Source organism: Undibacterium sp. Tian12W (assembly GCF_049339405.1).
GTDB lineage: Bacteria > Pseudomonadota > Gammaproteobacteria > Burkholderiales > Burkholderiaceae_D > Undibacterium.
The window spans coordinates 169,913-227,583 of record NZ_JBMPPK010000004.1 but is presented as its reverse complement, the minus strand read 5'-3'; the positions used below and the strand labels follow the sequence as shown (position 1 = coordinate 227,583).

Here is a 57,671-nt window from a genome sequence, read left to right as displayed (position 1 = left end):
CAGCTTGCAGGCCCGCTCATGTAAAAGAAAAAATCAAACGCTTTACTGGGTTTTGCGGGGGCGGCCACGCTTGACCGGCTCTACCCGTCTCTCGGTCAGCTTGCTCATTTCTATCTTGAATTTAGCCGAGCCCAGCATCCAGGCCTTGGTGGTAGCCTGGGTAATTTCACTGATTTGTGTGTTGGACAAGCCCTGCTCCAGACTTTGCTTGTAGGCAGCTTCTCGCTGGAAAGGTGTATTACCCAATGCCCAGTAACAGCTATGATCAGTGATCAATGTATCGATATGCAGACCTACGTGATGGCGATAACTCGACCAGGTGTAATCGAGCAAATCCTGCACCAGACCGGCACGCAGAGGATTGCTTTCCATATAAATACTGCAAGGGATGAAGTAATTGGCTGACTCAATGACAGTGGCACGGTAACGTCCCTGCCACAGGGTGCCGGTACGCTGGTATTTGCGGTTGAAATAAGGGACATAGTGCCGACCCAGCCACTGCATCATCTTGCCCAGGCCTGGCTCATCACCGGGTGTCAGTAACAGATGCAGGTGATCTGGCATCAATACATAGGCATGTATAGCTACATCAAACAACTTGGCAGCTTGCTTGAGCCAGTCCAGAAAGCTGCTGTAATCCTCGGCATCCTGAAAAATCACGGCACCGGCATTGCCACGCTGGATAACATGATGTTGCTGATGCGGGATAACGAGTCGGGCTAATCTGGCCATGGGTATGCGGGCAATCCAAAAGAGTCTGGATTGTGCTTGGCATCAGTCTGTCTTGTCAAAACTTATCTGCCTGCGCATGCACGACAGCGCAGCACAGCACAGATTGTTAATAGTGAACAGCGAGCAGCGAACAGCGACCAGCGACCAGCGACCAGCGGGCTGATATTGACTGATATTGGCATTTGCATTCGCCATAAGCATAGCAACCATGCCCGCCTTGCGGGAGCATGGATTAGCAATGAACTTTTAAGGGAGCTTTTGCCGCCGCCAGCTTTCCGGTCTGGCCGGAATACTGGCAATCACACAGCGCTCAGGCCGCGATGAGTTCTTGAACCGGGCTTTTCAAGCGGAAAGCTTTGAGTGCACGGGATGCGTCCGGTACTGCGACGATTTCTGGTGTACCAGTCATCAATTCAGAAATACGGCTCTTCAGGGCTTTTGCCTGTGTTGCCAGATTGAAATGCGCAGGACGCTGAGTCTGCACTATGCTCCAACGCGCTACAGGCGCATGGCCACTACCATCGAGCAAGGATTTTTCACGCAGCCAGTTCTCGAAAGAACGGGTAGTCATGTTACTTTCTATCCAGATCAGATGATCGGCGGTGATTTTCTTGCTGTTGTCCGAAGGGCGAACCAGTATTTCGTAAATCATTTTCTGACTCCTTAAAGGGAAACTTTGCTTAAAGGAAGGTGTCAGCAAAGATTCTTTAGTCCAAAAACGCACCGGTTCGCGATTCAGTTGACACGATAGGTTACAAAAGTCAAAAATTTTTTTGTGAATTTAATAAAAAAACAATGAATTGGGCAAAATTTGAGCAAAAATGCCCTATTTATTGCATTTATTTCAGCTTTTGTTACAAATCAGCTGGAACTTTTCAGGCTTATTTGATGCGTGAGGCTTCAAGAACGAAGCTCAGCTTGCCAAAACGTGCACTAACTTCATCAAATTTCTTTTGTTTTTGTGCATCAGTGAGGCTGGTGTTATTCAAATTGTCGCGCAAAAGGCTAAACAATGTTAAATCGGCGATAGGTTTCAGCTGTGCATCGGTAGAACGCTGGAAACCGGACAAATTCAAAATGTCTTTCAATACGACTTGTGCCTGCTTTTGCTTGCCATAATTGACAAAGAAATCTTCCACGCGGGTTTTCAGGGCAGGTGACATGTCCTTGCGATACAGGATAGGGTCATTTGGTATCAAAGGCGAAGTCCAGATGACGCGGACCTTGCTGAGCTGGTCTGGTGCTTCTTTTTTGAGCCTGTCCATCTCTTCACTATTAAAGGTGGCGACATCGGCTTCACCACGCAAAATAGAAGAAAAATTTGCCTGGTGATTGCCAACGATGACTTTCTTGAACAGTTTTGCCGGATCTATCTTGTTCTTGGAAAACAGGTAATAGGCAGGAACCAGATAACCGGACGTCGATTTTTTATCGCCATCAGCGAAGATGTATACGCCAGGTTTGGCAGAAACCTGGTCAAAGCTGGTCAGTGCACTTTTGCTGGAAGCAATCAACACCGAGTTGTAACCGCGTGAGCCATCGCTTTTGACCATTTGCGCAAAGACAGTTGCCTTGCCATCTTCCACCGCATCCAAGGCGACCTTGCTGCTCAGCCAGGCGATTTGTATTTTGTTTTCTTTCAAACCAGCAACGATGTCGCTGTAATTCGAAGAAATAGCAGCAGTCACTTCTGTACCTGTGCTTTTTGCCAGGTCATCCAGCAAAGGCTGCCAGCGCTTGCGGGTATCTTCTATGCTCGTTGTAGCGATCAGGCCTACAGTGATTTTTTCTGCAGCGTGGGCAAGAGACATGAACATACTGCTGAGCAGCAGTGCCAGGGTGACAATTTTTTTAAACATAAAACCTCAATAGAAAATGCAAATACCCAAAGCACGGCAGTGCTTGTGACCGGTCAAACATGTATGCGGTAGCAAACAAACAAGTGACGTCAACGACGTACTCTGGGACAGGAATGGGGGATGGTGATTGGATACACACTGATTAATTTTTGTGCATCAATTGCCTGCCATTATAGCATTAGATGAATTTGAGCAATCAATTACCCTAAAGCAAGAAATGTTTTAGAGTTAATTCACCAGACACTTGGCCATGGAATTCGCTTAATACGCCATGCTATGCCGTGCGATTTACTTACTGTCTTTAGCCTAGCAGCGCCTTCAATTGATTGGCTGCCGAGGCGAGAATTTCTTCAGACAATGCTGTGTCATTGACCGCACGCGCCATCGACACGGCACCCACCAGGGTCGCCAGTGCAGTGATTGCGGCAGTACGCTTTGATGTTGATTTTTCGCTGGCGATCAAATCACCAAGCACCTTCAGATAAAGACTGACCTGATCGGTATAGGCAGAACGGGCCTTGTCATTGCTGCGGGCAACATCGCCAGCCAGGGTCGTGACGGCACAACTGCTGGCCAGACCATCGCGATGGGCAACACTTAAGTAAGCATCGACCAGTGCGGCAAACAGTATGTGCCTGCTCTGTTTGCTGTTGGCCAGCGCAGCGACTGTTTTGCCACCATCTTGCAAGGCGCAGGCAACCGCTTCTGCTACCAGTTCTTCCCGGGAAGCAAAGTGGCGGTAAAAGCCGCCATGTGTCATGCCCGCATCTTTCATCAGGTCTGCAACACCTATGCCTTCAATACCAGCCTCGCGAAAACGGGCAGCGGCTATCTTGACGATACGCTCGTGATTCTCTGCCTTTTCTGCCTTGGAACTACCCATGCGACGATACCTGCTCTTGTGCTTGACAAAGAGGATTATACTCGTCATCATCTTTTTCAGGATGACGCATATCATCCTGACTAATTTGACGCTGGCTTTGACGTTAGCTTTATTGGTGAGATTGGCGGTATTGGCGATGTGCAGACAAGCCAGGCCATGCGCTGAAATAAGTTCTTACGTGTTCATTCAATAAATAAGGAGTATTCGCATGCCCATGATAGACATTTACGCAGCAGAAGACATGTTCCCAGCCGGTACCGACCGTCAACTTGCTGAGGAGCTGACAGCAGCCTTATTGCGGGCCGAAGGCGTGGCGCAACCCGGCCCGGCACATACCCATAACACGGGTGCCTATATACATCGCATGCCAGCATCTGCAGTACATACAGCCGCCACCGATGCGGCACGCACGGTGCGTATACAGGTAATCACACCGCCGGCAGCATTGAACCGCGAGGGCCAGAAGCAATTTGTGAAAGAGGCGACAGCAATCGTCGCGCAAATTTCTGGTGACCCCAGCCAGGTAAGCCGTACCTGGGTTTTGCTGACCGAAGCAGCAGAAGGTGGCTGGGGTATTGCAGGCACTGCCTTTGGCCGTGCTGAATTTGCTGCGTTGCTGGCACCCAAGACAAGCTGATACGCCGCATATAAATGCCGGGTTTCTGCTATCGGACCTGGTCGTTTTTTGGCGGCGCTGTGACAGAAAAACGAAAACTGGTCAGTGACTTAAACACTTGCCCTGGATTAAGCACGGTCGAAGGGAAATTTGCGTGATTCGGGCTGTCGGGCAAGTGCTGGGTTTCAAAGGCAAAGCCGTCATGGCGCTGATAGGCTGAGGCTTCGCTGCCGTCAAAGCCATTGCCACTATTGAACTGTACTGAGGGTTCTGTGGTGTAGACATGCATTTGCCGGCCAGATACAGTTTCAGAGATATGCGCAACGGCCCGCAAGGATTGATCCCAGTTGGTAAACAACAGGCTATGATCATAGCCGGATGGCTGCCCTAGCAAAGCATCACCTTGTTCAAGATGGCGTGTGATGGTGGTGGGTTTGCGCAAATCCAGCACGCTGCCATCCACCGGCAAAATACGTCCCTTGGGTATACGTTTATTGTCGTTCTCAGTGTAACGGTCGGCATGGATTTGAAACAGGTGGGTACTCAAACCTCTGTTGCCAGCGCCTGCCAGATTGAAGTAGGCGTGATTGGTCAGGTTGATGACCGTCGCTTTATCACTGAGCGCACGATATTCAATATTGAATGCATTGCGCGCCTTGTACAGGCGGTATGTAACTGTCACCTGCATTTCACCGGGAAAGCCCTGGTCACCGTCAGGGCTGAGCAAATTAAAATGCGAACCCAGACTATCGTTCTCATCAAAGTCCTGGCGTGACCACACTCGCTTGTCAAAACCTTTTGGGTCACCATGCAGGGCAACTCCTTTTTCATTGGCAGGCAGATGATAAGTTTGTCCGTTCAATACAAATTCTGCTTTGCCTATGCGGCCAGCATAGCGCCCTATGATGGAAGCATGCCTGTGTCGAGTAATTAAATAAGCTGATAGATCAGGTAGCCTGAGCACAATATTGGCCAGCTTGCCATCGCGGTCTGGCACTTCGACAGTGCTTATTGTCGCGCCATAATCAATATAGCAAACCCGCATCTGCGTGTCATTCTGCAGGCAATGTTCCTGCACCACTTGACCAGTAGCTGTCTTGCCCCAATGACTATCCTGACTGTGGGCAGCGAGCGCGACCGGGCTAGTACATGCCATACACGCCATACACGCCAGAATGACTAGCCTTCCTATGCGAACTAGCGGCAACTGGAATCCGGCTGGCTGCCACGCGTGATACCAAGATTGGCAAAATAGACGTAATCATCTTTGCCCTGATTCAGCATCGCATGATGCTTGCGGTAGATACCCCATTTCGGGCGCATGTGGTCTGACCCTGTGCGCCATAATTGCAGGCCCGCGCTGTCGATTTCCAATACGGGCTTATCGTCCTGGCCGCGCATGCTCAACTGATAACGCCCGGCAGAATTTGAAAATGTGATCTGCTCACGTACGTCTATCCATCGCCCCTGTATCTGCGACAAGGCCACTGTGCCGAGTACATGATAAACACTGCCGTCATTTTTCAGGTCATCAATTTGCCGCACTTCCATACGGCCACTCGCCAATGGTGTAAAAGTAATCAGCGGTGGCTCCGCATAACGGCCACCATAGGCCTTGATCTGATGGATATGCGTAAATGAGGGTGAAAACTTCATGCCGGCATCAATCTTGAAACGCCAGCTATACACAAAGCTGTTATTTTCACGCGCCTTGAAGGCCTGGTGCATACCCATCAGGCTGGGTGCAATCTTGATCTCGGTGCGGGAACGGTCGCTACCTTCAGCCATGGTTTTGCCATCCAGGTTGACATCCGTCGGGTCTATCGCCAGCACTGCAAAATAGACTGGCACCACATCGTCAGCCGCTTCAATAATATGCGGCCTGGCTGGCGCGTAGTGCGTATCACTCGGAGCCTCTACCGCACCCTTGCCAAAAACATTTTCTATACGCGCATAAGTATCCGTACCACCTGGCTTTTGGGCATTCAGGCACAAGGTATTTCCGGTTATGCCAGAAGTCGCATCAGCGGCAAAAGCATGAATAGCAGGCATGGCAAAACCAGTAAGCAGACTCCCAGATAAAATGGATAAGCGCATGAACCTGCCTCAGTCCTGGTATTGTGGCCCGGCCACGACGAATGGCCCACCCTGATAGGTGCTGGTCATGTCGTCAGCATCAGGCCAGTTCGCAGTCAGCGGGAAACGTCCGGCGAACTCGCTGGAACTATCCTTGGGCACAAACCCCAGATGTGCGGCCTTGCTGTTATCCCACCATTTTGCCGGATTGTCCGACACGCCAAAGACGATGCTGTGACCGACTTTTGGCGTGAACAGCGCAGCCCTGATCAACTCCAGCAAATCATCGTAACTAAGATAAGTCACCATCATGCGGGTATTACGGGGCTCAGGAAAGGACGAGCCTATACGCAGGCATACCGTCTCTATGCCAAAACGGTCATAGTAATAACGTGACAGCGCTTCGCCATACAATTTGCTGAGGCCATAAAAGCCATCTGGCCGTAGCGGGCTGTCCGCATTCACTTTTTCTGTCGTCGGATAGAAACCAACGACATGGCTGGAGCTGGCATAAATAACGCGTTTGATACCCAGCTTATGTACCGCTTCATACAAATGGTACATGCCCAGGATATTGGCTTGCATGATGGGTTCAAACTTGTCTTCGACAGAGATGCCGCCAAAATGCAGCACGGCATCGACATCTTTCAGCAATTCAAATACCCCTGCCCTGTCAGCCAGGTCGCAGGTCTGCGCCTCTTCGCCAGGCACCAGGTTCTCTATATCGACGATATCGCTGAGCCTGAGTATTTTTGTCCAGGGCTTCAGGCGTTCACGCAAAACCCGGCCCAGGCCACCGGCGGCACCCGTCAACAGCAGGCGATTAAAAGGTTTTTCACTGGATTGCTCACTAAATTGTTCAGTCATCATCATTTTTGATTTTAGGTTGGTGTCGGCCATGATTTGCTCAAGTTGCTCAAAAAGTGCAAATCAGGTCTTTAGTTAAACGTTTAACTAAGTATATAGAATTTTTTGCCGGGGTCAAATAATTCCTTCGCATGTTAAAAAAATCTGCTACCTGTATTGAAGAATGATGCGTCTGGCAGACAAGCCGACCATGGCATTGATGCCTGCCTGCCAGTTTGTACGGTAAGATGCACGCTGAATTGAGCTGGCGGTTAAACGCTTACAGTCACACCGTCTGAGATACTTTTATACGCGATGAAGAAAAAACCACCGACCATACGTGATGTCGCCGCTGAAGCAGGCGTCTCTACTGCCACCATTTCCAAATTCATCAATGGTACACAGCGTTTTTCTTCTACCGTAGAAGCCAGGATCACAGCTGTCATTGACAGCCTGGGCTACCGTTCCAACCCGCTGGCGCAATCCATGATCACCGGGCGCACCAAGTCCATAGGCTTGTCGATACTGGATGTCAGCAATCCCCATTTCACCAGCATCGTCAAAGGGGCTAACCGCATCGCCATAGAGCATGGCTACACCTTGTTGCTGGTCGATACCGAAGAAAACCTGGGTCGTGAAAAACCCCTGATAGAAGCATTGAGCCGCCGTGTCGATGGCATGATACTTTTTTCACGCATGAGTGAAGCCGACCTGAGCTGGACCGAGCAACTGGAAAAACCCCTCGTATTCTTTGGCCGCCTGAGCCAGCTCAGTTCCCCCTGTGTCAGCAGTGATGACCACAAGGGTGCCTATATGCTGGCGCAACACTTGCTGACCCTGGGTCACAAGCGCATTGCCTATATGGGTTTCAATAAATCCCGCCGCGATGAAGAACGTTTTGGCGGCCTGCAGGAATGTCTGAACGAACATCAACTGACAGCAGAAATCTACAACGTCAATTCACCGTCTGCACAAGAAGGCGAACGCCTGTGTTCTTCCATCATGCTCGGCAAACAGCATCCTGATGTCGTGGTTTGCTATAACGATTTGATGGCACTTGGCTTCATGAAAGAAGCACAAAACCTGGGATTCGATATTCCCCGCGATGTCTCTATCGCCGGTTTTGATAATATCCAGTATGGCCGCTACACCTCGCCAGCATTAACTTCTGTCGATCTGCAAAGTGAAGAAATGGGTGTTGCTGCCATGCGCACGCTGATCAGCATGATTAATGGCGAAACTGCCCGCGGCCTGACCACGATAGAACCGCAACTGATTTTGCGCTCTTCAGTCATGAACAGAAGAAGCCCGGCCAATTCCTGAAATTGCGCACGGAATAAATCGTATATTTGCAAAAAAACGACAATCTAAGAAAACGTTTTCTTTAAAGCGCTGCCCAGCCTTATCTCTGTGCGTAGAAAATGCACAGCCTTGTCAATTCAACTCTACTCTTGAATAACAATTTTGATAGGCCAATAAAAAATTCCAAAATCAGGTTTACCTTCAATTTGAATTCATCTACTATTTAGTTAAACGTTTTCCTAAATGCTTTCAAGCACAAGCGCGAAGCTGCAAATACAGGGACACATAACAAAATCAGGAGATGTATGTCTTACCGCAATCCCATACTCAACAATCTGTACAAGCTTTGTATCACAGCATCTGCACTTGCCTGGAATCTGACAGCCTCAGCCAACGCCAACTTGGCTTCGCAAGCGGCACAAGCGCAACTACTGCCCATGAACACCATGGTGCAAGAATCGCTATATCCCCAGCTTGACTACCTGTCGCAAAAACTGCTGGCCGAGAGATTGCAAACCACGCTGGCGGGTTACCTCGCTTTCAATGGCAAGGATAAATTCCTGCCCGGGAAAATCGCCACCGGCCTCGCCCATTTAATGCTGAACCCTGCCCTGACACCAGAAGCCAGGCGCAAGGCAGCAGAAAATTTCCGTACCAGTGCAGACATGACAGTCGATATGGAAAACCATACCTGGGGCATTTATTATTATTTGCTGTCACTGCAACAGATACAGCAAGCGGGCTTGCTGGAGCAGGCAGTCAGCCCTGCTACTTTGGCCAAACTCAAGAAGCAACTGGACTGGCGCAGCTTTGTCAATGAAGCGGACCTGAAACTCATCAACTTGCCCACCAATTATTATGGCGTGGCATTTGGCGTGGCACGTCTGCGCATGTTGCTCGGTTGGGAAGATGCCAGCGGCAGTGAAAAACTTTTGAACACCCTGCTGGCGCATTACGATGCCCACTCCGGCGAGTATGGCTTTTCTGATGAAACCGATGGTGAAGGACGCTTTGACCGCTACAGCATTTTATTGATTGCCGAGATTTGCCACAGGCTCATAGAAACCGGCAAGGAAGTCCGGCCTGACTTGAAACTGAAACTCAGGAAAGCCGCAGACATCGCCCTGAATATGGCAAATGACAAAGGCGATGGCTTCAGCTTTGGCCGCAGCATAGGTGCTTATGGTGATACTGCCATACTCGAAATCCTGTCGGCGTCTGCTTATCTGGATGTCTTGACGCCCACGGAAAAAGATTACGCCTATGCGTACTCCACTCGCGTATTCAATAAATTTTTAAGCTTCTGGTATGACCCGCAATTACACTCCGTCGATTTGTGGGGCAAGGGCAGGAAGACCGATGCCTACCGTGGTGCGCACAGGGTGCTGGGTGAAAATTTCTCGCTGCTGCATCAACTACTGACCACCAATGCCATCTGGCACAAACTCGGCTATGACCAGCGCATACCACTGGCTGACCTGCAGGCATGGGCAGATAAAACCCAGCCACGGTTCAGTTTCAACTGGTTTGCCCGCGGTGAGTATGACAGGGCATTGGCGATCTATCGAGACCGCCAGCATGTGTTCAGTCTGTTGCTCGCAAATGGCGGTGCTGGCCAGCATGCGAACAGCCCGTATTACCCGCTACCGTTTTCAAATGATCTCATCGTTGGCATACCAGACAGCGGCTTTGCCCATCCCCAGCTTATTCCCAGTCTGACGTTGACAGATGGCAGCAAGTTACTGGCGACCGCTTTCATGAGCAATATCCAGACTGGCAAAACAGAAAAAGCTGAATTCATCAGCTATCAGCAAAGCGGGCTGACACGCATGACAGGTGATGGTAAACCGCCGCAAAAAGATGAACGCATAAAGCTCAATAGTCGCTACCTGTTTGAACCGGGCAGCATCAGCAGAAGCGATGAATTTACAGCGACCGGCAGTACACAGATACAGCAAGCCAGCCTGGAGTTCAGCAGCTTTTCTGATGCTGTCAGACAGGATGGAAATCACATTTATTTCAGTAAAGGTGGTGTCACTGAATTCATCGTCGAAGGCCTGGAGAAATGCGCAGTCAAACGGGTAGTGGGCGACGCTTACTTCCAGACCCCGGCTGGGCCCTTCATCAACCATATCAGTTGCAGCACGCAACAGCTAAAACACGGGCAGCCACTAAAAATCAAATGGACGATACGGTACCAATAGAATTTAACAGCGGAAATTTAACAGCGAGAATTTAACAGAAAAAATCAGCAGCAAAAAATGGTACAAAACTACAATATCCGGAGACAAGAATGTCAGCACAATCCAGCAACAAGCAACATCTCATGCAACTTAAACCCTTGAGCTTTGCCATCAGTCTGGCCATGCTGGCCCTGACTCAGGCAGCGCAGGCGCAACAGGCAACTAATGCAGAAACATCCGATGGCAAACTCAATGAAGTCGTGGTGTCCGCCAACAAGCGCATAGAAAAACTTGACCATGTGCCGATGGCGATTTCAGTCCTCGGTGATGCTACCTTACAGCGCAACAATGTCAGGGAAATCGCTGACGTCATCAACCTGTCGCCCGCATTGTCGATCACCTATGGTTCGACACCTGCCAATAATGGCATCAATATGCGCGGCATAGGTACGACATCGATAGGTATAGGCGTAGAAGCTGACGTGGCAGTCATCATCGATGATATTCCCATGGGCATGCAGGTCAAGGCCTTCCAGGATTTGACTGACATCTCACGCATAGAAATTTTGAAAGGTCCGCAAAGCACACTGTTTGGTAAAAGCGCGATTGCCGGTGCGGTCAATATCGTCACCAAGCCCATTTCCGGCCCGCTGGCAGGCAGCGCCAGCACCTTATATACCAGTGATGGTGAATGGCGCTTTGGCCTGACTTATGGTGGGGAAGTATCCGAGAAATTCGGCTTCAGGCTCAGTGCCAGCGACAATCGCTTCCCCGGCAATGTGAATAACCTGACTGATGGCAGCAAGGTCAATGGTTCTGGCGGCAAGACCTTCATGGCCAAACTCAGTTGGCATCCTACCGACAATATTGATGTCGATTTTTCGCCACGCTATAACAGCACAGTCACATCCTGCTGCGTGCTGGCATTGACCAGCCTGACACCGGCACAAGGCGGCCTGTTGTCGAATATCGCGCAACTGCCAGCTACGACTTTATTGAATGGCATACGCATAGGCCCGGACAACACCGATGTGCGCAATGACACCTTGACAGGCCAGACCTCCACCAGCCGTGGTGCGGGCTTAAAATTCACTTACAACTTTGCCGATGGTTCTTCGCTGACTTCGATTTCTTCACTTGATCGTTATTATGCCAATGACACACGCGACCAGGACTTTGTTGACGTGCCCACCCTGCTGTATTACCCACTGGCGAATGGCAAACCTGCCGGTGTCAATGCTGGCTATACCCAGTACGGCACATTTGATGTGAAATCGCAAACCCAGGAATTGCGCTATACCTCGAATGACAAGAATTCGCTGCGTTATGTGCTCGGTTACTGGTATGGAAAAAACTCTATAGAACGTCATTTCATACGCGGTTATAACGGCATTGCCTTGACCACGCCTATCCAGTATTTCACGGACACGTATAACGTCAACAGCGCCGTGTTTGGCCAGGCGACCTGGGACTTTGCAAAGAACTTCAGCCTGCTCGCAGGCTTGCGTTATAACCGTGAAACCTCGGGCTACCGTTTCTCTGTCGGTGCGCCACCGCCAGGTGCGTATGTACAGACAGATTATTTTTCCAGCCTCGACAATACCGAGAATTCCACGACGGGCAAACTCAGCCTGCAGCACCAGGTCAACAACAACCTGATGGTGTATGCCATGGGCTCTACCGGCTACAAAGGCCTGGCCTATGACTTGACCAGCGGCTTGAATGCCGCCACTGCGGCCCAGCAACCGGTCAAATCAGAAACTGCCAAGACCTTTGAAATAGGCCTTAAAGGCAATTTCCTCGACAACCGCCTGACGCTGAATGTCGCCGCCTTCAATAGCAGGTTCAGCGACTACCAGCAGAATTCTGGTGGTTATCTGCCTGGCACGACAACTTATGTGACGCGCCTCAATAGTGTGGGTGGCGTGCAGACACGCGGCGTGGAAATGGATGTCTCGGCACTGGTAACCAGAGACTTGATACTCAACGGCAGCATAGCCTACACCGATGCCACCATTACAGAATTCCCGAATGCCCCTTGCTATAACGTCGCTGGCAGCCCGAATGGTGGCTTCAATGCAGAATGCCAGTTGAAGTCTGCCCAGTATGGTGGACAGAACGTGCAAGACCTGGCCGGAGCAAGAATGCCGAATGCACCCAAGATCAAGGCCAATATCGGCGGACAATATGACCTGCGTTTCAGTAATCTGCCTTTCAATGCTTTCGTCACTGGCAGCGTACGTTACCAAAGCGATGTCATCACTAATTTGAATCAAGACCCTACGCTGGCCGTATCTTCCATCAGTGTGACGAATATCGGTTTTGGTATCAGGGACAAAATGAACAAGTACAAACTGAGCTTCTTTGTCAACAACCTGTTTGACCGCCACTACGCTAATACCGGTTTCACTGGTGTAGGTAGCTGGAGTTCAAAAGCACCGAATCCTGTGCTGACAGTCACCAACACCACCTGGACACCTGCCCGTGACGCCTTCCGTTATTTTGGTGTCAGGCTGGACGCTAAATTCTGAACATCTTCAGTGACTAAAGCAGCGTGATGAATAGTCAGCACCGTTCATCACGCTCCTGAATTTCATACACCTTCCGCTTTTATCAATTCTGGCATTCCTGCCGGATGGCTTTCTGCTGTCTGTTTTTTATAACGAGAAATTAATCCCATCCAAACAAGCAAGGAGTACATCATGTTATCTGCAAAACCAAATAGCAAAAAAATGATCCTTAAACCGGCTTTGACATTCATTACGCTACTGGCGGCAGCATTGCCAGCAATGGCAACCACTTACAAGGTAACGACAGCCAAGGAATTGCAGGACGCCATCGGCAAGGTAAAAGCCGGTGACGTGATACAACTGGCGGCAGGTACGTACAAAGACAAGTTCGTCATCAAGAACAAAAACGGCAAGGCTGACTCCCCCATACAATTGACAGGCCCAGCCGGATCATCTGCCGCCGTGCTGGTGAACAGCGGTGGTTATGGCCTGTATCTCGATCACGCGAATTACTGGATCATTGATGGCATCACGGTCAATAATTCAGGCAAGGGCATCATCCTTGATACCTCTACCAACAACGTACTGCAAAACCTGACCGTGCATGATGTCGATGACGAAGGCATACACTTTCGCACCTTCAGCACCGACAATGTCTTGAAGAACAGTCACATCTATAACACCGGCAAGAAGCAGGCTGGCTTTGGTGAAGGTGTGTACATAGGATCAGCCAATTCCAACTGGTGCACCTACACGTCATGCAACCCGGACAAGAGTGACCGCAACAAGGTGCTGACCAACAGCATAGGCCCGAATGTGAATGCCGAAGGCATAGACATCAAGGAAGGCTCATCTGATGGTTTGATACAGGGCAATACCTTTGACGGCAGCGGCATCAGTGGTGAAAACTATGCCGACAGTGTGATTGATGTCAAAGGCAATAATTATGCAATCACCGGTAACACCGTCAATAACCACCCTACCTCCAGCGATAAAAACCTGCTCGATGGTTTTCAGGTGCACCAGGCTTATACCGGCTGGGGCAAGAACAATAAATTCAGCAGCAACCGCTTCAACCTCAATACCAAGGGCTATGGCATCAATGTGCAGTCAGGTCTGACTGGTAATATCGTCTGTGACAATAACTCGGTAACAAATACCAGTTCAGGCATGGCGAACGTTGCGCTCACTCATTGCACAAACTAAAACCAGTCCTTGTCCAGACTCAAATCAAGGCCTGCTAAAACAAGGCCTTGATCTTCTTTATCCAATTTTCCAGGGTCGACGTTTTTTCTGGAAGCGCCTTAGTTTCGCGAGACGTTATAGGAAATTGAAAAGCCGCCTCAAACTCTCTTCCTTTTTTAGCATTATCTGCTCTGCCATAAATTGGATTATCATTTTGCTCAGGAGCAGGAGCAGGCTCCGCTATCTCAGGAACAAGGCGTTTTGGTGGCATAAAGAACGTGACGATTTGTGCACCGGACCTTACTGGCGGGCATGCAGCTCCCCCCTCAACCAAACCGGTCCGCATGAGGATGGCATGAAATTGTTCAAGAAAATCAGACAAGTCGTGCGGCAACTTACTGGCATCTGTAATTTGATCTGCCCGGTCAAACGCAAGTATGTCTGCGTAGGAATGATAAGACGGTGTTTGATTATGCCGAAACAGATTCCAGTTCTTTTCTATGGAACAGTTTGGGAAAAACCTGGCAATATCTCCACTCAAAAAATAGGTTAGTGTCTGCATGTCGACTTTGCCAACCTGGCATTCACGTTCAAGTGCCTGCCGCATCTGAGTGTGAGTTACCTCATCAAATTCTCGATGCTGTAACAAGTGACCGAGGTCAAATAAATCCTTGAAACGTGGCCTGACCAGGGTCTGATGAATTTTCCATGCGATTTGTAAGGAAAGTGGAACTGTATTTTTAATCAAAAAAGCGTCGCCCAAAACAGGTCTGTATAGCAAAGGTACAGGTCCCTGTGCCAGGTCCAGGTTCAAAGACACATCCATACTAATTTCATCGTACGGCGCATCTCCCTGACTATAAGCCAGGTCAGTATTCACCGTAGGAAAATCTTCTGCCATGGCGTAATCTATCCGTCGCCAAAAAGCATTTTTCCTAAAGCTGCGAAAACGTATATCATCATCTGCCACAGCTTCAGTAACTGCCACTGCCCACGGGTCAAGAATAGTGCGCGCCTCCGTGGCATCAACGACTCCCTGCATGCATACCCAATCAAGATCAGCAGGAATCCGCTGAGCAGGGTCTTGAAAATATTGCCGTGTCAAGAAACTGCCTTTCAGCATGAAAGGTAAATCCAGGCTTGCGGCACGACGTATGAAAGCTTCACCTGCCAGGAAAGCGGGCGAAACATCACATGCTGATAAGTTAGAAGATGACATCAAAAAATTCCTGATTTTCCATTAAAGAGACTGATTCAGCCAACCGTGATCCAGCGCACAGTTATCATCAAAGACGCAGTACTCGAAACGCTCGTGCATAATGGTCCAGACACTGTCCTTCAGACCTTTTTGCAAAGCGTCAACCCTGCGCAAGAAAGCAGCCTTGCTACCAGATTCGCGCAAAGTCACAAAACGCATTCCAGGTTCATTTCTGAGGGAATTTCTGGACAGGTGCGCTTCATGATTTTCACAAAACCGCAGCAAATCTTCTACTCTGGAGAAATTGATTTTACCGTGCCATTCATAGTAAACATCTGATGACATGGCTACATTTTCTTTATACTCTTCTGCGTATTGCAGAGGTATCTCTATTTTCAGGCGGCTTGTTTTGTAAGCTCGCTGGTTCAATATGCATCCATAGTTTTTTGCTACCTCCAATACGGCGTCCAGTTGATCCGCCATCAGAAGCTTGCTCAACATCAGTTGCTGAGAATGTGTACCTCTTGATAATTCTATCAAGAGCGGTTTTGCCTTGATCTCCCCGCAAAATTCAATGAACCCGGGGATATCTGCTTCCTGCGCATTTGCTACCGTCAGATGAATCTCAAATGGCAACATGGTTTGACATGCAACACTCACAAAAGCTGGCCGTCCAGAAATATTTTCGCGCATTTACTTATTGTTTTCGGCCAACTCACGCAGCTTGTCTTTCTTGCTTTTACGCTTGCCCTTGATGCCGCCAGTCGGCGCATCAGGGCTGGCTTCAGAATCTGTCTGGTTTGCTGCAATTGCCGCAGGTTCAAAACCGGGCAAGGTCTCGCGCGGCACACGTTTGTTCTGGCGTTTTTCTATAAGGCGGAAATGCATTTCATGCTCAGCCAGAATAAAGCTGATTGCCGTACCACTCGCACCGGCACGGCCAGTGCGGCCTATGCGATGGATGTAGTCGTCTGCCGAGCGCGGCAAATCATAATTGACAACCGCGGGCAGGCCAACAACGTCAATACCACGGGCCGCCAGGTCAGTAGCAACCAGCACCTGTATGCGGTTCGCCTTGAAGTCAGTCAGCATGTGCTGACGCGCACCCTGGCTGGCATCGCCATTAAATGCCTCTGCCTTGATACCTGCTTTTTTTAATTTATTGCTGATGGTGTCGCTCGCATATTTTGTGGCGACAAACACCAACACACGTTCCCATTGCTGCTCTTTGATCAGGTGCACCAGCAACCTGGTGCGCTTGTCGCCATCAACTGCTATCGCCCTTTGCGCGATATCGGGCAAGTTCTTGGTCAAGTCGGCAATCGCAATGCACACTGGCTCATGCAGCATGCCTAGCGCCAGCTTTTTGACTGCTGGCGAAAAGGTCGCCGAGAAAAACAGGTTTTGCCGTTTGGCAGGTAACTGCTCAAGGATGCGTTTGATTTCAACGGCAAAGCCCAGGTCCAGCAGGCGGTCTGCTTCATCCAGCACCAGTGTCGCCACGTCTTTTAAAGACAGGGCATTGTTATCGAGCAAATCCAGTAAACGCCCCGGCGTGCTGATGACGATATCAGCCCCACCACGCAAATGCATCATCTGCGGGTTGATAGACGCACCGCCATAAATGACGGCTACCTTCAGCCTCTTTGGCAAATGCTCCGCCAAAGCCTCAATTGTTTGGCCTACCTGCCCGGATAATTCACGGGTAGGTACCAGTACCAGAATCTTGACCTTACGCTGTTTGCTAGCCTCTTCCATTTCTTCTTGCATGCGTTGCAACAGGGGCAAAGCAAAGGCAGCTGTCTTGCCAGAACCGGTCTGTGCCAGTGCCATGACATCCTGTCCAGCCAGTACCGCAGGAATAGCCTCAGCCTGCACCGCAGTTGGTGTTTCATACTGACGTGCGGCAACCGCTTGCAAAAGTTCCGGGATCAGGCCTAGAGATTCAAAAGTCATGGATAAATTGAAGAAGAGAAATTTTTGATTGAGCGTTACACTATTGATATTAACGCGCATCAGAGTATAGAGTGCGTCAGGGCTTTAATCCCTATCAATGCGCATTGTAGTGCAAAACTGCCATACACCTGCAGATGTCAATCCCTGCAATATTTTCGTTTATGCATGAAGGAGCAAGCATTTTGGCAATAATTACTTTTATCAAGGCTGATATTGCTCAACATAAAGATGTCCTCATCGCCATGAATATGGAATATATGGGCTGGGTGGCGGCGAACATAGCGCAAGATTTTGGTATTACTACCGAGGCTTTACTGGGTATGCCACTGGCTGAATATGTACCGGGCGCGCTGGATAAAATTTGTGGCGCGGATGCGCTGGATGGCATGTTTTATCTGGTTGAGGTAGATGGCCAGTATGCCGCCATGGGTGGCAGACGCGGCATACAGGATAGTATTGCCGAAATAAAACGCTTGTACGTATTACCGGCTTTTCGCGGCCTGCACCTGGGCGATACTCTGCTGCAACACTTGCTCAACGATGTCCGCAAGCTCGGCTATCAGCGGGTTCGCCTGGACAGCGCCCCCTTCATGCAAGCGGCTCACAGCTTGTATGAAACTGCCGGTTTCAAGGACTGCCCACCTTATGAAGGTGCGGAAGTACCAGCGGTCCTGCATCCACGCTGGCGGTTTATGGAATTGATACTGTAAGCCGGATTGTTTGTGTGAGCTGACGCACAGTCTGTCAACTGTGACTGGCGTAAGCTACGGGTAAAAGTGATTGGCAAGCTATTTATACACTGAAGAAAATACCATGCAAGTTGAAACTATCCTGGCCTTTGGTGGCCACAGCGAAGCAGCTATCAAATTTTATGAAAAGGCACTGGGTGCAGAAGTGCTCGTCATGATGCGCTGGAAAGACAGCCCTGATCCAGGCCTGCGCAAGGTATCGTCAGACCCTGACAAGATCATGCATGCATCATTTCGCATAGGCAACACGACACTGATGGCAAGCGATGGTATCGAGACCCTGGCTCACCCGGACATCAAGGGCGTTACCCTGAACCTGGAAGCCAAAGACGATGCCGAGGCGCAAAAATTATTTGCTGCACTCAGCGATGGTGGCAAGGTACAGATGCCTTTGGCAAAGGCCTTCTGGACATCCCTGTCTGGCATGGTCATTGACCGTTTTGGTGTGCCATGGATGATCAACGTGGCTGCGCAGGACAACTGATACCCCCAATATGCATAATATGCATGCTCAGGAGATTTTCACATGAGTACTACGCAACTCAAGTCAGCAATCGAATTGGCAAGCAAGAACACTGTGCATTTCCCTAACGAGAGCAAAGAATACAGGCTGGCCCGGAATGCTTTACTCGCTGAGGAAATCGAACTAAGGCGGCAAATAGAACGCGTGGCAGAACAGCGCCGCGCTTTACCAGCAGGTGGTGAAGTACCCAGGCAATATCACTTTGAAGGTGAAGATGGCCCTGCCGACTTCGCCAGCCTGTTTGGCAACAAGCAGACCCTGGCTGTTTACAGTTACATGTTTGGCCCGAAACGTGAACGGCCTTGCCCCATGTGCACCTCTTTACTGTCGGCCTGGGATGGCGAAGCAGCAGATGTTGCGCAACGCATCTCTTTGGTGGTCATCGCCCGTTCCCCCATTGCCCGCCTGATTGCCTTTAAAAAAGAACGTGGCTGGCAGCACCTGAGGCTGTATTCCGATGCCAGTGGCGACTACACCCGTGATTACGTCAGTGCAGACGATGCCGACATCCCGGCCTTTAATGTCTTTACGCGACGTGATGGCACGATACGACATTTCTGGAGTGGTGAAATGGGTGCAGACAGTGCCGACCCTGGCCAGGATCCACGTGGCGCACCCGACCTCATGCCACTCTGGACCATACTCGACAGCACGCCAGAAGGACGCGGCGCTGACTGGTATCCCAAGCTCAGCTACCCCAAGGAATAGGCTTCATTGCGCCCTGCGAGTAGTTACCCGTACTGTTACCTGTATTGTTACCCGCATTCATCCTCACTCACATAAATGGAGACAGAAAATGAAATGTCTGATCATGGTCAAAGCAACCAAAGATTCCGAGGCTGGCACGATGCCCAGCGAAGAGATGTTCAGGGAGATGGGTAAATTCAATGAAGAGCTGGTGAATGCCGGCATCATGCTTGCCGGAGATGGTCTGCAACCATCATCAAAAGGTGTGCGTGTACGCTTTTCTGGAAATGAACGCTCAGTTATTGAGGGGCCGTTTTCTGCCACCAGCGAACTGCTTGCAGGCTTCTGGATCTGGCAGGTAAAGTCACTTGACGAAGCAATTGAGTGGGTAAAACACTGCCCCAATCCCATGCTGTGCGAATCAGACATAGAGATCAGACAAATTCAGGAAGCAGATGATCTAGGCGAAACATACACATCAGAGTTGCGTCAGCAAGACGAGCGGTTACGCAAGCAGATTGAAGACAAACATTAACACTGTGCACGGCAAATTTCTGATTTCTCTTTTTTAACAGACCCTGATGTCAAAGCCTTTGCCTTGAAAACCCTGCCTTAGCTTGAACATCATTTGAGAATGGTTGAGGAATTGCAAAGCAAGATAGCGCCTTAAAAATTCGCGACACTTTCAATACAGAGATTTCAATACTGAACTTGGCAAGCAAGCCATCAATTGCAAAATCAAAAAAGATCGAAAGAAAATCAAAACGACATTAAGGTTTTGATTTTCTTCGGTTTTAATTTTCTTCCATCGCTGCAAGCAATTTACAGCAGGGCAAAGGACAGCTTACAGCTCGTCAGCAAAAGCTTTTGCTGGTTTGCGTGAAGACAGTTTCCCTAACCGTTCCAGACCATGGATGTCATGCAGTTTTTTATTCATCGTATCGTACTTTTCAGCAGATACGAGATAAGCCGCAGGGATCTCGTCGTCAAGTATCATGACAGGTTCAAGAATAGCTTCTCTCAACACTGCCTTTGCATGGCGACGCAGTTTTTTAATGTTGACTGAATGATCGGTATGCATGGTTTTTCCTGTTCACAAAAAAGGTAAAGCTAATAAAGAAATGATCGTCGTTCAACATGACGACTTACCTTGTCAGGTGAAGCAATAATAAAGTTAAAGCTGGCGATAGAAAGTCGGAAAATATGCGCTTGGCTTGTAGGCGAACATGCAGTTTGAAAATGGAAGCAATTCAGGGTTTTTTCTCTTCATCATTTCTTCTGGAAAACATTTATAAATAGTCGCCCTCTTGCCGGGGCGATCGCTTACACGTTTCGGTAATAAGCACTTACCAGTGTCGCAGTGAGACCGATTTATCATGCCGATCAAAAGATAAATATTCCAACTAACAGCCCCTAACAACTTCTAGAAAGTGCAGTTAAACTGTGTAGCGGCTGCAATTTCCAATGCTGTGACAACGCCACTGGTGTGCGTTTGCGCGACTATCCAATTACACTGGATGAACTGCTCCAGGTATGTCTGTGCTTATTTGAAAGAAGCTTATGAATATCAATCCGCTAGCAGGTCAACTGTCACCAGATTCTGCGCTGGTCGATGTGAACCAGCTCATCGCCGCTTATTACAAACAAATCCCTGATGCACAAGTCACTGCGCAAAGGGTAGCATTTGGCACCTCTGGCCACCGTGGCTCCTCGTTCCGGACCAGCTTCAATGAACATCATGTTCTCGCCATCACCCAGGCGATTTGTGAATATCGTCAGCAACAGGGTATCAGCGGCCCCTTGTTCCTCGGTATTGATACCCACGCCTTGTCGGAACCGGCACGCATCAGCGCGATAGAAGTGCTTGCGGCCAATGGCGTCAACGTCATGCTGTCCAGCGGTGACGAATATACGCCTACACCTGCTGTATCACTGGCTATCCTGATGTATAACCGCGGTCGCCATGCTGCTACTGCTACTGCTACTGCTACTGCTATTGCTATTGCTAGTAGCATTGAGCAAAATACTGGGCTGGCTGATGGCATCGTCATTACACCCTCCCACAATCCACCCGACAATGGCGGCTTTAAATACAATGCCGTCAATGGTGGCCCCGCAGATACGGCCACCACCGACTGGATAGGCAAGCGTGCCAATGAACTCATGGCAGCGAATTTGAAGGATGTAAAGCGCATGCCCTTTGAGCGGGCAATACATGCTGGCACGATACACCGTTACGACTTCATGAACACCTATGTCAGCGAGCTTGAACAGATCATTGATCTTGCCGCGATACGCCAATCCGGCATACGCCTGGGCGTTGACCCGTTAGGTGGTGCAGGCGTGCATTACTGGGGGCGCATCGCCGAAAAATATCAGATAGACCTGACGGTAGTCAGTGATGTAGTTGATCCGACCTTTCGCTTCATGCCGCTGGACTGGGACGGCAAGATACGCATGGACCCGTCATCACCCTACGCCATGCGCAGGCTGCTGGACATACAGTCAGATTTTGATATCGCCTTTGCCTGCGACACCGACCATGACCGCCATGGCATCGTCACACCTGGCGCTGGCCTGATGACGCCCGACCACTATCTGGCCGTCGCCATCGACTACCTGTTCCAGCATCGCCCGGACTGGGGCAGCAAACCAGGCATAGGAAAAACCGTGGTCAGCAGCCGCATGATAGAACATGTGAGCAAGCGACTGGGACGCAAGCTGTATGACATGCCCGTCGGCTTCAAATGGTTCGCCCCCGGGCTGTTTGATGGCAGCCTGGGTTTTGGCGGCGAAGAAAGCGCAGGCGCCAGCTTTGTACGCATGGACGGCAAAGCATGGACAACAGACAAGGACGGCATCGTCGCCGCCCTGCTGGCAGGAGAAATAAAAGCAAAAACTGGACGCGATCCCGGCCAGGTATATGAACAGCTTACGCAAGAATTTGGCAAGCCCGTCAGCATACGCGTAGAAGCCCCCGCCACGCCGGCACAGAAAAAAGCCCTGTCCAACCTGTCGCCGCAACAGATCACCAGCAAATTGCTGGCGGGCGACAACATCACCGACATCCTCACCACTGCCCCCGGCAACATGACCGCGATAGGCGGTGTGAAAGTCATCACCAACAACGGCTGGTTTGCCGCCCGCCCCTCAGGGACAGAGGAAATCTACAAGATCTATGCGGAGAGCTTTAAGGGTGAGGAGCATTTGCACGAGATCGTGGCGGAAGCGCAGGGCATTGTGGATGTGGCGTTATCAACAATAGATGGGAAGAGACAGCAGTCTTAAAGCTAGCTCCTTGAAAATTATCCATCTTATGCAGACGCTTCCGGTGCAGGCATCATGACGAAAATCAAGTTCAAATAATTCCATTGAAGACAAATTTGGTATAGAGAATCCAGATAGGGATGACTTTGAGTAGAGCCTGCTAAACGGTCGATTATCTGCTCTAAGTTGGGTGTTATGCAGCGAATGGAATGAGGCGCTGACACTGCGTTCAATGCTTAGAACAAGAAGGCTTTGACCTAGCCCCCCCATCTCCAGGGATAGTGCAGGCCATGAAAGCGGGCATGCCATCGAATCCAGTAGACATAATCTTCTTCAGTGCGTAAACTGAAGCACTTATCACGAATACAATTTTTACACAGTTGGGCAAGCTTGGATGTATGGAGCTGGATTCAGATATGACTTGCGGGATGTCCATGAAGGCTGCCTGACTTTTTCTGGTTATTATTAGTACTGAATATAAACACCGCATATTTCGTATGGCTTCACAGTTCAACAGTAATAAACGTATTGCGGACGAACCGCCACATTAGGCGGAATTTTTTCACCCTATTTAAAGTTATACAACATCATTCCAAGGAAACTCTAGCCGTGAGTGAATCAATCGAAAAGGTAAAGCGACCAACGTCTATTACAGTCATTTGTGTAATTGGTTTTTTGGGCGCACTAATCGCAGTACCACTCATTTTTTCTCCAATTGCCCAGCAAATTAGCCCTTGGTATCCACCATATTTAGGCTTTTCATCCTTCGTGGGATTGGTGTGCATGATTGGGCTATGGATGATGAAAAAATGGGCAGCTTATACCTACACAGGTTTTGTCGCTATCAATCAGATAGTCCTGCTTGCAATGGGGGTGTGGAATGTCATTGCCCTGATTATTCCGGCAATAGTCATTTTCTTTGCCCTTAAGCATGTCTCAAAAATGTCTGCATAACATGGAGCTCAACCTTGCTCTCTTCGGTCGCTGCACAATAACGTCGCGCAGCGTCGGCTAGCTCTACGTTAGGCCTCAAAGACACGCACTCCGGGGATCGGAAGCGAAGAATGCCACCTATTAGACACCTCTTACCCATCGTGTAATTCAGCGTTAAAGCTTACTACCATGAAGAAACTGATCACTATCATGAGCTTACTTTCTGTATTCAACAGCGCTAAAGCGGTGGATTACTCTGAAGGTCAGCTTTGGGCATACAAGACTAGAGCAGGTGAAGAAAAATCGACCGTCTTGATCAATAAGATCGAAACGCACCAGAAGCTCGGAAAAATCTTTCACATCAGTGTCGATGGTGTCAGGGTTAAGAACAATCACATTCAGGGTGGTGCTTCTTCAGAACTACCCCATTTTCCAGTTTCTGAAGAAACGCTAAATAAGAGTCTTACCAAACTGCTCGGAAAGAGAAAACCAAATCAAAATTATATTGAAGGCTACAATACTTGGAAATCTGCATTCGATGCTGGCAAGGCCGGAATATTTACAATTTCAGTTTCTGAGATCGTCGGTTTTATTGAAGATGCTATTAACAAACAATAAAAATAGCTCTAGCATGACATTCGAAGATGAAGTGCGAATATGCGTTCCCATTCAACTTACTGATCGGCGCGTGCGCCTCTCAAATCGACGTCACGTATCCTATGTTTAGAAGATTACTCGCTGCCGTTGGTCTTAATTTTGCTGCTTCGGATGCAGCAGCTGGCGTTGCACATTCGCCCTACGCCAATGAGGCTATGAATACAATTTATAACTTACTTTTTTGCGACAACCCGGATGGGTTTAAAAGTAAGTCGGGCGACACACCCACGCGCTGGCAATCAATCTTATTTTCATCGCCTTCCGATTTCTCTGCACTCGAAGCCTTGGCCTCCGACACTTCGGCAGAAGGACGTGTTCGATTTTTGGCTTTCTCGCGTCTTTGCGAGCAAGGAAAAACTGTTCAGCCAAAGATTTTGCTAGGTGTGATTATCGAAGTGCCACTCACGGGTGGCCTCGATACACTCGCCGCATTCTCGGAAGGTGGGGTGCGTTATATCAATCAGTCTGGCAAGCTTGTTGTCATCGAGGGCGTTGACAGCTTTTTACCAATGGTTAAGAAATTATTTTCTGTATCAGCCCCAGTGGTGTCACAGATAGGGCCATGGGATAAGCCGCGATTAGCGCCTCCAAAACAAGGAAATGTACGATTAACATTTTTGGTCTCTGACGGCCTTTATTTTGGCGAAGGGCCGATGTCCGTAATGCAACGTGAAGCAATGGCGGGTCCAATCATTAACCAGGCGACTGTGTTGCTTCAGGCTGTTGTTGCAACAGGCTTGAATTGAAAGTGCATAACATGACACTCGATTCGAAAACTCGCATTCCAAATGTAAAAAAATAAGATCCCATTTCTCCTATGAGAAATGGGATCTTATTTACAATGCTCAAAACCTACACGTTAAAACGGAATATCATCATCCATATCCGAGAAATTCGGTGCCGGGCGTGAGGCTGGGGCTTGGCGTTGTTGTGGGGCTGCCTGTGGTCGTGGGGCTGGTGCACCTCCACCGCCACCACCACCGTAGCCACCGCCATCATCCATACCTGCGCCGCCGCCCATGCCCTGGCGGCTGCCCAGCATTTGCATGCTGTCGGCCTTGATGTCGGTTGCGTATTTTTCTACGCCGTCTTTGTCGGTGTACTTGCGGGTGCGCAGGCTGCCTTCAACGTAGACTTGCGAACCTTTTTTCAGGTATTGACCGGCGATTTCTGCCAGTTTGCCGAAGAAGGTAATGCGGTGCCATTCTGTCTGTTCTTTCTTTTCACCGCTGGATTTGTCTTTCCAGCTATCGGTGGTTGCCACGGTGATGCTGGTCATTGCATCGCCTGATGGCATGTAACGGGTTTCCGGGTCTCTCCCAAGGTTGCCGACGATAATGACCTTGTTCACTGATGCCATGTATTTCTCCTAATTTTCCTGATACAAATTAATTTATGCCTTGACCGCAAGCACAGTTTTGCTGCGCTTGGGGATGTTGGGCATATTGATAGCGATTATAAGCCAGACCGCTGTCAGCACTGCACTTACGATGAAAACCGAGTTTGATGCCATATTCTGTTTAATCCATCCCCCCAGCAAACCGCCACAGAACAGGCCCAGGGCCTGCAAGGTGTTGTACACACCGAGCGCCGCACCTTTGGCGGCTGGTGGGGCGATGCGTGATACCAGGGATGGCTGGCATGCCTCCAGGATATTGAAGGCAATAAAAAATGCAAACAGCAAGCCTACCAGCATGGCTGGAGATTGCAAGTATTGCCATAGACCAAGCTCAACCACCAGCAAAAGTGCGATTGCGGCAACAAAGACCTGTTTCATCTTGCCAAATTTCTCGCCGATGAAAATTGCTGGCAGCATGGCGATGAAAGAAGCGAACATCACAGGCAAATAGACTTTCCAGTGCGCAGCAACCGGCAGGTCGGCATATTGCACCAGCGCTGCTGGCACGACGACGAACATGGCCATTTGCGTCAGGTGCAGGGCAAACACGCCGTAATTGAGGCGCATGAGCTCAGTGTTCTTCAAGACCACGGACAGGGGCACGGGCTTGTGGCGTATCGCTGGTGCTTCTGGCGTGATGAACAAGACAACGGCAATACCTACCAGTGACAAGACACCGGTCATGGCAAAGATGCCACTCATGCCTATGCTTTGATACAGCAAGGGTGCTGCCACCAGGGAAAATGCAAAGGTCAGGCCTATGGAGCCGCCTACCATGGCCATGGCCTTGGTGCGGTGCTCTTCTCGGGTTGTATCGGCAATCAGGGCGGTGATGGCGGCGGAGATCGCACCTGCGCCCTGTATGCCACGACCGATAATGACGCCAACTACTGTCGTTGCAGATGCGGCAACAAAAGCGCCAATCGCGAACAGCAAGAGGCCAATGACGATGATGCGCTTGCGGCCAAATTTGTCTGACGCTATGCCGAACGGGATTTGCCCGAACGCCTGGCTCAGGCCATACATGCCCATGGCGAGGCCGACCAGGCTGGCGTTGTCGCCATCAGGCAGGGTTTTGGCATGAATGGCAAATACCGGCAGGATGAGGAACAGACCCAGCATGCGCAGGGCAAAGATGGAAGCGAGGGAGGCACTGGAGCTGATTTCCTCGCGGCTCATGCCGGCAGGCTCTTGCTCACTCAGTGCGGATGCGTCGGAAGGTGTTGCAATAGTCATATTCAAAAAGCTCGTCTGGTCGATTTAGATTAGGCAAAGCAAAGACGAGCCCGCAGTGATTTTCAAAACCCGTTATAGTATCAGGTTGCACGCCTACTTCCCCCAATTCGGCCCAAATTCAGCACAGAGACTATGACGACACGCACAAAAGCAGCAAAAGCGCCCAAACCGGCAGAAATCGACTTTGATGCCAGTGATGTTCAATTGGCACAAAAACGTGAATTGATACGCGTACGCGGCGCCCGTACCCACAACTTGAAAAATATCAGCATAGACTTGCCGCGCAATAAGCTGGTGGTGATCACCGGTCTGTCTGGTTCGGGCAAGTCTTCACTGGCTTTTGATACCCTGTATGCAGAAGGCCAGCGCCGTTATGTAGAATCGCTGTCAGCCTATGCGCGCCAGTTTTTGCAGTTGATGGAAAAACCGGATGTTGATCTGATCGAGGGTTTGTCACCGGCCATCTCCATCGAGCAAAAAGCCACCTCGCATAATCCGCGTTCCACTGTTGGCACGGTCACCGAGATCCATGATTACCTGCGTCTGCTGTATGCGCGCGTGGGTACACCGTATTGCCCTGATCATCCTGAAAACCCGCTGGCTGCGCAATCTGTCTCGCAAATGGTGGATGCCGTGCTGGCCATGCCTGACGATACCAAACTCATGATACTCGCGCCTGTGGTTGCCAACCGCAAGGGTGAACACATGGATTTGTTTGAGCAGATGCAGGCCCAGGGCTTTATACGTTTTCGCGTACAGAGTGGCACGCATGAAGCGAAGATTTATGAGGTCGATAATCTGCCCAAGCTGAAGAAGACCGAGAAGCATACGATAGATGTGGTCATAGACCGCGTCAAGGTCAAGGCCGACATCAAGCAGCGCCTGGCAGAATCTTTCGAGACTTGTTTGCGCCTGGCAAATGGCCGTGCCCTGATTGTGGATATGGACAGCAATCATGAGCAATTATTCTCGAACAAATTTGCCTGCCCTATCTGCGGTTATTCATTGCAAGAGCTGGAACCGCGCCTGTTCTCTTTCAATAATCCCATGGGGGCCTGCCCTGAATGTGATGGTCTGGGGCATATAGAATTTTTTGATCCCAAGCGTATCGTGGCATTCCCTAATTTGTCACTGGCCAGTGGTGCAGTCAAGGGCTGGGACAGGCGTAATCAGTTCTACTTCCAGATGCTGTCCAACCTGGCGGCATACTATGAATTTGATATTGATACGCCATATGAGCAATTGCCTGAGTCAGCACAGCAAATCATTTTGTATGGCTCAGGCAAACAGCAGATACCGTTTACCTATATCAATGAAAAAGGCCGTACCGTCATCAAGGAACACAGCTTTGAAGGCGTGGTCACGAATCTGCAACGCCGTTATCGCGAAACTGATTCCATGGCCGTCAAGGAAGAGCTGGCCAAGTTCATCAATGAAAAGCAATGCCCGTCTTGCGATGGCGCACGCCTGCGTATAGAAGCGCGTTATGTCAAGGTGGGTACAGGCAAGCAGGAGAAGGCGATTTACGATATCAGCGCCATGCCTTTGCGCGAAACCCTGCATTTCTTTGAACACCTGAAACTCACAGGTTCCAAGCGCGACATCGCTGACCGCATCATCAAGGAAATCACGGCGCGCCTGACTTTCCTGAATAACGTCGGTCTCGATTATCTGTCACTGGAACGTAGTGCCGATACTCTCTCTGGTGGCGAAGCCCAGCGCATACGCCTGGCATCGCAAATTGGTTCTGGCCTGACTGGTGTCATGTATGTACTGGATGAACCATCTATCGGCCTGCATCAGCGCGACAATGACAGGCTTATCGATACGCTCAAGCATTTGCGCGATATCGGCAATAGCGTGCTGGTGGTCGAGCATGATGAAGATGCGATACGCTGCGCCGACTTTGTAGTCGATATGGGTATAGGTGCAGGTGTACACGGTGGTGAAATTATCGCCCAGGGTACGCTGGCAGATATCATGGACAACAAACGTTCGCTGACTGCGCAATACCTGAGTGGCGCACTGGAAATTGCCGTGCCGAAGAAGCGTACGAAAGCAGACCCGTCCAAGCAATTGCTGATTGCCGGTGCGCGTGGCAATAACCTGAAAAAAGTCTCGATGAAATTGCCAGTGGGCTTGCTGACTTGCGTAACCGGTGTTTCTGGTTCAGGCAAATCGACGCTGGTGAATGACACGCTCTACCATGTCGCTGCGCGTCACCTGTATGGCTCACAAACTGAACCGGCAACGTTTGATCATGTCAGTGGTCTTGAGCATTTTGATAAAGTGATTTCTGTCGACCAGGCACCGATAGGTCGTACACCACGTTCCAACCCTGCCACTTATACTGGCCTGTTCACGCCTATCCGTGACCTGTTCGCGACTGTGCCAACAGCCAAGGAACGTGGCTATAGCGCAGGCCGTTTCTCTTTCAACGTCAAGGGCGGGCGCTGTGAAGCTTGCCAGGGCGATGGCGTCATCAAGGTAGAGATGCATTTCTTGCCTGACGTGTATGTGCCTTGCGATGTCTGCCACGGCAAGCGTTATAACCGCGAAACCCTGGAAGTACATTACAAGGGCAAGAACATCAATGAAGTGCTGGGCATGACGGTGGAAGATGCATTTGAATTCTTCAAGGTTGTCCCTATCATTGCACGCAAATTGCAAACCCTGCTGGACGTGGGCCTGGGTTATATACGCCTGGGGCAAAGTGCCACTACCCTGTCAGGTGGCGAGGCGCAGCGCGTCAAGCTGTCGCTGGAATTATCCAAGCGCGATACCGGCCGCACGCTGTACATCCTGGATGAGCCAACCACTGGCTTGCACTTCCATGATATCGCCCTGCTGTTGAAGGTCATACACAGGTTGCGTGACCAGGGTAATACGGTAGTCATCATCGAGCATAATCTGGATGTCATCAAAACGGCTGACTGGCTGATTGATCTTGGCCCTGAAGGTGGTGCTGGTGGCGGCAAGATTATTGCTACAGGTACGCCAGAAGAAGTGGCGGCCAATCCTGAGAGTGTGACGGGCAAGTATCTGGCACCACTGCTGAAGAAATCAAAATAAACGAATGAACTGATTTGAGGCGCTGTTCCTGCAAAGGAAATAGCGCCTTTTTCTATTTGTGTTGCGAAGGGTAACGTCCAAGTGCTCATTTTAATGACGACACTTTAGGCTTGGTTATAATAGCCCTCAATCCGCAGCACATCAGTTCTGCAATAACTACAAGATACCTGCTTAGCAATGACAATACGCCTGATCGTTGGCCTGGGTAACCCCGGCCCTGAATATGAACAAACCCGTCACAATGCCGGTTTCTGGCTGGTAGATCAATTACCAGCCAGCCTGCAAAGGGACAAGAATTTCAATGCCCTGGTCGGCAAGACGCGCATCGCCAACCAGGAAGTGTGGCTGCTCGAGCCACAGACCTTTATGAACCGCTCGGGGCAATCGGTAGGCGCGATCTGCCGCTTCTACAAGATCACGCCTGACCAGGTGCTGGTCGTGCATGATGAGCTTGATATCATGCCTGGCATTGCCAAGCTCAAACTTGGTGGTTCATCTGGCGGGCACAATGGCCTCAAGGATATTACTGCGGCCCTGGGCACTCAGGATTACTGGCGTTTGCGCATAGGCATAGGCCACCCGCGCAGCCTGAATTTAACCCAGGGCGTGGCGGACTTTGTCCTGCACAGGCCACGCAAGGAAGAACAGGGACCGATAGACGAAGCGATCGCCAATAGCCTGGCTGTGCTACCCTTGCTGGTTGAAGGCAAATTCCCTGAAGCGATGATGCAACTCCATACAACAAAATGAGTTCAGCAATACAAATCCATGCTGGCCGCAAAGCCTACGCTCACTTGCGTGAGCACGGCTTGCGCGCGCAGGATGTGGCCATCATCCCGGCGGCAGCGGGTGGCCCCAAGGGTTTGATATTGCAGGCTCTGGATCAATGGATATTTGGTGAATGGCTGCCAACTGCACCGCGTGAACGCACATTGATCGGTGCATCTATCGGTGCCTGGCGCATGGCAGCGGCCAGCCATACTGACCCGGTGGCAGCTTTCCAGCGTCTCGGTGATTTGTATTGCGAGCAGCGTTACCCTGAAAAACCTTCTGCGCAATATGTAACGCGCGAAATCCAGAATCTCTTGCATGACTTTATTGGCGGTCATGAGGCAGAGGTTGTTAACCAGCCTTTGCATAGATTGCATTTGCTGGCAGTGCGGGGGCGCGGCTTGCTGACAGCACCGCAATCGGTGAGCAAGGCCAAGGCTGGTTTTGTGGCGGCGACCTTTGCCAATCTGGCGTCGCGCTCACGCCTGGCAAGGCATATGGACCGCGTGATTGTTGGCGATACCCGTGACCCGCTGTTCTGGCTGAAGGCGAAATTTGATGGGTTTGATACCCACTTTTGCCCGCTGAAAACGGACAACCTCGGCTGGTCGCTGCTGGCCTCCGGCACCCTGCCGCTGATCATGGAACCGGTCTCGCATATCCCGCATGCACCGGTGGGCACTTACTGGGATGGCGGTATCATCGATTACCACCTGGCCCTGCCCTATTCACGTGTGGCAGGCAGCAAGGATGGTGACCTGGTGCTCTATCCACACTTTACCGATCACATCGTGCCCGGCTGGCTGGACAAGCCCATACCCTGGCGCAGGGCTGGCACAGGCGTTAACCGTCAATGGCTGGATAATGTGATCATGGTGTCACCATCACCTTCTTTCCTGAAGACGCTGACACGCGGCAAGCTGCCGGATAGAAAAGATTTTTTTTACTACGGGTTGAATCACGATTTCCGCATCCAGAACTGGAAGCTGGCGATCAGTGAAAGCGGGCGCATGCGTGATGATTTTGCGGCGTTTGTAGAAAAACCAAATCTTGATCTGGTACAGGCTCTGAATTTTTAATTTTTTTATTTTTAAGCTGGTAAAGATAATTTTTGCTCGCGCTGCTCAGCCACATATTGAACAAGTTCAGGAAAAAACTCTAGAAAGCCTTTGCTCAATACATCGTAATTGCTCAGCAAATCCCCCAGGCCCGCACGCAACAAATCTCCATTCTTTGACAATCTTTGCGAAGTGCGTTCGACAGCAATTCTGACGCCATCAAATTCATGATAAGAACCCAGCCAATCCTGGCTCAGCATGCGCGGCAAGGCTGCCTGCAGATTATCAGGCAAGACTATTTTTGATTGTGCTTGCAGGGCACTGTAAAAACGCTGTATCAATTCCTGGCGTGGAGCCGGGCTGCCTTGCGGCCAATGCTGGCTCAGCACATGGTCATAAAAAATATCCAGCAAAATGCCCGCATAACGGCGGTGCTGGTCCTGGAACAAGGCTTTGGCCTGCAAGACGATGGGATGGCTGTCGGTATAGCTATCGACTTGCCTGTGGATTTGTATATCAGCCTGGATTTCAGGATGATAGAGCGCGGTGTCCTTGAGTTTGACAAAGTCACCGAGCAAGGCTCCCAGCATGGCTTTATCGCTATGCTGGGCCAGGTAGATGTGGGCGAGGTAATTCATACGTAAAACAAGTATAGCGGGCTTTGCATTTGCCTGCTGCGATGCTCGAATTTCCTTTCCCTTATTCTTTCGCTTTACTCTTCTGCCTGACTGTCATCTTTTTCAGCCATTGCTTTACTTGTGGGTACATGCCGCCCTTGCTGTTTTAGTGCCTGCCTGAGCAAATACTCAACCTGGGCATTGGCACTGCGCAGCTCTTGTGCCGCCATGCGTTCGATCTCGTTCCACAACAAGGGATCGATACGCAGGGGGAAGGATTTTTTTCCTGGGCTGGCCATTAGCTGGCATTCAATCGTGGAGTGATATAACTGAGCAGGCGCTGGGGGTCTTGCGTGCCCAGGCGCAGTGCCTTGCCATTGCGCAAAACCACCAGTATGGCGGTATTGCCAGTGGCGTTATATAACATGCCCTTGCTTGTGAATCTGATGCCATAACCTTCCATCATGCTGGTCGTGGTGGCTTCTACATAAGCAATATCCGACAGGGCAATTTTCCAGGAAGGAAAACCAATCAGACCAAAATGCCAACGCAGATAACTTGCATCAACGCTTACGGTTAAAGCACCGAGTAAAACCAGTAACAGCAGGCTCACCAGCGGTAAAGCCAGTTTGATGCCGGGCATTCCTGGCCCCAGGTATATCATTTGCACCGCGAGTAAGAGCACGGTACTGACAGGCAGGATAATCCACAACAACTTCATCCACTGTTTTTCCACATAGACTGGATGTTCCATTTTCTTATCTCGCTACAAATTAATTGTATAAAGTGCCGGTATTGATGACGGGCTGGGTCTCTTTATCCGAGCACAGCACCACCAGCAGATTACTGACCATGGCCGCCTTTCTTTCATCATCGAGCTCGCATATCTTGCGTTCTGACAGACCTTGCAAAGCAGCTTCCACCATGCTGACTGCACCGTGCACGATTTTTTTACGGGCGCTGATGATGGCTTCTGCCTGCTGGCGGCGCAACATGACCTGGGCAATTTCTGCGGCATAAGCCAGGTGCGTGAGCTTGGCGTCTTCTACATCAATGCCGGCTGCGGTAAAGCGCTTGTGCAATTCGTCACGCATGGCACCGGCGACGACATCCATACCTGCGCGCAATGTGGTCTCGCCTTCAGCCAGGTCTTCACCATCGTCATAGGCATACTGGGTTGCCAGGTGGCGTATCGCCGCTTCAGACTGGATATTCACAAACCGTTCAAAATCATCGACATTGTAAATCGCCAGTGCCGTATCTTGCACACGCCAGATGATGGCCGCACCAATTTCCACAGGATTGCCACGCTTGTCATTCACTTTCAGCGGCGCAGTATTAAGTGTGCGGGCACGCAGGCTGAGCTTGCGTTTTGAATAGAAAGGATTAACCCAGCGCAGGCCTTCACTGCGGTCTGTACCCTTGTATTGACCAAACAAGGACAGCAAGGCTGCTTCATTCGGTTGCAACATGTACAGGCCGGTGAGGATGAAAATACCCAGCACCACGGCGGCCAGCCGCATCAACACACCAGCCAGGCTGGGCTGCCCTGCACCAACGAGGTCAATAAAACTATAGGCACCGCCTGCAACAAACAGCAGGCCGACAATGATCATGAAATAACCGTCCAGCGAGGTAAGTGAACGTTCTTGTATTAATTTTTTACCAGTCGCCGACACTGAGGTAGTACTCATACTTTCTCCTGATAGATGGCACTTTGAAATCAAAGTGATATCACTTTAGTGCGCAGGTATGGAATTGTCAAGAACGGATTGAAAATGAACCTGGCAACATGAAACCGACGCACAATGCAAAAAAGGCTACTCATTGCGAATAGCCTTTCAAGGTTCGTAAAAATTTACAGTGACAGTCTCAGTATTGAAGCTCAGGACAAAGGAAACAAGTTTTTCACGCGATTACCAGCAAGTTGCCTGCTCGCCGCCAGCACTGACAGGCAAGTCCTGGACTTGCAAGAGACGGTGGCATGCTGTATTGCAGGCTCTGTTGTCGGCTGTGGTGCAGACTCTGCAGCCGCCTCGCTCTCAGCGCGATGCTCTTCAACCGGCTTGCTGCGGGTACCGGCAAAATACATCAACACGCCCAGCATGGCCGCCGAGATCAAGACCCAGAACATGACATCACTATGAAAATGCGCGAGCAGGTAACCGCAAATCACAGGATTGAGGGCCGCGCCAAACATGGCCAGGCTCTGTGCCCCGTAATAACTGCCGCGCTTGTCGGCGGGGGCGATCATGTCGATGAACATATATTCGCAGGGAATGACGATGACCTCGCCCATGGTAAAGACCAGAGTTGCCACTACCCAGCTCATGGCACTGCCAGCATGCATAAAACCCAGCAAACCCACGGCATACAAAGTAGCGCCGAGGCTGACCCAGCGGAACAGGTATTTTTGCTGCATCAGCTTACCTACCGGATATTGCAGAGCCACCACAGTTACCGCATTGGTGATGAGGATAAATGGCAGCAATTGCGCGGTCGCCTGCGTGCCCTGGCTGACCATCAGGTATTGCGACAGATAACCCGAGACAAAGCGGCCAAACACAAAGGACGTGAGTACACTGCCCATGGAAAACAGGATGAGGCGGCGATCACTTCTCAGCACGCGCATGGTTGCCCTGAAACCGGCAGGACTGGATCTGCTTGCTGCCCCTGTATTGAGTGCCACAGCAGGTTTACCCAGCACTTGTGAAGCCAGGAGCGAGAAAACTGCGGCCATCCATAAAGGACCAGAAACCTTGATGGCAAACAGCCAGGCACCCAGCACCGGACCAAGGGCAAACGCCACATTGATCAGGGTATAGTTCAGGGAAAACGCCTTTGGTCTTTGATCAGGCGGTAACAGATCAGCCAGTGTGGCTTTCAGGGAAATACCGCGCAAGGTCAGTGCTGACTCTATGCACATCAGGGCGAACAACGCAGTCCATGCATTCGGCACTATCGTCAGCGTGGCCGTGCTTACAGCGACGACGATGCCTGCCAGTTTCATCAACAAATTCTTGCTGAGCCGGTCTGCCAGATAACCGGCATACAGGCTGAACAAGGTCGAAGAAAAAATACTTCCACCCAGGACCCAGCCTATGGTTTGCTGGTTAATACCGAGATGCTCGTAGAGGTACAAGGCCATGAATGGCAAGGCAACTGCACGCCCCATGACAAACACAAAAGAGCTGAATAAAAGCCGTATCACGGCGGCGGGAAAGCGGGTCATCATCTTCCTTTTCTGTGCATACCAAAGCAAGCGGGTGCTGATGTTTGACAGTATGGTAAAAAAAGCAGAAAGGAAAAATGGATATAATAATAAAAAATTTTTCCCCTTTTATGAGCCTGGCGAAGGCTTACACTATCTGGCATGAAACTGCTCGATCAATACCGCAAACTGCATGCCTTTCTGCAGCATCATGAACAACAACCCGGCCTGCCAGCGTTGGCACTGGCCATGCATTGCAGCGAGCGCAATATGCGCAACCTGTTGGCGAAAATGCAGCAGCGCGGCTGGCTGGATTGGCAGGCGGGACGCGGGCGCGGCAATCATTCACAGCTTGAACTTTTGCAAACCCCGGATAACCTGGCGCTTGATCATCTGTCGCAGTATCTGGCCCGCGGTGATCTGGAACAGGCTTTTGCCAGCCTTGACGACAGCCAGCGTCAGCAACTGGCAACGCGCCTGCCTGATTATCTGGGTATGCCTGACAGTGCCTGCCGCAGCTTGCGCATGCCCTTGTTTCGTACGGTAGAAAGCCTGGACCCTTTAAAAGTCTATGGCCGTCTGGAAGCACATCTGGTGCGGCAGATTTTTTCGCGCCTGACGACTTTTGACCATGAGCAAAATGCTTTGCGGCCGGACATCGCCCATCATTGGGAAAGCGAAAAGAATGGCAGCATCTGGCATTTCTGGCTGCGGCCAGGATTGAGTTTTCATGATGGCGCTGAACTAAGCACAGAAGATGTCAAGGCCAGCTTCTTGCGCCTGCGTGATGAGTCAGCGATTTATCAGCGGCTGTACCGTCATCTGCAATATGTGGAAACTGGCCCCAGCCAGCGCGTGAGCTTTTATCTCGAACATCCTGACCAGTTGTGGCCAAATTGCCTGGCCACGGCCAACTCTTCCATCGTGCCGCGTCAGCGGGCACCTGACTTTGCGCGCTTCCCGGTTGGCAGTGGTGCATTTCGCGTGATACGCAACAATACCTACCAACTGACCTTGCAGGCTTTCAAGGATTATTACCGTGAACGCCCTTTGCTTGACGAAATAGATTTGTGGATGTTGCCACCGCCATCCGGCCCATCGGGATTTGATTTGCAGTTTGGTTATGCAAACCAGGATTGTTCAAAAAAACAAACCATCGCCGGGGCAGAATCCGGTTGTACTTACATCATCTGTAATTCTTCGCGCAGCTTTTTTAAAACTGCCGAACAAAGGCTGGCACTGGCAGACTGGCTAGCACCAGAAACCCTGTTTGATCCAGAAGAACGTAGCAGGAAACCAGCCTCAGGCCTACTGGCAATCTGGAAGCACCGTGTCGCCAAAAAAACGAAATGCTGCAATTTCAAGATCGGTTGCAAACTGCGCATGGTCAGTGGCCAGACGCCTGAAATGCTGAGTCTGGCGCAAGCGGTAAAGCAAAGGCTGGAAGCAGGTGGTATGACCGTCAGCTGGACCAGCCTGCCCTATGACCAACTGCTGGCACGTGAATGGATGAAAGATGCTGACCTCGTCGTCACGCGCGAAGTCATGCATGATGACCAGGATTTTGGTTGCTATGAATGGTTTGTTGCCGACAGCGTATTCCGCCGCTGGATGCATGCCAGTGCTCTGAAGCCGCTGGATGCTGACTTGATGAAAATCAAGGAACTGGCAGACAGCAAACGCCGCATGCTGGCTTATGCACGCATAGGGAGACGACTCGTCAAAGAAGGCTGGATGATCCCCATCTCGCATGAAAACCAGCAAATCAGTATCGCCCCGCATGTAGCGGGCGTGAGGATGACGCCGTTTGGTTTTGTGTCTTTCAATGAACTGTGGTTGCGGCGCTAAGCGGGCTAAGTAAGCTAAGCAGGCTTTGAGAGTGCCTGCAGTGCCGGTAATGACTGTCGTGCCCATCGTACCCATCGTGTATATAGTGCATATGAAAGTCCAGCCATAGCGGGGTAACTGCTTTCTACGGTAAGATGCTGATCCAGCTACCCTTTGTTTGTACAGCATGAAAACCCGCATCCGCACTGAAGCCGCCGCCCTCTGGACCATTGCCTGGCCTGTCCTGATAGGACAATTGGCCACCGTAGGCATGAGTGTGGCCGACGTCGCCATGACCGGCCACCTGAGTGCGAACGATCTGGCTGCAGTGTCACTGGGTGCAAACGTTTGGGTAATTATCCTGGTCAGCGTAATGGGCATCATGATGGCGGTGAACACCGTCATCGCCCATGAAGTCGGCGCAGAAAACCATGAGCGTGTGCCGCACATGGTGCGTCAGGCTTTGTGGCTGGGTCTGGGCGTAGGCCTGGTTGGCTGTGTATTGTTGAATATCGCCACGCTGGTGTTCAATTACCTGCAACTGGACCCGGCCATCAATGCCAAGGCTTCAGAGTTTGTCCATGTCATCAGCCTGGGCATGCCCGCTTTTGCGATGTACCGCGCCCTGTATGGATACACCACCAGCCTGAACCAGACCAAGCCAGTCATGGTGATTGCGCTCGGTGGTCTGGCTTTTAATATCATCATCAACTGGCTGTTTATTTACGGCCATCTGGGTTTCCCCAAGCTGGGTTCTACCGGCTGTGCCATGGCTACCGGCATGGGCCTGTGGTTGATGCTGGGTGCGATGATATTCTGGATGCGTCGCGCTGAAGCCTACAAAGAGACTTTTCCCTTCAGCCATTATGAAGGCCCTAACTGGACAGAAATTCGCTCTACCCTGCGCCTGGGCCTGCCGATAGGTGTTACCTATTTTGCTGAAGTGTCGGCCTTTGGCGCTGTCGGTTTGCTGATTGCCCGCTTTGGCGTGGTGCCGGTATCAGCCAACCAGATCGCCCTGAATTTTTCATCACTGGTGTTCATGGTGCCATTAAGCCTGGGCATTGCCCTGACTACGCGTGTCGGGCAAACCCTGGGTGAAGGCGACCCGGAACGGGCACGCTTTATCTCCTGGACAGGTTATGCGCTATCGACCAGTTTTGCCGTCATATCAGCATTGGGCATCATGATCTTCCGCGATCTGGTGGCGGCAGCCTATACCTCTGATCCGGAGGTGCAGGCCATGGCATCCGAATTGCTGCTGTATGCGGCGATCTTCCAGTTGTCTGATGCTGCACAAGTCACGGCATCCTGCGCCATACGCGGCTATAAAGTCACGCGCACACCGATGCTGATACACCTGATGGCCTTTTATGGCTTTGCGCTGCCGATAGGCTGCGTGCTGGGGTTGGCACCGGCCTGGTTGCCATGGCACCCTGAGCAACCGATGGCAGCACGCGGTTTCTGGATAGGCCTGGTACTCGGTCTGACAATCGCTGGATTCATGCTGACTGGTTTGTTGCATAAACTCAGTGAACGCAGGATACGGCAGGCAGCTGGCTTGCCTGGTGCTGTTGCCTGACATCAGTTTTTTTGAGGAAATTCATAAAAAAGAAGCTCAAGCTATCAATTTGACTACTTAAGACCCGCTATTAACCGGATAACTGCTGTATTTATCAGCAAGATTTTTGGCAATTCAGGCCAGAAACGGTCTGAAGGGCAGGCTTTCCGGTAAAATAGCGGGTTAATCAAATCCAACTGGCAAAACATCATGAGTCTCAAATGCGGCATCGTCGGCCTGCCTAACGTCGGCAAATCCACACTGTTCAATGCGCTGACCAAAGCAGGCATACCGGCAGAAAATTATCCTTTCTGCACTATCGAGCCTAACGTCGGCGTGGTTGAAGTGCCTGATCCGCGTCTGAAACAACTGGCTGACATCGTCAAGCCTGAACGCATCCAGAACGCCATCGTTGAATTTGTTGATATCGCTGGCCTGGTTGCCGGTGCCTCCAAAGGTGAAGGTCTGGGCAACCAGTTCCTCGCCCACATCCGCGAAACTGACGCCATCGTCAACGTCGTGCGCTGTTTTGAAGATGACAACGTCATCCACGTTGCTGGCAAGGTCAGCCCGCTTGACGATATCGAAGTTATCCAGACTGAGCTGGCACTGGCCGACATGGGCACAGTAGAAAAAGCCATCCACCGCGAAAACAAGAAAGCCCGTTCTGGCGATAAAGATGCGTTGAAACTGGTCACGGTGCTGGAACGCATCATGCCCGCCCTGAACGATGCCAAGCCCGTGCGCGCCCTGGGCCTGGACGCAGAAGAAATGCTGCTGATCAAACCACTGTGCCTGATCACGGCCAAACCAGCGATGTATGTTGCCAACGTCTCTGACAGCGGCTTCACTAACAACCCATTGCTGGACCAGTTGACTGCCTACGCAAATTCACAAAATGCCCCTATCGTGGCCATTTGCGCTTCCATAGAATCTGAAATCGCTGATCTGGACGACGCTGACAAAACCGAATTCCTGGCCGACATGGGCATGGAAGAACCAGGCCTCGACCGCCTGATACGCGCCGGTTTCAAATTGCTGGGCCTGCAAACCTACTTCACTGCAGGCGTCAAGGAAGTACGCGCCTGGACCATCCACGTAGGTGACACTGCACCACAAGCAGCCGGCGTGATCCACACCGACTTCGAACGCGGCTTCATCCGCGCCCAGACGATTGCATTTGATGATTACATCAACTTCAAGGGTGAATCCGGCGCCAAGGAAGCAGGCAAGATGCGCGCCGAGGGCAAGGAATATGTGGTCAAGGATGGCGATGTGTTGAATTTCTTGTTTAACGTCTGATCAGGACTTAACAAGGCCACAAAACCCAACAAAAGCCGCGACATTCGCGGCTTTTTTGTTTCCTTTATTGCCCTTGTGTTTCAGATGTAATATTTTAGGTGCATCATTATTTAACCTAGTCCACTTCGCGGAGTCAATTTGCCTGACAAGAGCCCCAGCCACACCACCGGTGCGAGAGCCTCATGAAACTTGATGTGCGCACTATCATGTTGATGTTGAGCGGGATTAATCTGCTGGGCGCGGGCATGATGGCGCTGATCAGTTTTCATGCGGACAATATCAAGGGGGCGCGGCAATGGGCGGCAGGACATTGCTGCATGTGCATAGGTATTTTTACCAGCACGCAGATGTCTCCTGAATGGCCTTTGTGGATTATTGGCAGTGTACCTCTGGTTACCGGTTGTGGTTTTGGCCTGATCTACAATGGCATTGAAGCTTTCAATGGCAAACGCTGCCATTACTGGTTCACGGCGTGGGTAGGCGTACAGATGATGGCACAGAGCCTGTGGCTGGGTGTGTGGCGTGATGATATCCGCATGCTGGTGATTGCCAACTCTATCTTGTTCAGTTGCGTCTTTGGTGCCTGCGCGCTTAATCTGATGGTCAAGGCTGCACAGCCGCTGAAAACTGCCTACAGGTTGGCCACTGTTTCGTTTGCCTTCATTGCCCTGATGAGTCTGCTCAGGGCAATGAATATGATGAGCAAGCCAGCACAAGAGATTTCGCTCTTTGCACAGGGCGATGTCAATCCGGTATTTCTGGTGCTTGGTGGCCTCTCGCAACTTTCCATCTCACTGTCGCTGGTCATGTTGATCACCTTCCGTCTCGTCAGTGAATTGCGCGAAAAGGCTTCGCACGACAGCCTTACAGGCTTGCTGAACCGCCGCAGTTTTGAAGATGAATCAAGACGCCTGCTGGCGCGGGCTATCCGGACTGGCGAGCCCTTGTCTGTCATCATGATCGATGTGGATTTTTTCAAGCGCGTTAATGATGTTCATGGACACCAGGCAGGCGACGAAGTGCTGCGCCGCCTGGCGGCGCTGTTGCAGACCATTGTCCGTAGTGAAGATTGCCTGGCACGCTATGGCGGCGAAGAGTTTTGTATTTTGTTGACTGGCACTGGCGAGCAAGGCGCGGCGCAATTGGCTGAACGCGCGCGCCTGCTGTATTCTGAATTACAGATCAACTGGAAAAACGAAGTCCTGCACAGTACCCTGAGCGCCGGTATCGCAGATTCCTTCAACAATGGCATGAATCTGACTGCTTTGGTCGATGCCGCAGACCAGGCCTTGTACCGTGCGAAAAAAACAGGACGTAACTGCATAGCCTTGCATACTGCAGTTAGTCCTCCAGCAAAATACGCCTGATTTTTATGTGCCATACCTGCCCTGCAAGTTCCCTCATGCTGGATTAATGCCCTGCTTACTTATAATGCAATAAGCAGGACACTCATGCTGCTTGATACCAAGCAAATCAGCTTAAAACTTTACATCCAGACGCACAGAAAGATAACGGAAGGCATTGCGTGTCGGTGTCCAGGTCGTGCTGTTGACAGTAGCTAACGGATTAGGCGCTGTCGCATTGAAGCTCGCCAATGGGAAAGAACGGTTGGCGCGGTATTGACGGTCAAACAGATTATTGACCCTGAAGCTCAAGGTCGCGCGGCCAGACTTTTCACGGAAACCAAAACCGCCGTGGACATAGGTGGTGGCTGGTACAAAGTTAAGCGGGTTCTGGTCGAGATTGGAAATCATGTCGCTCGCATACACCACATTGCCTGTGACATAAGCATCAAAACTCATCTCAGGCAATTTCAAGTCATATTTGAAACCGACGCTGGCTTTGCGCTTGGGTGAAAACGGCATGCGTCCACCCGAAACATCATTGGTATTCTGATCACCATACAAAGGGTTTTTCAAGATGCAGGTATCGTTGAAACCGCCGTTGGGACTGCCAGTCACCTGATAGCAAGTAGAGTTCTTGAATGAGGTGATGGTCGCATCGGTATAAGCGAAATTGGCATTGATCAGCAAATCCCTGCTTGCCAGTGCATTGATGTCGAGTTCTGCGCCCTTGGTCTGCACTCCTTCAAGGCTATTCAGGCGGGTCTGATAGATCAGGGTATCGGGTATATAGCTACCTGAGTTCTGTTGATAATCTTTGAACTTGCTGTTGAACAGGGTCGCTGCGACGGTCAGACGGTTATCGAAAAAATTGCCCTTCATGCCAACTTCAAAACTCTTGGCTGTCTCTGATTTGACGGGTTGCTGTGATGCGGTCAGGGCAGACAGGCTGCTGGTGATATCATAAGCCTGGCCTTTATAACCAGTGGATGCAGAGACATAGCCCATCAACGTAGGCGTGAATTGCTTTTGCAAACTGAGCTTGCCGGTAGTGGCGTTTTCTACATTGCCTACGCTGGAAAAATTATTGACAGCAACATAAGGGCTGCCGAAAACTAATTTGGAAGGGTTTCCAGTTCCGGAAAAATGATAACCAGATTCTTGCCTGTTAAAACGTATCCCGGTAGTCAGGGTATAAGTAGGAATAAATTCCCAGCTGGCCTGGCCAAATACGGCCTTGTTGATATTGTAGGTGTCGCCATAGAACTCAGTAGGGCTGGTGGCGACGAGGCCGTTTTCACCACGTTTGAAATAGCGTGAAAGTTCATTCTTGCCATACCAGAGACCAGCGACATAACGGAAGTTGCCAGTGTCTGCCGACACCAGACGTATCTCTTGCGTACGTGAGATGACATCAAAGCGACCGTGCTGCTCTGCTCCCTGGTTCAAACCTGATGACTTGGTCGAACCTGTGACCGGGTAGTACAGCATCACAGGTGCATCGGTAAAGTCCTGGTCACGTGAATCATAGGCATGATAACGGTCGCCGGATGTGATTGACGTCAGGGTCCCACCGTTTGGCAACTGGTAATTCACTCTGAGGCCAAAACCGCGCGTAGTTGATTCCTGCCCTGTGAACGTGTCATTGCGGATGGTGCGGTTATCCGGCCCAGGCGTAATGCCTGCCAGCACTTGCGAGATGGGCATGGCCGGAGAATTGTTCAGCAAGCCGTTTTGTAGATTAGTGCCCGTCAGGCTGGTGATGACCAGTGCGCAGCAATCAGTCTTTGTGTAGTTATATCGCGGTGAAAAATCGATATCGAGATCATCTGTCAAACGCCAGTTCAATTTAGCCAGGAAGGTTTTTCCGGCAGATCCATTGGTCATTTTACCGGTGGTCAGATTATTGACGTTACCAGGAAAATCATTATTACTGGCGGCAATGCGAAAACCGAATTTCTCGGATACTTCACCGCCTATGGATGCACCGAGACGCCATTCCCTGTCGCTGGACAGCAAGATGCTAGCGCGCGAGACGATGGGGCCGGAAATAGGCTTGGTAACAATATTGATGGCACCAGCAATCGCCGATTTGCCGAACAAGGTGCTCTGTGGACCTTTGAGGATTTCGACACGGGAAACATCTGCCAGGTCACGGAAAGCCTGTACCTGCATGCCTATGGGAATATCATCAACGATCACGGCAACGTCAGATTCCACCCCTATGCCTATCGATTGTGTGCCTATGCCGCGCATGTTCAAACCGGTGTTTGCCGGGTTGTCACTCTGGGTTTTGGTCAGTGCGGGCGACAGGTCGATGACGTCATCGAGGTCACGGACATTATTGCGTTGCAATTGTTCTTCACCAATGACCGAGATCGACATAGGTACATTCTCGAGTTTCTCCACACGCTTGTTGGCCGAGATAACGACTTTGGCCAGGCCTTTTTCATCCGCCTCTGCAGTTGCCGCTGTCGCTTTATTTGCTGTTGATGCTGTCGGCGTTGCGGTAGCGGCTTGTTGCGCCTGTGCGGTGTTCATGAAACTCAGGATAGCCACTGCGACGGCGGCAGTGACAGGGGCTAACTGATATTGCTGCCTGCTGTTATTGCGACCAGAATTTTTGTGTTTGCCTGCATGCTTATTATTTATAGTACTGCGGAACATTTTTTGTCTCCTTGCTGTTTATTTTATAACTGCGAGTTTTATCACTGCTAGTTTTTTTAATGCCAGTTCTGTTGCGATGTTGTTGCCCGTCCTTATAAAGCTGATTATGTCGATGGCTTTACTGTTACTGCTCCGCCTTATCTAACGCACCAGACAAGGTTTTTTATTGTCGAATGTCCACCCCGGGATCAGAAATTGCATGGCAATAGCATCATTGCGCGCGCCCAGCCCCATGTTCAGATACAGTTGGTGTGCGGCTTCTATTGCAGCCATATCAAGCTCTACCCCCAGGCCAGGTTTATCTGGCACGTCTATAACGCCATTGTTGATACTCAGTGGCGCTTTAGTCAGGCGCTGGCCGTCCTGCCAGATCCAGTGGGTATCAATCGCGGTAACTTTTCCAGGAGCGGCGGCAGCGACATGGGTGAACATCGCCAGCGAAATATCGAAGTGGTTGTTGGAATGCGAACCCCAGGTCAGCCCCCATTCCTTGCACATCTGTGCCACGCGGACCGAGCCCTGCATGGTCCAGAAATGCGGATCTGCCAAGGGGATATCGACAGCCTGTAATTGCACCGCATGGCCGAGCTCGCGCCAGTCGGTGGCGACCATATTGGTGGCCGTTGGCAAGCCGGTTTCACGGCGAAATTCTGCCATCACTTCACGGCCAGAAAAGCCATCTTCTGCACCACATGGGTCTTCTGCATAGGCCAATACATCAGCACGGTCACGGCACAGGCGTATGGCGTCTTTCAATGACCATGCGCCATTTGGATCCAGGGTGATACGCGCATCAGGAAAGGCTTCAGCGAGGGCGGTGACGGTTTCAATTTCATCTTCGCCACGCAGCACACCACCCTTGAGTTTGAAGTCGCGAAAGCCATAACGCTGATGGGCTGCCTTGGCCAAAGCAAGAACGGATTTGGTATCAAGCGCAGGCTGGCAACGCAACATCGCCCAGTCATCATCCGGCCCGGCAACTGTGCCGGGATCAGGATAAGGCAAGCTGGTGTCATGGCGGTTGCCGATGTAGAACAAATAACCGAGCACATCGACCTGGGTGCGCTGCTGGCCCTCACCCAGCAGGGCTGCAACTGAGACACCCAGAAATTTTCCGAGCAAATCCAGCAAGGCGGATTCAAGTGCGGTCACCGCATGTACGGTGATGCGCAAATCAAAAGTCTGATGCCCACGCCCTTTTGCATCACGTTGCGCAAAGGCGGTTCGGACTTGATTGAGCATGCTGTTAAAGGCTCCGACGGGCTGACCAATAATGAGGGGCCGTGCGTCATTCAGGGTTTTTTCTATCTCTGCACCACCTGGTACTTCACCGACGCCCTGGTTGCCAGCGCTATCGGTCAGGATCACGATATTGCGGGTGAAGTAAGGGCCGTGCGCCCCGCTGAGATTGAGCAGCATGCTGTCGTAGCCAGCTACGGGTATCACTTGCAGTCTGGTCACAAAGGGAGTTGACTGCACCTGGAAACGAGGATTGCTGACATTGGAAAAAACAGATGTTTGCATAAATGATTGGGGTTAATTAATACCGCTATTGGTCTGGATTATTCTTTTGCTGGCCTTGCTCATAAAGCCTGCCCATTTCACCTGTGGGCTGAATTGATGAAGTTGCTATTGCAGGCTGATAAAGCTCGCTATTGTCATTTTCTTTTTTGCTCACCGCTCATGGTACCGCTACCAAATATAAATTAATGGTAGCGGTACCTATTTTGAAAGTCAATCACTTTCTTGAGCGAATTGTGGGAGTTTTAATATTCCTGTCGCTGCCAATGTGATTTACAACAGGAATAGAATCAGGACTAATACCGCAACTGAAGGCAGCATCCCCTTGGCCGGCAATAATAGGCCGGACAAAATGATGAGCAAATGCTTTGTCCCTCCTGTGGACGGGACTTAGATACCTGCTTCAAAAAGATTATGCGCTGCCACGTTCGACAATGGAAAAGCCTATATCTTTAACCTTGTCTGTCACTGGCTTGCCATCCACGCGCTCAATAATGAAACGCGCTGCCTGGATGCCTATGGCCGTGCCATCTATGCGAACACTGGTCAATGGTGGATTGAGGTCTTTTGAAAATTCCTGATCACCCAGCCCCACTACAGCCAGCTTTTCTGGCACGGCTATGCCCATTGCCTGGGCTTCTATGATGACGCCCTGAGCCATCATGTCTGAGCTGCAAAAGATCGCATCAATGGCAGGATCATTTTCCAGCAAGCTACGCAGGCCACTACGGCCACTACCCAGAGTGGTAGGTGCCTTGACTATGCAGGTAGCGACTTCTTTCGCACCTGCCTGCCCCATGCCCAGAGCCAGTGCGGCATCAGAAAATGCCTTGTTGCGACGTACTGCACGCTCATCATTGGCGCTGATGGTCGCCACGCGCTTGCGCCGACGGCCATGCAGATATTTGGCCACGGCCTCGCCAATTTTTTCATGCGAAAAACCGACCAGCATATCGATAGGCGTAGGCGTCAGGTCCCAGGTTTCCACTACCGGGATACCACTGGCAAGCAGGCGCTTGCGACCGAGTTCTGAACGCATGATGCCGGTCAGCACGACACCGTCTGGACGGCGCCCTATGATGGCTTCCAGTAAGGCATCTTCGCGTGAATTTTCATAGCCAGCCTGACCCAACATTAATTGATAACCTTCATCTGCCAGAGACTTGGTCAGGGATTGCACCATCTCCAGAAACACCGAGCCAGTAATGGTAGGCACGACAGCAGCCACCAGACGGCTTTTTTTGGATGCCAGGCCACCGGCCAACAAATTGGGCACATAGCCAGTACGCTCTACCGCTTCCCTTACCCGCGCCAGGATGGCTGGCGACACTGCCTCGGGCGTATTCAAAGCCCGCGAAGCCGTAATCGGTGCGACATTGGCCAGTTTTGCCACGTCACGCAAGGTAAAGCCACCGCTGGAGCGACGGCTGCGGCGCACAGGATCAGCCGCAGACACCTCAGCAACAGGCGTTTCAGTTGCAATATCAGCTTTGGCTGCCGCTATGGAGGATGACTTGTTTTTCATCCATAAATTATAGCATTGCAAATTCGCCCATAGCCATTTGCCAACAGCGTGGCCGCTGCTGACAATCCTGTTGCCAGTCTTACCTGGCTTTATCCAAAAGCTGGAGCTCGCCGCTGAGGCGGATATCGTCCGATGCACTGCCCAGCATGATGATGAATTTGCCCGGCTCCGCGACCCATTTCAATTTGCTGTCATAAAACGACAGCATGGCCTGGTCTATAGTAAACGTCACCCGCTTTTGCTCACCCGCTGCCAGTTTGATTTTCTGGAAGCCTTTGAGTTGCCTGACAGGGCGCACTACTGAGGCGACCGGGTCACGCAAATACAATTGCACCACTTCTTCACCGTCACGCTTGCCAGTATTGTGCAAATCAAACGAGACAGTCGCAGTGGCGCCGGGCAGCAGGTTTTTATTACTGAAGCTCAGATTGCTATAGCTGAAATCGGTGTAACTCAAACCATGCCCGAATGCATAACGCGGGGTATTCGGAGAATCAATATAGGCCGATTTATAGACGACATTTTTTACGTCCTGCACAGGTCTGCCGGTTTCATAAGTATCGTATGAGATGGGTATCTGGCCCACACTGCGCGGGAAAGTCATGGGCAGCTTGCCCGAAGGGTTGTAATCACCAAACAAGACATCGGCAATGGCATTGCCACCCTCACTGCCGGCAAACCATGTATACAGAATTGCGGCGGCATGATCGGCTACCGCATTGAACACCAGCGGCCTTCCCGCCATGATCACGACTGTGACTGGTTTACCTTTCGCTCGCAATGCTTCGAATAATTGCGTCTGCAAACCCGGCAAGCCCAGGTCCGTGCGTGACTTTGCTTCGCCACTCAGGTCCCAGCTTTCACCGAGTACCAACAAGATAGTATCGGCCTTGTCTGCCGCTGCCAGTGCTGCTGCAAAACCGTCGGTCGTAGTACAGACGACATCACAACCCTGCGCGAAAATTACTTCAGTGTCTTTTTCCACATGGCTGCGTATGCCATCCAGCAAACTTGCCACCTGCCCCGCATCTGATTTGACGATCCAGCCGCCTTCAAGGTCACGACGTGCGTCTGCCAATGGGCCTATCACGGCGATGGACTTCGCAGCTTTATTCAACGGCAAGGCTTGCTTGTCGTTCTTCAGCAGCACCAGGGATTTGCGCGCGATATCACGTGCAATAAGTCTATGGCTGGGATCATTCAATACTTCCTGTTCACGCTTTGCATCAGAAAAGCGATAAGGATCATCAAACAGGCCCAGTTCAAATTTTTTGTACAGGATGCGTTTTACCGCATCATCAAGCAAAGCTGTTTTTACTTTACCGCTTTTGATCAGTTGCACCAGCGAGCTGGAATAGGCAAAGCCCTCCATGTCCATATCGCTGCCCGCATTGATGGCTTTTTGCGCCGCGTCAGGGATATCTGCGGCATAGCCATGCTTGACCATTTCCGCAATCGATGCCCAGTCACTGACGACGAAACCCTGGTACTTCCATGCACCCTTGAGTATGTCGCGCTGCAAATAAGCACTACCGGTTGCCGGAATGCCATTCAGGGTATTGAAGGAATTCATGAAGGTGGCAACACCTGCATCTACCGCTGCCTTGAATGGTGGCAGATAGGTTTCCCACAATTGGTGCTCGCTCATATCCACGGCATTGTAATCACGCCCTGCGATCGCTGCACCGTAGGCGGCAAAATGCTTGGCGGTGGCCATGACGGCATCTGTGCCACCGAGTTCTTTTCCTTGAAAGCCGAGCACCCTCGCTCTGGCTATCTGGCTGCCAAGGTAAGCATCTTCACCTGCACCTTCCATCACCCTGCCCCAGCGCGGGTCACGGCTGATATCGACCATGGGCGCAAAAGTCCAGTGTATGCCGGACGCTGCCGCTTCTTTGGCGGCGATGTGGGCAGATTGCTCTATCGCCGACAAATCCCAGGAGGCAGCTTCAGCCAGAGGAATGGGGAAGATGGTCTTGTAGCCGTGTATCACATCAAGGCTGAACAGCAGCGGTATCTTCAACCTTGATTGCAAGGCTGCCGCCTGCACTTCGCGGGTTTCTGCGACGCCTTTGACGTTCAGCATCGAGCCTATTTTTCCCTTGCGGATTTCTGCGAGGATATTGGTATTTCTATTATTCGCGGGGCCAGTCAGGTCACGTCCTGATAGCTGGTGTAGCTGGCCGACCTTTTCTTCCAGCGTCATCTGCTTTAGCAGCGCATCGACTTTTTGCTCTATCTGCCAGTCTTGTGCTGACGCATTTGCCGCCAGGGTCAGGACAGCAAACAATGCTGTCAGCACTGTGGATTTATTGCCATGCATATCGTGTTTTGCCATTTTTTATTGATACTTCTTTTGCACATCGTCATAGAAGTTTTTCAAGGTGCAAAATGCCTTCTTCTTTTTGCCGCTGTCAGAGATCAATCCCTTGCGGTTCCAGAAATCCTGAAAGTATGGGTGCTGGCGGCGTGGCGAGCGAAAATCGACCAGTATCCATGGCGTCATGCCGCGCAAGCCTGGCATGGCGGTCAGCATCTTGAACTGCTTTTGATAGAGCACATCCTGATACTCTTCACTCCAGCGGGTGTCACCATCGGCATGGTAACCAGCCAGAGCATCGGCACCAAATTCTGTAATGACTACCGGCTTGTTGTATTTGATCTTGAAGCGGTAATCCAGCATCTCTTTGGTATTGCTCCAATACCAGCCTGCATATTCATTGAAACTGACCAGATCGAGTTTGTCAGCCAGCGGATCTTCAACTATTACATCATGACCTTCACGATGCACCTCGAGTGCTGCAGCGACCAGACGGGTGTCGTCGTTGTTGCGTGCTGTCGCCGCCAGTTTGCCCATGAAAACATTGCGCGCATCGCTGACAGGTGTCTCATTACCTATCGACCAGATGATCACACTCGCGCGATTTTTATCTCTGAGCATCAGGTCTGTCAGTTGCTGGCTAGCGTTCTGATAAGTGTCAGGGTTAGTCCAGGAGATAGTCCAATACACCGGCACTTCAGCCCAGACCAGCAAACCCATTTCATCTGCCAGACGCAGCATTTCTTCACTGTGCGGATAATGTGCGAGGCGCACGTAATTCGAATTCAATTCTTTGGCCCATTGCAGCATCATGCGCATATCTGCCTGACCGCGCAGGCGACCGACGATGAGAGGGTTTTCATCATGCAGGGAAATGCCGCGCAAGAATATGGATTTGCCATTCAGCAGTATGTCCTGGCCACGTGTTTCTATGGTGCGAAAACCGATACGGTCGCTGACGCTATCACCAGCAGCGGCAATATCCACTTTGTACAGCTTGGGATTTTCTGGCGACCAGTATGTCATTTTTTCTACCGGGATGCTGATGGCGGCACGGCCATTGGCGTCAGTCTTTACGGTAGTGCTGATGCCCGCTTCGGCAATATTGATCTTGATTTCTTCCGGCTTGCGCACGCCTGCCAATTGCACAAAACCTTCTATGCGCTTGAGGTTGCCTTTGGCAAGCTGGATTTTATAATCATTGATATAAGTGGCTGGCAGCTCTGCCAGCAAGACATCGCGGGTGATGCCACCGTAATTCCACCAATCGGTATTGACGGTAGGTATTTCATGCTGGTGTCTTGTGTTATCAGCCTTTACGATGACAAAATTCTTACCCTTGTTGAGCTTGCCTGTCACATCAAACTGGAATGGCGTGAAGCCGCCTTTATGGCTACCCAGTTTTTTGCCATTCAGATAGACATGCGCCTCGTAGTTGACCGCACCAAAGTAGAGGAAGTAATTCTTGCCCGCTTTGGGCTCGGCATCAAATACCTGGCGCAGCCAGATCGTACCTTCGTACAGTTGCAGTTTTTCTGCCTGCGAATTCCAGTCACCTGGTATTTTCATTGTTGGTGACAGGTCGAAATTGTATTCGACCCAGTCGTTTTTATCCTTGGGCGCGCGGTCATCATAAAAGCCGCCCTTGCCAGTTGCTGACTCATCAAACGGCATGCGGCGATAATCGTAATAGCCCATCTCATAGGGATCAATGATGTAATTCCAGCGGCCATTGAGGCTGGTATGAGAACGGCCATAGATGTTTTGCAGCAGCGCTGACGGGGTGGATTGCACCTCTGCAGTGGCGGCTGGCCTGGTTTGCGAAAATGCTGTGCCGCTGGCTGCCAGGTTACTCAATACTGCAATTACGGCATAGCAGACTGCACTGCCCAGCCATATTCTTAAACCATGCATCTCATACCCCTTATTAATTTTGTGTAGCCGCGGCTCTTATGAAGACGCTTGAATATTGATGATTATTACTGACGAATATGGTAGCGGTACCATTTTTAGAAGTCAATGCTTTTTTCAGAAACCTCATTCTGCAAAGGCTGCGAGAAAAATAAAAGCCCGGCTGCCATGCAATCCGGGCTTTGTCCAACAAGATGTGGAGTTCCGAGCAGAAGTTCGTAGCAAAAGCTCTAAGTTTAAGCCGCTGCGCGCTGGCGACCAGCCATGTGCGAACTATACACATTGGACGGGCTTAGCAACTCGCCTGCCTTAACTGCCGCGACCCAGCTATCCGTACTGACTACGGCAGCAAAATTGGAATGGAAGACGACGCTGAAGGCACGGTGAATTTCTTCCGCAGTCGCATAACCAGCCGCATTTTCATAAGGCAATGAACCTGTTGCATCGTTCAGCATTTCAACCTGATAACCCAGGTGCGCCGCTTCAAGTATGCTGCTGGCGTTACAGTTGTGCGTCATGTAGCCAACTATGCTCAGGGTATTAATCTCATTCTTTTTGAGCCATGCTGCCACATCAGTGCCAGTAAATACACTGGCCATGTTTTTTTCTATACGGTGATCAGCATGACGGCTGGCAACCACTTCATGCAACTCCCAGGTTTTGGAACCACGCGCAAAGATGGGTGAAGTTTCTGGCGCAGAGTGCTGCACCACCAGGACAGGAATACCCGCAGCCTTGGCCATATCCATCGCCCTGCCTATGTTTTGCAGGGACACTTGCGGATCAGGGTAGCTGATTTGCATATTGCCTGTGAAATATTCATTTTGTACATCAATAACGATCAGGGCGCGTTTTACAGGGTTACTGGCAGTCATGGCATTTCCTTTTGAGGTAAATTCAAGATGGATTGAATAAAACAGCAGCGCTGTTCATGGGATGTATTTTCAGCCATGCAGGCTCAGAATATAAGTGACCCGATTGCCAATATTCGATACAATCAGGCCATGTCTATATCCAACCCTGACAATAAGATCAATATCGCGGTGCTGGCCTTTGATGGCATCAGCCCTTTCCATTTATCTGTCCCCTGCATGGTATTTGGCGAGCATCATGGCGGGCTGGACATGCCCTTGTTCGATCTCAAAGTCTGTCTGGCCCTGCCTGGCAGGGCACAGGCTGAAGTGCGCACCAGTTCCGGCTTTGGCATTCATGTGCGACATGGCTTGCCTGCGCTGGGCAAGGCTGACATGATAGTCATCCCATCCTGGCATGATGACTTGCGCCCTGCCCCGCCTGTACTGTTGCAGACACTGCGTCAGGCGCATGCACGGGGAGCGCGCATCATAGGTTTGTGTCTGGGTGCCTTTGTGCTGGCCGAAGCTGGCTTGCTCGACAAGCGCAGTGCCACCACGCATTGGGCTTTGAGCAAGGCTTTTACTGAACGCTATCCGCAAATCAGCCTGGACCCAAATGTACTGTATGTGGATCATGGTGATGTTGTCACTTCAGCAGGCACTGCTGCGGGCATAGATTGCTGCCTGCATGTGCTGCGCAGTACCTATGGCGCTGATGTGGCGGCCCATGTTGCCCGACGTCTTGTGGTAGCACCGCACAGGCAGGGTGGGCAGGCGCAATACATAGAACAGCCTGTGCCAGTGCTGGCCACTGATGACCGCCTGGCCAAAGTACTGGAATGGATGCTGGCAAATCTGGCAGAACCTCAGCAGCTCGATCAACTGGCGCAAAGAGCCCTGATGAGCAGGCGCAGCTTTACCCGCCATTTCCAGCAGCAGACCGGCACGACCGTGGGCAAATGGTTATTGAATCAAAGGCTGGCACAAGCTCAACGCCAACTGGAAACCAGCAAACGCGCAATTGATGACATCGCAGCGGATACAGGTTTTGGTACAGGATTATTACTGCGCCGTTATTTCGCGCGTGAATTTGGTCTGTCACCTTCGGCTTACCGACGTGCTTTTCAGGGAAATGATTGATTACCAAACATCATCAAATCAGGAATCTGGCATGGTATATGCCTTAAACACCAGCATGAATAGAGCTTAGCCATTAAAATAGCTTACATACTTTCCGGCCTACTAATTGCATCAAGATCATGCCCAGCATATTGTCACTTAGCATTTACCCCATCAAGTCCTGCGCCGGTATCACACTGGAAGCGGCCACACTGACTGAAACCGGCCTCAGTTTTGAAGGCATACATGACCGCGAATGGATGCTGGCGAACCAGCAAGGGCAATTTCTGACGCAAAGAGAATTCCCGAAGATGGCCTTGATACGGCCAGAAATCCGTAGTGACGGGCTTTACATCCACGCCCCTGGCATGCCTGTGCTGTCACTGAACCCGCAAGAAGATACCAGCACTACTTCAGTCACGATCTGGGAAGAAAATTTCCCCGCCCTCGATTGCGGGCAGGCCATGGCAGACTGGTTCAGCAAGGCGCTGGATACGCCCTGCCGCCTGGTACGTAGCACGCCACAGACGCAGCGCTATGCGAGTCAGAAATGGACAGGCGACAAACTCGTCGCTACCCGCTTCTCTGATGGTTATCCCATCTTGCTGACGGCATCTGCTTCTTTGGATGACCTCAATCAGAAACTGGAAAAACAGGGTCGCAGTGCGCTGCCCATGAATCGCTTTCGTGCGAATATCGTGCTGGATGGCATAGAAGCTTTTGAAGAAGATTATGCCGAGAATTTTGAAGTTGGCAGCCTGATACAACTGCGCCCGGTCAAGCCTTGTCCGCGCTGCCCCATGCCATCAATAGACCAGAGTACAGGTGAGTTTGGTCCTGACCCGCTGGATATCCTGCAGACTTACCGCGCCAATCCCCTGGTCGATGGCGGCATCACCTTTGGCATGAATGTCATTGTCGAACAGGGCTTAGGGCAATTGCTGCGTGTCGGTGATGCTATCAATATGAATATCGCATTCTAATTACAGACCACCAAGTACAGACCAATATGGAAAGCATGATGCCAGCGCATACCGATACAGAGCCAGATGAAGCACCATCTGCGCTGCTGGAATTGCAGCATGAAAATCAGGTGTTGCGCGCACGGCTGGACAGCTTGCTTGAACTTGCTCACCGCAATCAGAGCATCATGGCGCGGCACCAGAGTTTTGATTTGAAGATTATTGGCGCCAACAGTTTTCGTGAACTGATCACAAATATTTTCAGCGCACTGGCAATCACCTCAGAACTCGATGTAGTGTCTCTGGTCTTGTTCGATAAAATGGGCGACTTGCAGCAAATGCTGTGCGACCTGAAGATAGACCTGAATGAATTTCCACATCTGGTTTTCTTGCGGCATGAGGTAGAACTGAGCCAGCCAGAAACTGCACTGCGCAAACCGCAGTTGGGTCTGTACCAGAGCCTTGCTTATTCAACATACTTTAGCAGCTTCAATAAAAAACCGGCAAGTATTGCCATCATCCCTATGCGCAGACAAGGCCGCCTGATTGGCTGCCTGAACCTCGGCAGTTTCAAGGCTGACCGTTTCCAGCCGAATATGGCGACTGATTTTATCGAGCGCCTGGGTTCCATCATTGCGATCTGCCTCGAAAACGTCATCAACAATGAGCGCCTGACTTATATAGGCCTGACCGACCCTTTGACGAATGTCAGCAACCGCCGTTATGTCGAACAACGCATGCTGGAAGAAATTGCCCGTGCGCGCCGACAAAGATACAGCATTGCCTGCATGTATCTGGACATCGATTTTTTCAAACAGATCAATGACCGCTACGGACATCAGGGCGGCGATGATGTGTTGAAGGAGGTTGCAAAAAGAATCAAGAATGAATTGCGTCTCAGTGACACCCTGGGCCGCTTTGGCGGCGAAGAATTTGTCGTGGTGCTGGTCAACACCAATCTGCATGATGCGATACAGGTGGCAGAACGCATACGCAAAAGCATTGCTGGGCAGGATTTTATCTTGAGTGAAGCGGGCACTTGCCAGGCCACGATATCGATAGGCCTGACCACCATCGATGAAAATACCAATTACGACAATGCCACCAGCATTGCCCGTGATCTGGTATTGCGTGCTGACCGGGCTTTGTACCAGGCCAAGAATGGTGGCCGCAACCAGGTTCGCTGCTTTTAAAGTACTTGATCTGCTGCAAAAAGACCTTCCATACCTTGCAGGTGCGCCGAGCGCACCGTTTTGACTGACAGCGGTGCGCGCTGCGCGCCCTGCAAATCTGCTCAGACTAATTTGCTCTGACTGCCCACGTTCGATACCGTACAGAGTTACACGCTGATACGGTTTATTGTTAGCTCGTTATCAAACCCCATAACTGACAAGAAATGACGAGGCCAGCATGACTACTCAAAACGACCCATTGGTAAAAATCCGCGACATGACCAAAGATGTCAAATTTGGCATGTTCACTACCGTAGATGAAAACAATCGCCTGAGCAGCCGCCCGCTGACCAGTCAGCAAGTAGATGATGCCGGCAATATGTGGTTCTTTATTTCTGATGAGGCAAACTACCTCAATGCGGTGCGCCAGCATCCTGAAGTCAATGTGAGTTTTGCTGATGTGGATGACAGCCTGTATGTCTCCATCTCAGGTCGTGCAGAAGTCTTGCGTGACCGTCAGAAAGCAGAAGAATTGTGGAATGTCATGGTCAAGCCATGGTTCCCTGAAGGTGTAGATGACCCACATCTGATGTTATTGAAAGTGCAGATACATGCAGCAGAATATTGGGATAGTGGCTCAAGCAAGATGACGCAATTGTTTGCGATGGCCAAGGCAGCCATTACTGGCGAACAGCCGAAAAACATAGGTGAGCATGGGACTTTGCGTCCATAAGCTTGCAATAGTACGCTTCAATAGGTAGTACAACGCAGAGCAGCATGAGCGATTGATGAATCGCTTATGCTGGCTGTGGCTTTTGTTTTTCCTGCAGTTGTTCGTATTTCGCCTGCAACTGCTCAGGCGTTTCACGCCATTCAGGATTGAAGGGAATGCAACTGACCGGGCAAACCTGCTGACATTGCGGCTCCGTGTAATGGCCCACGCACTCGGTACATTTATGCGGGTCAATCTCATAAATTTCCGGCCCCATGTAAATGGCGTCATTAGGGCATTCGGGTTCGCAGACATCACAATTGATGCAATCGTCTGTAATCATCAGGGCCATGTTGTCACTTCACTTTCATGTACTACTTGAATGTACTTCAGTACTTGCTTTAAGACTTGCTCTCGGCCAGCAATGCGACCTTCTTCTTCAGCCAGCGATCAACTGAAGGGAACACAAATTTTGATACATCACCACCGAACATGGCAATCTCACGGACTATGGTACCTGAAATAAATTGATACTGATCAGATGGGGTCAGGAACAGGGTTTCTACATCAGGCAGCAGATAACGGTTCATGCCTGCCATCTGGAATTCATATTCAAAGTCAGACACGGCGCGCAAACCACGCACGATGACGCGTGCATCATTCTTGCGCACAAAGTCTTTCAGCAAGCCAGAGAAACTCTCTACCTTCACGTTCGGATAATGTCCTAATACTTCATTGGCAATTTCCAGGCGTTCATCCAGGGAGAAAAATGGATTCTTGCTTTTGCTATCCGCCACACCCACCACCAAAGTATCAAAAAGACCGGATGCGCGACGCACCAGATCTTCATGACCGCGTGTCAGCGGATCAAATGTTCCCGGATAAACGGCTGTGACCATCTTCACTCCCTTTTTTCGCAATCTGCATAAGGATATGCACCAAGTTGAGCAGGCATTATGCCTGATTTTCGTGCGCCTCATGCGGCAAAATGTTGCGTTGCAGTATATGGAAGTACACACTACCGGCTTTATCTGCGCGGATAACTTGCCATCCGCTTAATAATTTAGCTAATTTTTCATCTGTCGCTGCATCGCCAGAAGATACCTCTAGCGAAAATTCTGATTCGACATAAATACAGCCTTTAGCGCTCAATAATGGTGCGCAGGCTGGCAGGATGCGTTCCAGCCAATCCTGCTCAAAAGGAGGGTCAAGAAAGATCACATCCATTTTCTGAGCCTGGTTTGCCATGCTCTCGACTGCCTTGAGTGCATCTGCCCTCAGCAATTTGCATTGGCTGGCTTGCAATTTATCGCGGACTTGTTCCAGTTGCCTGTAAGCTGGCGTATGCG

At 50.8% G+C, this 57,671-nt stretch carries 52 protein-coding genes (1 of these 52 cut by a window edge); 24 read left to right on the top strand and 28 right to left on the bottom strand.

The features are described from left to right. Window positions 1-42 precede the first annotated feature (42 nt). From ACO0LI_RS06830 to ACO0LI_RS06815, 4 genes are all read right to left on the bottom strand, one after another. Window positions 43-732: a transposase gene (locus ACO0LI_RS06830; RefSeq protein ID WP_423031844.1), complete on the bottom strand. Its 690-nt coding sequence runs from the start codon at window positions 730-732 to the stop codon at window positions 43-45. 310 nt (window positions 733-1,042) lie between these two features. Next, on the bottom strand, window positions 1,043-1,384 hold the full coding sequence (locus ACO0LI_RS06825; RefSeq protein WP_422950303.1) for a hypothetical protein: 342 nt from the start codon (window positions 1,382-1,384) through the stop codon (window positions 1,043-1,045). Window positions 1,385-1,613: 229 nt separating this feature from the next. Further along, on the bottom strand, window positions 1,614-2,591 hold the full coding sequence (gene phnD, locus ACO0LI_RS06820) for a phosphate/phosphite/phosphonate ABC transporter substrate-binding protein (RefSeq protein WP_423031842.1): 978 nt from the start codon (window positions 2,589-2,591) through the stop codon (window positions 1,614-1,616). Window positions 2,592-2,892: 301 nt separating this feature from the next. Next, window positions 2,893-3,522: a TetR/AcrR family transcriptional regulator gene (locus ACO0LI_RS06815; RefSeq protein ID WP_423031840.1), complete on the bottom strand. Its 630-nt coding sequence runs from the start codon at window positions 3,520-3,522 to the stop codon at window positions 2,893-2,895. A 160-nt stretch (window positions 3,523-3,682) separates the two neighbouring features. On the opposite strand from ACO0LI_RS06815, the gene ACO0LI_RS06810 reads away from it, so the two are divergent. Continuing rightward, on the top strand, window positions 3,683-4,111 hold the full coding sequence (locus ACO0LI_RS06810) for a tautomerase family protein (protein ID WP_423031838.1): 429 nt from the start codon (window positions 3,683-3,685) through the stop codon (window positions 4,109-4,111). 28 nt (window positions 4,112-4,139) lie between these two features. Here ACO0LI_RS06810 and ACO0LI_RS06805 read toward each other — a convergent pair whose 3' ends face one another. From ACO0LI_RS06805 to ACO0LI_RS06795, 3 genes are read right to left on the bottom strand one after another with little or no spacing between them, the layout of a single operon-like run. Beyond that, window positions 4,140-5,246: an aldose epimerase family protein gene (locus ACO0LI_RS06805; RefSeq protein ID WP_423031836.1), complete on the bottom strand. Its 1,107-nt coding sequence runs from the start codon at window positions 5,244-5,246 to the stop codon at window positions 4,140-4,142. Between the two features lie 41 nt (window positions 5,247-5,287). Then, window positions 5,288-6,142 (bottom strand): heparin lyase I family protein, encoded by an 855-nt coding sequence (locus ACO0LI_RS06800; RefSeq protein WP_423031834.1) that lies wholly within the window; start codon window positions 6,140-6,142, stop codon window positions 5,288-5,290. 54 nt (window positions 6,143-6,196) lie between these two features. Further along, window positions 6,197-7,036, bottom strand: coding sequence for an NAD-dependent epimerase/dehydratase family protein (locus tag ACO0LI_RS06795; protein ID WP_423031949.1), 840 nt, complete (start codon window positions 7,034-7,036; stop codon window positions 6,197-6,199). Window positions 7,037-7,327: 291 nt separating this feature from the next. Here ACO0LI_RS06795 and ACO0LI_RS06790 point away from each other — a divergent pair, with 291 nt between their 5' ends. From ACO0LI_RS06790 to ACO0LI_RS06775, 4 genes are all read left to right on the top strand, one after another. Continuing rightward, window positions 7,328-8,335 carry a LacI family DNA-binding transcriptional regulator gene (locus ACO0LI_RS06790; protein WP_423031832.1) on the top strand — a complete coding sequence of 336 codons (1,008 nt, stop codon included), beginning with the start codon at window positions 7,328-7,330 and terminating at the stop codon, window positions 8,333-8,335. A gap of 284 nt (window positions 8,336-8,619) precedes the next feature. Further along, entirely contained in the window at window positions 8,620-10,518 is a 1,899-nt protein-coding gene (locus tag ACO0LI_RS06785) for a hypothetical protein (RefSeq protein WP_423031830.1), read from the top strand. Between the two features lie 89 nt (window positions 10,519-10,607). After that, the gene (locus ACO0LI_RS06780; protein ID WP_423031828.1) at window positions 10,608-13,028 is read left to right on the top strand and encodes a TonB-dependent receptor; all 2,421 of its coding nucleotides are present in this window, start codon (window positions 10,608-10,610) and stop codon (window positions 13,026-13,028) included. A 171-nt stretch (window positions 13,029-13,199) separates the two neighbouring features. Beyond that, on the top strand, window positions 13,200-14,213 hold the full coding sequence (locus tag ACO0LI_RS06775; RefSeq protein ID WP_423031826.1) for a right-handed parallel beta-helix repeat-containing protein: 1,014 nt from the start codon (window positions 13,200-13,202) through the stop codon (window positions 14,211-14,213). A gap of 34 nt (window positions 14,214-14,247) precedes the next feature. Here ACO0LI_RS06775 and ACO0LI_RS06770 read toward each other — a convergent pair whose 3' ends face one another. Genes ACO0LI_RS06770 through ACO0LI_RS06760 form a run of 3 tightly spaced genes read right to left on the bottom strand, consistent with a single transcriptional unit; the run spans window position 14,248 to window position 17,346 of the window. Then, a complete protein-coding gene (locus tag ACO0LI_RS06770; RefSeq protein ID WP_423031824.1) occupies window positions 14,248-15,411 on the bottom strand; it encodes a nucleotidyl transferase AbiEii/AbiGii toxin family protein in 1,164 nt (387 codons plus the stop codon). A gap of 21 nt (window positions 15,412-15,432) precedes the next feature. Beyond that, a complete protein-coding gene (locus ACO0LI_RS06765) occupies window positions 15,433-16,083 on the bottom strand; it encodes a hypothetical protein (protein WP_422950293.1) in 651 nt (216 codons plus the stop codon). After that, a complete protein-coding gene (locus ACO0LI_RS06760) occupies window positions 16,084-17,346 on the bottom strand; it encodes a DEAD/DEAH box helicase (RefSeq protein WP_423031822.1) in 1,263 nt (420 codons plus the stop codon). It abuts the gene before it with no gap. A 182-nt stretch (window positions 17,347-17,528) separates the two neighbouring features. Between ACO0LI_RS06760 and ACO0LI_RS06755 the strand changes: the two genes are divergently transcribed. The 4 genes from ACO0LI_RS06755 to ACO0LI_RS06740 all read left to right on the top strand — a co-directional run bounded on the left by ACO0LI_RS06755 (window position 17,529) and on the right by ACO0LI_RS06740 (window position 19,840). Continuing rightward, window positions 17,529-18,056 (top strand): GNAT family N-acetyltransferase, encoded by a 528-nt coding sequence (locus tag ACO0LI_RS06755; protein WP_423031820.1) that lies wholly within the window; start codon window positions 17,529-17,531, stop codon window positions 18,054-18,056. A gap of 103 nt (window positions 18,057-18,159) precedes the next feature. Further along, complete coding sequence (locus ACO0LI_RS06750; RefSeq protein WP_422950290.1) at window positions 18,160-18,579, top strand: VOC family protein; 420 nt, start codon at window positions 18,160-18,162, stop codon at window positions 18,577-18,579. Window positions 18,580-18,621: 42 nt separating this feature from the next. After that, window positions 18,622-19,326 carry a DUF899 family protein gene (locus ACO0LI_RS06745; RefSeq protein WP_422950289.1) on the top strand — a complete coding sequence of 235 codons (705 nt, stop codon included), beginning with the start codon at window positions 18,622-18,624 and terminating at the stop codon, window positions 19,324-19,326. Between the two features lie 88 nt (window positions 19,327-19,414). Further along, window positions 19,415-19,840, top strand: coding sequence for a YciI family protein (locus ACO0LI_RS06740; protein ID WP_423031818.1), 426 nt, complete (start codon window positions 19,415-19,417; stop codon window positions 19,838-19,840). A 309-nt stretch (window positions 19,841-20,149) separates the two neighbouring features. Here ACO0LI_RS06740 and ACO0LI_RS06735 read toward each other — a convergent pair whose 3' ends face one another. Beyond that, window positions 20,150-20,386 carry a type II toxin-antitoxin system Phd/YefM family antitoxin gene (locus ACO0LI_RS06735; protein WP_422950287.1) on the bottom strand — a complete coding sequence of 79 codons (237 nt, stop codon included), beginning with the start codon at window positions 20,384-20,386 and terminating at the stop codon, window positions 20,150-20,152. Window positions 20,387-20,865: 479 nt separating this feature from the next. Here ACO0LI_RS06735 and ACO0LI_RS06730 point away from each other — a divergent pair, with 479 nt between their 5' ends. From ACO0LI_RS06730 to ACO0LI_RS06715, 4 genes are all read left to right on the top strand, one after another. Continuing rightward, window positions 20,866-22,593: an alpha-D-glucose phosphate-specific phosphoglucomutase gene (locus ACO0LI_RS06730; protein ID WP_423031816.1), complete on the top strand. Its 1,728-nt coding sequence runs from the start codon at window positions 20,866-20,868 to the stop codon at window positions 22,591-22,593. Between the two features lie 588 nt (window positions 22,594-23,181). Next, window positions 23,182-23,526, top strand: coding sequence for a hypothetical protein (locus ACO0LI_RS06725; RefSeq protein ID WP_422950285.1), 345 nt, complete (start codon window positions 23,182-23,184; stop codon window positions 23,524-23,526). 168 nt (window positions 23,527-23,694) lie between these two features. Further along, window positions 23,695-24,123: a hypothetical protein gene (locus tag ACO0LI_RS06720; RefSeq protein ID WP_422950284.1), complete on the top strand. Its 429-nt coding sequence runs from the start codon at window positions 23,695-23,697 to the stop codon at window positions 24,121-24,123. A gap of 26 nt (window positions 24,124-24,149) precedes the next feature. Then, window positions 24,150-24,908, top strand: a complete 759-nt coding sequence (locus ACO0LI_RS06715; RefSeq protein ID WP_423031814.1) for a hypothetical protein — start codon at window positions 24,150-24,152, stop codon at window positions 24,906-24,908. 113 nt (window positions 24,909-25,021) lie between these two features. Here the strand turns inward: ACO0LI_RS06715 and ssb are convergent, their stop codons facing one another. Then, complete coding sequence (gene ssb / locus ACO0LI_RS06710; protein WP_422950282.1) at window positions 25,022-25,522, bottom strand: single-stranded DNA-binding protein; 501 nt, start codon at window positions 25,520-25,522, stop codon at window positions 25,022-25,024. A gap of 33 nt (window positions 25,523-25,555) precedes the next feature. After that, on the bottom strand, window positions 25,556-26,740 hold the full coding sequence (locus tag ACO0LI_RS06705; RefSeq protein WP_423031947.1) for an MFS transporter: 1,185 nt from the start codon (window positions 26,738-26,740) through the stop codon (window positions 25,556-25,558). A 189-nt stretch (window positions 26,741-26,929) separates the two neighbouring features. On the opposite strand from ACO0LI_RS06705, the gene uvrA reads away from it, so the two are divergent. From uvrA to ACO0LI_RS06690, 3 genes are all read left to right on the top strand, one after another. Next, complete coding sequence (gene uvrA / locus ACO0LI_RS06700) at window positions 26,930-29,869, top strand: excinuclease ABC subunit UvrA (protein ID WP_423031812.1); 2,940 nt, start codon at window positions 26,930-26,932, stop codon at window positions 29,867-29,869. Between the two features lie 177 nt (window positions 29,870-30,046). After that, window positions 30,047-30,619, top strand: a complete 573-nt coding sequence (gene pth / locus ACO0LI_RS06695; protein WP_162043524.1) for an aminoacyl-tRNA hydrolase — start codon at window positions 30,047-30,049, stop codon at window positions 30,617-30,619. Then, a complete protein-coding gene (locus tag ACO0LI_RS06690) occupies window positions 30,616-31,719 on the top strand; it encodes a patatin-like phospholipase family protein (RefSeq protein ID WP_422950280.1) in 1,104 nt (367 codons plus the stop codon). The genes pth and ACO0LI_RS06690 overlap by 4 nt, the downstream gene beginning before the upstream one ends. 11 nt (window positions 31,720-31,730) lie before the next feature. On the opposite strand, the gene ACO0LI_RS06685 is transcribed toward ACO0LI_RS06690, so the two are convergent. The 5 genes from ACO0LI_RS06685 to ACO0LI_RS06665 all read right to left on the bottom strand — a co-directional run bounded on the left by ACO0LI_RS06685 (window position 31,731) and on the right by ACO0LI_RS06665 (window position 35,550). Then, window positions 31,731-32,336: an ACP phosphodiesterase gene (locus tag ACO0LI_RS06685; protein ID WP_422950279.1), complete on the bottom strand. Its 606-nt coding sequence runs from the start codon at window positions 32,334-32,336 to the stop codon at window positions 31,731-31,733. Between the two features lie 74 nt (window positions 32,337-32,410). After that, window positions 32,411-32,614, bottom strand: coding sequence for a hypothetical protein (locus ACO0LI_RS06680; protein WP_423031810.1), 204 nt, complete (start codon window positions 32,612-32,614; stop codon window positions 32,411-32,413). Further along, window positions 32,614-33,069: a hypothetical protein gene (locus tag ACO0LI_RS06675; protein WP_422950277.1), complete on the bottom strand. Its 456-nt coding sequence runs from the start codon at window positions 33,067-33,069 to the stop codon at window positions 32,614-32,616. The genes ACO0LI_RS06680 and ACO0LI_RS06675 overlap by 1 nt, the downstream gene beginning before the upstream one ends. A 19-nt stretch (window positions 33,070-33,088) precedes the next feature. Further along, on the bottom strand, window positions 33,089-34,009 hold the full coding sequence (locus tag ACO0LI_RS06670; RefSeq protein ID WP_232063103.1) for an SPFH domain-containing protein: 921 nt from the start codon (window positions 34,007-34,009) through the stop codon (window positions 33,089-33,091). A 191-nt stretch (window positions 34,010-34,200) separates the two neighbouring features. After that, window positions 34,201-35,550 carry an MFS transporter gene (locus ACO0LI_RS06665; RefSeq protein WP_423031808.1) on the bottom strand — a complete coding sequence of 450 codons (1,350 nt, stop codon included), beginning with the start codon at window positions 35,548-35,550 and terminating at the stop codon, window positions 34,201-34,203. Window positions 35,551-35,688: 138 nt separating this feature from the next. Between ACO0LI_RS06665 and ACO0LI_RS06660 the strand changes: the two genes are divergently transcribed. From ACO0LI_RS06660 to ACO0LI_RS06645, 4 genes are all read left to right on the top strand, one after another. Continuing rightward, window positions 35,689-37,374, top strand: a complete 1,686-nt coding sequence (locus ACO0LI_RS06660) for an SgrR family transcriptional regulator (protein WP_423031806.1) — start codon at window positions 35,689-35,691, stop codon at window positions 37,372-37,374. Window positions 37,375-37,540: 166 nt separating this feature from the next. Then, window positions 37,541-38,935 carry an MATE family efflux transporter gene (locus ACO0LI_RS06655; protein ID WP_423031804.1) on the top strand — a complete coding sequence of 465 codons (1,395 nt, stop codon included), beginning with the start codon at window positions 37,541-37,543 and terminating at the stop codon, window positions 38,933-38,935. Window positions 38,936-39,124: 189 nt separating this feature from the next. Further along, a complete protein-coding gene (gene ychF, locus ACO0LI_RS06650; protein ID WP_422950272.1) occupies window positions 39,125-40,216 on the top strand; it encodes a redox-regulated ATPase YchF in 1,092 nt (363 codons plus the stop codon). A gap of 182 nt (window positions 40,217-40,398) precedes the next feature. Beyond that, window positions 40,399-41,583 (top strand): GGDEF domain-containing protein, encoded by a 1,185-nt coding sequence (locus ACO0LI_RS06645; RefSeq protein ID WP_423031802.1) that lies wholly within the window; start codon window positions 40,399-40,401, stop codon window positions 41,581-41,583. 111 nt (window positions 41,584-41,694) lie between these two features. Here the strand turns inward: ACO0LI_RS06645 and ACO0LI_RS06640 are convergent, their stop codons facing one another. The 7 genes from ACO0LI_RS06640 to ACO0LI_RS06610 form a co-directional block, all read right to left on the bottom strand. Continuing rightward, window positions 41,695-44,226 (bottom strand): TonB-dependent receptor, encoded by a 2,532-nt coding sequence (locus ACO0LI_RS06640; RefSeq protein WP_423031800.1) that lies wholly within the window; start codon window positions 44,224-44,226, stop codon window positions 41,695-41,697. Window positions 44,227-44,367: 141 nt separating this feature from the next. After that, window positions 44,368-45,750, bottom strand: coding sequence for an enolase C-terminal domain-like protein (locus ACO0LI_RS06635; protein WP_423031798.1), 1,383 nt, complete (start codon window positions 45,748-45,750; stop codon window positions 44,368-44,370). 25 nt (window positions 45,751-45,775) lie between these two features. Further along, window positions 45,776-45,904: a hypothetical protein gene (locus ACO0LI_RS06630; protein WP_423031796.1), complete on the bottom strand. Its 129-nt coding sequence runs from the start codon at window positions 45,902-45,904 to the stop codon at window positions 45,776-45,778. A 255-nt stretch (window positions 45,905-46,159) separates the two neighbouring features. Then, the gene (locus tag ACO0LI_RS06625; RefSeq protein ID WP_423031794.1) at window positions 46,160-47,272 is read right to left on the bottom strand and encodes a LacI family DNA-binding transcriptional regulator; all 1,113 of its coding nucleotides are present in this window, start codon (window positions 47,270-47,272) and stop codon (window positions 46,160-46,162) included. Between the two features lie 79 nt (window positions 47,273-47,351). Continuing rightward, window positions 47,352-49,610 (bottom strand): glycoside hydrolase family 3 N-terminal domain-containing protein, encoded by a 2,259-nt coding sequence (locus ACO0LI_RS06620; protein WP_423031792.1) that lies wholly within the window; start codon window positions 49,608-49,610, stop codon window positions 47,352-47,354. A gap of 3 nt (window positions 49,611-49,613) precedes the next feature. After that, a complete protein-coding gene (locus tag ACO0LI_RS06615; protein WP_423031790.1) occupies window positions 49,614-51,506 on the bottom strand; it encodes a glycoside hydrolase family 2 protein in 1,893 nt (630 codons plus the stop codon). Between the two features lie 233 nt (window positions 51,507-51,739). Continuing rightward, window positions 51,740-52,378, bottom strand: coding sequence for a cysteine hydrolase family protein (locus tag ACO0LI_RS06610; RefSeq protein ID WP_423031788.1), 639 nt, complete (start codon window positions 52,376-52,378; stop codon window positions 51,740-51,742). 129 nt (window positions 52,379-52,507) lie between these two features. Here ACO0LI_RS06610 and ACO0LI_RS06605 point away from each other — a divergent pair, with 129 nt between their 5' ends. From ACO0LI_RS06605 to ACO0LI_RS06590, 4 genes are all read left to right on the top strand, one after another. Continuing rightward, window positions 52,508-53,497: a GlxA family transcriptional regulator gene (locus tag ACO0LI_RS06605; RefSeq protein ID WP_422950264.1), complete on the top strand. Its 990-nt coding sequence runs from the start codon at window positions 52,508-52,510 to the stop codon at window positions 53,495-53,497. A gap of 119 nt (window positions 53,498-53,616) precedes the next feature. After that, window positions 53,617-54,459, top strand: coding sequence for an MOSC domain-containing protein (locus ACO0LI_RS06600; protein ID WP_422950263.1), 843 nt, complete (start codon window positions 53,617-53,619; stop codon window positions 54,457-54,459). Between the two features lie 38 nt (window positions 54,460-54,497). Then, complete coding sequence (locus ACO0LI_RS06595) at window positions 54,498-55,631, top strand: DUF484 family protein (RefSeq protein ID WP_423031786.1); 1,134 nt, start codon at window positions 54,498-54,500, stop codon at window positions 55,629-55,631. A gap of 217 nt (window positions 55,632-55,848) precedes the next feature. Continuing rightward, the gene (locus tag ACO0LI_RS06590) at window positions 55,849-56,343 is read left to right on the top strand and encodes a pyridoxamine 5'-phosphate oxidase family protein (protein WP_422950261.1); all 495 of its coding nucleotides are present in this window, start codon (window positions 55,849-55,851) and stop codon (window positions 56,341-56,343) included. A 64-nt stretch (window positions 56,344-56,407) separates the two neighbouring features. On the opposite strand, the gene ACO0LI_RS06585 is transcribed toward ACO0LI_RS06590, so the two are convergent. The 3 genes in view from ACO0LI_RS06585 to rsmD are tightly spaced (at most 55 nt apart) and all read right to left on the bottom strand, a layout consistent with a single transcriptional unit that may run on beyond the window. Continuing rightward, a complete protein-coding gene (locus ACO0LI_RS06585) occupies window positions 56,408-56,674 on the bottom strand; it encodes a YfhL family 4Fe-4S dicluster ferredoxin (protein ID WP_422950260.1) in 267 nt (88 codons plus the stop codon). A 49-nt stretch (window positions 56,675-56,723) separates the two neighbouring features. Beyond that, complete coding sequence (gene coaD, locus ACO0LI_RS06580; protein ID WP_422950259.1) at window positions 56,724-57,221, bottom strand: pantetheine-phosphate adenylyltransferase; 498 nt, start codon at window positions 57,219-57,221, stop codon at window positions 56,724-56,726. 55 nt (window positions 57,222-57,276) lie between these two features. After that, on the bottom strand, window positions 57,277-57,671 hold the 3' portion of the coding sequence (rsmD, locus tag ACO0LI_RS06575; protein ID WP_423031783.1) for a 16S rRNA (guanine(966)-N(2))-methyltransferase RsmD. Its footprint extends 301 nt past the window's final position; only the last 395 of its 696 coding nucleotides appear in the window; its start codon lies beyond the right edge, outside the window; the stop codon is at window positions 57,277-57,279.

Excerpts from the sequence above, each read along its gene's own strand:
- ACO0LI_RS06665 (WP_423031808.1), bottom strand. The coding sequence starts at position 35,550 with ATGATGACCCGCTTTCCCGCCGCCGTGATACGGCTTTTATTCAGCTCT.
- ACO0LI_RS06735 (WP_422950287.1), bottom strand. The coding sequence starts at position 20,386 with ATGCATACCGATCATTCAGTCAACATTAAAAAACTGCGTCGCCATGCA.
- ACO0LI_RS06640 (WP_423031800.1), bottom strand. The coding sequence starts at position 44,226 with ATGTTCCGCAGTACTATAAATAATAAGCATGCAGGCAAACACAAAAAT.
- ACO0LI_RS06785 (WP_423031830.1), top strand. The coding sequence starts at position 8,620 with ATGTCTTACCGCAATCCCATACTCAACAATCTGTACAAGCTTTGTATC.
- uvrA (WP_423031812.1), top strand. The coding sequence starts at position 26,930 with ATGACGACACGCACAAAAGCAGCAAAAGCGCCCAAACCGGCAGAAATC.
- ACO0LI_RS06675 (WP_422950277.1), bottom strand. The coding sequence starts at position 33,069 with ATGGAACATCCAGTCTATGTGGAAAAACAGTGGATGAAGTTGTTGTGG.
- ACO0LI_RS06705 (WP_423031947.1), bottom strand. The coding sequence starts at position 26,740 with ATGAGCCGCGAGGAAATCAGCTCCAGTGCCTCCCTCGCTTCCATCTTT.
- ACO0LI_RS06585 (WP_422950260.1), bottom strand. The coding sequence starts at position 56,674 with ATGGCCCTGATGATTACAGACGATTGCATCAATTGTGATGTCTGCGAA.
- pth (WP_162043524.1), top strand. The coding sequence starts at position 30,047 with ATGACAATACGCCTGATCGTTGGCCTGGGTAACCCCGGCCCTGAATAT.
- ACO0LI_RS06795 (WP_423031949.1), bottom strand. The coding sequence starts at position 7,036 with ATGATGACTGAACAATTTAGTGAGCAATCCAGTGAAAAACCTTTTAAT.
- ACO0LI_RS06790 (WP_423031832.1), top strand. The coding sequence starts at position 7,328 with ATGAAGAAAAAACCACCGACCATACGTGATGTCGCCGCTGAAGCAGGC.
- ACO0LI_RS06610 (WP_423031788.1), bottom strand. The coding sequence starts at position 52,378 with ATGACTGCCAGTAACCCTGTAAAACGCGCCCTGATCGTTATTGATGTA.
- ACO0LI_RS06730 (WP_423031816.1), top strand. The coding sequence starts at position 20,866 with ATGAATATCAATCCGCTAGCAGGTCAACTGTCACCAGATTCTGCGCTG.
- ACO0LI_RS06600 (WP_422950263.1), top strand. The coding sequence starts at position 53,617 with ATGCCCAGCATATTGTCACTTAGCATTTACCCCATCAAGTCCTGCGCC.
- ACO0LI_RS06655 (WP_423031804.1), top strand. The coding sequence starts at position 37,541 with ATGAAAACCCGCATCCGCACTGAAGCCGCCGCCCTCTGGACCATTGCC.
- ACO0LI_RS06715 (WP_423031814.1), top strand. The coding sequence starts at position 24,150 with ATGAAGTGCGAATATGCGTTCCCATTCAACTTACTGATCGGCGCGTGC.
- ACO0LI_RS06750 (WP_422950290.1), top strand. The coding sequence starts at position 18,160 with ATGCAAGTTGAAACTATCCTGGCCTTTGGTGGCCACAGCGAAGCAGCT.
- ACO0LI_RS06775 (WP_423031826.1), top strand. The coding sequence starts at position 13,200 with ATGTTATCTGCAAAACCAAATAGCAAAAAAATGATCCTTAAACCGGCT.
- ACO0LI_RS06615 (WP_423031790.1), bottom strand. The coding sequence starts at position 51,506 with ATGCATGGTTTAAGAATATGGCTGGGCAGTGCAGTCTGCTATGCCGTA.
- ACO0LI_RS06620 (WP_423031792.1), bottom strand. The coding sequence starts at position 49,610 with ATGGCAAAACACGATATGCATGGCAATAAATCCACAGTGCTGACAGCA.
- ACO0LI_RS06590 (WP_422950261.1), top strand. The coding sequence starts at position 55,849 with ATGACTACTCAAAACGACCCATTGGTAAAAATCCGCGACATGACCAAA.
- ACO0LI_RS06690 (WP_422950280.1), top strand. The coding sequence starts at position 30,616 with ATGAGTTCAGCAATACAAATCCATGCTGGCCGCAAAGCCTACGCTCAC.
- ACO0LI_RS06680 (WP_423031810.1), bottom strand. The coding sequence starts at position 32,614 with ATGGCCAGCCCAGGAAAAAAATCCTTCCCCCTGCGTATCGATCCCTTG.
- ACO0LI_RS06780 (WP_423031828.1), top strand. The coding sequence starts at position 10,608 with ATGTCAGCACAATCCAGCAACAAGCAACATCTCATGCAACTTAAACCC.
- ACO0LI_RS06770 (WP_423031824.1), bottom strand. The coding sequence starts at position 15,411 with ATGTCATCTTCTAACTTATCAGCATGTGATGTTTCGCCCGCTTTCCTG.
- ACO0LI_RS06605 (WP_422950264.1), top strand. The coding sequence starts at position 52,508 with ATGTCTATATCCAACCCTGACAATAAGATCAATATCGCGGTGCTGGCC.
- ACO0LI_RS06765 (WP_422950293.1), bottom strand. The coding sequence starts at position 16,083 with ATGCGCGAAAATATTTCTGGACGGCCAGCTTTTGTGAGTGTTGCATGT.
- coaD (WP_422950259.1), bottom strand. The coding sequence starts at position 57,221 with ATGGTCACAGCCGTTTATCCGGGAACATTTGATCCGCTGACACGCGGT.
- ACO0LI_RS06830 (WP_423031844.1), bottom strand. The coding sequence starts at position 732 with ATGGCCAGATTAGCCCGACTCGTTATCCCGCATCAGCAACATCATGTT.
- ACO0LI_RS06810 (WP_423031838.1), top strand. The coding sequence starts at position 3,683 with ATGCCCATGATAGACATTTACGCAGCAGAAGACATGTTCCCAGCCGGT.
- ACO0LI_RS06800 (WP_423031834.1), bottom strand. The coding sequence starts at position 6,142 with ATGCCTGCTATTCATGCTTTTGCCGCTGATGCGACTTCTGGCATAACC.
- ACO0LI_RS06670 (WP_232063103.1), bottom strand. The coding sequence starts at position 34,009 with ATGAGTACTACCTCAGTGTCGGCGACTGGTAAAAAATTAATACAAGAA.
- ACO0LI_RS06635 (WP_423031798.1), bottom strand. The coding sequence starts at position 45,750 with ATGCAAACATCTGTTTTTTCCAATGTCAGCAATCCTCGTTTCCAGGTG.
- ACO0LI_RS06625 (WP_423031794.1), bottom strand. The coding sequence starts at position 47,272 with ATGAAAAACAAGTCATCCTCCATAGCGGCAGCCAAAGCTGATATTGCA.
- ychF (WP_422950272.1), top strand. The coding sequence starts at position 39,125 with ATGAGTCTCAAATGCGGCATCGTCGGCCTGCCTAACGTCGGCAAATCC.
- ACO0LI_RS06760 (WP_423031822.1), bottom strand. The coding sequence starts at position 17,346 with ATGACTTTTGAATCTCTAGGCCTGATCCCGGAACTTTTGCAAGCGGTT.
- ACO0LI_RS06595 (WP_423031786.1), top strand. The coding sequence starts at position 54,498 with ATGCCAGCGCATACCGATACAGAGCCAGATGAAGCACCATCTGCGCTG.
- ACO0LI_RS06815 (WP_423031840.1), bottom strand. The coding sequence starts at position 3,522 with ATGACGAGTATAATCCTCTTTGTCAAGCACAAGAGCAGGTATCGTCGC.
- ACO0LI_RS06740 (WP_423031818.1), top strand. The coding sequence starts at position 19,415 with ATGAAATGTCTGATCATGGTCAAAGCAACCAAAGATTCCGAGGCTGGC.
- ACO0LI_RS06825 (WP_422950303.1), bottom strand. The coding sequence starts at position 1,384 with ATGATTTACGAAATACTGGTTCGCCCTTCGGACAACAGCAAGAAAATC.
- ACO0LI_RS06685 (WP_422950279.1), bottom strand. The coding sequence starts at position 32,336 with ATGAATTACCTCGCCCACATCTACCTGGCCCAGCATAGCGATAAAGCC.
- ssb (WP_422950282.1), bottom strand. The coding sequence starts at position 25,522 with ATGGCATCAGTGAACAAGGTCATTATCGTCGGCAACCTTGGGAGAGAC.
- ACO0LI_RS06720 (WP_422950284.1), top strand. The coding sequence starts at position 23,695 with ATGAAGAAACTGATCACTATCATGAGCTTACTTTCTGTATTCAACAGC.
- ACO0LI_RS06745 (WP_422950289.1), top strand. The coding sequence starts at position 18,622 with ATGAGTACTACGCAACTCAAGTCAGCAATCGAATTGGCAAGCAAGAAC.
- ACO0LI_RS06645 (WP_423031802.1), top strand. The coding sequence starts at position 40,399 with ATGAAACTTGATGTGCGCACTATCATGTTGATGTTGAGCGGGATTAAT.
- ACO0LI_RS06660 (WP_423031806.1), top strand. The coding sequence starts at position 35,689 with ATGAAACTGCTCGATCAATACCGCAAACTGCATGCCTTTCTGCAGCAT.
- phnD (WP_423031842.1), bottom strand. The coding sequence starts at position 2,591 with ATGTTTAAAAAAATTGTCACCCTGGCACTGCTGCTCAGCAGTATGTTC.
- ACO0LI_RS06805 (WP_423031836.1), bottom strand. The coding sequence starts at position 5,246 with ATGGCATGTACTAGCCCGGTCGCGCTCGCTGCCCACAGTCAGGATAGT.